This window comes from Leptolyngbya sp. ST-U4, assembly GCF_039962215.1.
Taxonomy (GTDB): Bacteria; Cyanobacteriota; Cyanobacteriia; order Elainellales; family Elainellaceae; genus Leptolyngbya_A.
In genome coordinates this window covers 230,685-288,355 of sequence record NZ_JAMPKZ010000003.1, presented here as the reverse complement: position 1 = coordinate 288,355, position 57,671 = coordinate 230,685, and the positions used below count along the sequence as shown (strand labels likewise).

At 50.5% G+C, this 57,671-nt stretch carries 45 protein-coding genes, 1 tRNA gene, 3 pseudogenes and 1 riboswitch (2 of these 50 cut by a window edge); of the genes and pseudogenes, 22 read left to right on the top strand and 27 right to left on the bottom strand.

Translation table 11 applies throughout. The annotated features are described in order from the left end of the window. The 3 genes from NDA02_RS08635 to NDA02_RS08625 form a co-directional block, all read right to left on the bottom strand. On the bottom strand, nucleotides 1-731 hold the 5' portion of the coding sequence (locus NDA02_RS08635) for a hypothetical protein (protein WP_190793451.1). It extends 367 nt beyond the left edge of the window; 731 of the gene's 1,098 nt are visible here — the first part of the coding sequence; it begins with the start codon at nucleotides 729-731; the stop codon falls past the left edge of the window. Between the two features lie 95 nt (nucleotides 732-826). Next, complete coding sequence (locus NDA02_RS08630; RefSeq protein WP_190793452.1) at nucleotides 827-1,453, bottom strand: hypothetical protein; 627 nt, start codon at nucleotides 1,451-1,453, stop codon at nucleotides 827-829. Between the two features lie 94 nt (nucleotides 1,454-1,547). Beyond that, a complete protein-coding gene (locus tag NDA02_RS08625) occupies nucleotides 1,548-2,828 on the bottom strand; it encodes an amino acid permease (RefSeq protein ID WP_190793453.1) in 1,281 nt (426 codons plus the stop codon). 893 nt (nucleotides 2,829-3,721) lie between these two features. On the opposite strand from NDA02_RS08625, the gene NDA02_RS08620 reads away from it, so the two are divergent. The 4 genes from NDA02_RS08620 (at nucleotide 3,722) to NDA02_RS08605 (ending at nucleotide 8,290) form a co-directional block, all read left to right on the top strand. Beyond that, a complete protein-coding gene (locus NDA02_RS08620; RefSeq protein ID WP_190793454.1) occupies nucleotides 3,722-3,919 on the top strand; it encodes a DUF2949 domain-containing protein in 198 nt (65 codons plus the stop codon). 144 nt (nucleotides 3,920-4,063) lie between these two features. Next, nucleotides 4,064-4,465 carry a hypothetical protein gene (locus tag NDA02_RS08615; RefSeq protein WP_190793455.1) on the top strand — a complete coding sequence of 134 codons (402 nt, stop codon included), beginning with the start codon at nucleotides 4,064-4,066 and terminating at the stop codon, nucleotides 4,463-4,465. Nucleotides 4,466-4,586: 121 nt separating this feature from the next. Continuing rightward, nucleotides 4,587-7,703 carry a valine--tRNA ligase gene (locus tag NDA02_RS08610; protein WP_190793456.1) on the top strand — a complete coding sequence of 1,039 codons (3,117 nt, stop codon included), beginning with the start codon at nucleotides 4,587-4,589 and terminating at the stop codon, nucleotides 7,701-7,703. Nucleotides 7,704-7,801: 98 nt separating this feature from the next. Beyond that, complete coding sequence (locus tag NDA02_RS08605) at nucleotides 7,802-8,290, top strand: hypothetical protein (protein WP_190793457.1); 489 nt, start codon at nucleotides 7,802-7,804, stop codon at nucleotides 8,288-8,290. On the opposite strand, the pseudogene NDA02_RS08600 reads toward NDA02_RS08605, so the two are convergent. Together NDA02_RS08600 and NDA02_RS08595 are read right to left on the bottom strand one after the other, a co-directional pair. Continuing rightward, nucleotides 8,287-8,595 (bottom strand): annotated as a pseudogene (locus tag NDA02_RS08600) (isochorismate lyase). The gene NDA02_RS08605 and the pseudogene NDA02_RS08600 sit on opposite strands and share 4 nt — an antisense overlap. A 30-nt stretch (nucleotides 8,596-8,625) precedes the next feature. Continuing rightward, nucleotides 8,626-10,614 carry an AarF/ABC1/UbiB kinase family protein gene (locus NDA02_RS08595; RefSeq protein WP_190793459.1) on the bottom strand — a complete coding sequence of 663 codons (1,989 nt, stop codon included), beginning with the start codon at nucleotides 10,612-10,614 and terminating at the stop codon, nucleotides 8,626-8,628. Between the two features lie 466 nt (nucleotides 10,615-11,080). Between NDA02_RS08595 and recN the strand changes: the two genes are divergently transcribed. From recN to NDA02_RS08580, 3 genes are all read left to right on the top strand, one after another. Further along, on the top strand, nucleotides 11,081-12,943 hold the full coding sequence (gene recN / locus NDA02_RS08590) for a DNA repair protein RecN (protein WP_348254798.1): 1,863 nt from the start codon (nucleotides 11,081-11,083) through the stop codon (nucleotides 12,941-12,943). Nucleotides 12,944-13,374: 431 nt separating this feature from the next. Continuing rightward, entirely contained in the window at nucleotides 13,375-14,553 is a 1,179-nt protein-coding gene (locus NDA02_RS08585) for a citrate synthase (RefSeq protein WP_190793461.1), read from the top strand. 66 nt (nucleotides 14,554-14,619) lie between these two features. Beyond that, nucleotides 14,620-14,691: transfer RNA gene (locus tag NDA02_RS08580), tRNA-Thr, on the top strand. 92 nt (nucleotides 14,692-14,783) lie between these two features. Here NDA02_RS08580 and NDA02_RS08575 read toward each other — a convergent pair. The 3 genes from NDA02_RS08575 to NDA02_RS08565 are packed head-to-tail and all read right to left on the bottom strand — an operon-like array spanning nucleotide 14,784 to nucleotide 15,974. After that, on the bottom strand, nucleotides 14,784-15,296 hold the full coding sequence (locus tag NDA02_RS08575) for a PD-(D/E)XK nuclease superfamily protein (RefSeq protein WP_206755100.1): 513 nt from the start codon (nucleotides 15,294-15,296) through the stop codon (nucleotides 14,784-14,786). A gap of 28 nt (nucleotides 15,297-15,324) precedes the next feature. Continuing rightward, nucleotides 15,325-15,528: a hypothetical protein gene (locus NDA02_RS08570; RefSeq protein ID WP_190793463.1), complete on the bottom strand. Its 204-nt coding sequence runs from the start codon at nucleotides 15,526-15,528 to the stop codon at nucleotides 15,325-15,327. Then, nucleotides 15,510-15,974, bottom strand: a complete 465-nt coding sequence (locus tag NDA02_RS08565) for a DoxX family protein (RefSeq protein ID WP_190793464.1) — start codon at nucleotides 15,972-15,974, stop codon at nucleotides 15,510-15,512. Before NDA02_RS08565 ends, NDA02_RS08570 begins: the two co-directional genes overlap by 19 nt. A 674-nt stretch (nucleotides 15,975-16,648) precedes the next feature. Here NDA02_RS08565 and NDA02_RS08560 point away from each other — a divergent pair. Next, nucleotides 16,649-17,197: an isochorismatase family protein gene (locus tag NDA02_RS08560; RefSeq protein ID WP_190793465.1), complete on the top strand. Its 549-nt coding sequence runs from the start codon at nucleotides 16,649-16,651 to the stop codon at nucleotides 17,195-17,197. 208 nt (nucleotides 17,198-17,405) lie between these two features. Here NDA02_RS08560 and NDA02_RS08555 read toward each other — a convergent pair whose 3' ends face one another. Together NDA02_RS08555 and NDA02_RS08550 are read right to left on the bottom strand one after the other, a co-directional pair. Further along, nucleotides 17,406-18,785: a carotenoid oxygenase family protein gene (locus tag NDA02_RS08555; protein ID WP_348254797.1), complete on the bottom strand. Its 1,380-nt coding sequence runs from the start codon at nucleotides 18,783-18,785 to the stop codon at nucleotides 17,406-17,408. A 363-nt stretch (nucleotides 18,786-19,148) separates the two neighbouring features. Continuing rightward, complete coding sequence (locus NDA02_RS08550) at nucleotides 19,149-19,892, bottom strand: phosphatase PAP2 family protein (protein WP_190790184.1); 744 nt, start codon at nucleotides 19,890-19,892, stop codon at nucleotides 19,149-19,151. Nucleotides 19,893-20,083: 191 nt separating this feature from the next. Here NDA02_RS08550 and NDA02_RS08545 point away from each other — a divergent pair, with 191 nt between their 5' ends. Genes NDA02_RS08545 through NDA02_RS08520 form a run of 6 tightly spaced genes read left to right on the top strand, consistent with a single transcriptional unit; the run spans nucleotide 20,084 to nucleotide 26,962 of the window. After that, nucleotides 20,084-20,935 carry an STAS domain-containing protein gene (locus NDA02_RS08545; protein ID WP_190790185.1) on the top strand — a complete coding sequence of 284 codons (852 nt, stop codon included), beginning with the start codon at nucleotides 20,084-20,086 and terminating at the stop codon, nucleotides 20,933-20,935. Between the two features lie 16 nt (nucleotides 20,936-20,951). Then, nucleotides 20,952-21,368: an STAS domain-containing protein gene (locus NDA02_RS08540; RefSeq protein ID WP_190790186.1), complete on the top strand. Its 417-nt coding sequence runs from the start codon at nucleotides 20,952-20,954 to the stop codon at nucleotides 21,366-21,368. Further along, nucleotides 21,355-21,753 carry an anti-sigma regulatory factor gene (locus NDA02_RS08535; RefSeq protein ID WP_190790187.1) on the top strand — a complete coding sequence of 133 codons (399 nt, stop codon included), beginning with the start codon at nucleotides 21,355-21,357 and terminating at the stop codon, nucleotides 21,751-21,753. Before NDA02_RS08540 ends, NDA02_RS08535 begins: the two co-directional genes overlap by 14 nt. A gap of 14 nt (nucleotides 21,754-21,767) precedes the next feature. Beyond that, the gene (locus NDA02_RS08530; protein WP_190790188.1) at nucleotides 21,768-22,775 is read left to right on the top strand and encodes an ATP-binding SpoIIE family protein phosphatase; all 1,008 of its coding nucleotides are present in this window, start codon (nucleotides 21,768-21,770) and stop codon (nucleotides 22,773-22,775) included. Continuing rightward, nucleotides 22,772-24,904 carry an ATP-binding protein gene (locus tag NDA02_RS08525; RefSeq protein WP_190790189.1) on the top strand — a complete coding sequence of 711 codons (2,133 nt, stop codon included), beginning with the start codon at nucleotides 22,772-22,774 and terminating at the stop codon, nucleotides 24,902-24,904. The genes NDA02_RS08530 and NDA02_RS08525 overlap by 4 nt, the downstream gene beginning before the upstream one ends. A 9-nt stretch (nucleotides 24,905-24,913) precedes the next feature. Next, nucleotides 24,914-26,962, top strand: a complete 2,049-nt coding sequence (locus tag NDA02_RS08520; RefSeq protein ID WP_190790190.1) for a response regulator — start codon at nucleotides 24,914-24,916, stop codon at nucleotides 26,960-26,962. A gap of 236 nt (nucleotides 26,963-27,198) precedes the next feature. Here NDA02_RS08520 and NDA02_RS08515 read toward each other — a convergent pair whose 3' ends face one another. Both NDA02_RS08515 and NDA02_RS08510 read right to left on the bottom strand, forming a co-directional pair. Beyond that, entirely contained in the window at nucleotides 27,199-28,434 is a 1,236-nt protein-coding gene (locus NDA02_RS08515; protein ID WP_348246882.1) for an LL-diaminopimelate aminotransferase, read from the bottom strand. A gap of 75 nt (nucleotides 28,435-28,509) precedes the next feature. Further along, a complete protein-coding gene (locus NDA02_RS08510) occupies nucleotides 28,510-29,550 on the bottom strand; it encodes a 50S ribosomal protein L11 methyltransferase (RefSeq protein WP_190793892.1) in 1,041 nt (346 codons plus the stop codon). 225 nt (nucleotides 29,551-29,775) lie between these two features. On the opposite strand from NDA02_RS08510, the gene ptsP reads away from it, so the two are divergent. From ptsP to NDA02_RS08490, 4 genes are all read left to right on the top strand, one after another. Next, nucleotides 29,776-32,262, top strand: coding sequence for a phosphoenolpyruvate--protein phosphotransferase (gene ptsP, locus NDA02_RS08505; protein WP_190793893.1), 2,487 nt, complete (start codon nucleotides 29,776-29,778; stop codon nucleotides 32,260-32,262). Between the two features lie 12 nt (nucleotides 32,263-32,274). Then, nucleotides 32,275-33,216, top strand: coding sequence for a 1-phosphofructokinase (gene pfkB / locus NDA02_RS08500; protein WP_190793894.1), 942 nt, complete (start codon nucleotides 32,275-32,277; stop codon nucleotides 33,214-33,216). A gap of 81 nt (nucleotides 33,217-33,297) precedes the next feature. Next, on the top strand, nucleotides 33,298-35,130 hold the full coding sequence (locus tag NDA02_RS08495; protein WP_190793895.1) for a PTS fructose-like transporter subunit IIB: 1,833 nt from the start codon (nucleotides 33,298-33,300) through the stop codon (nucleotides 35,128-35,130). A gap of 171 nt (nucleotides 35,131-35,301) precedes the next feature. Next, nucleotides 35,302-35,550: a hypothetical protein gene (locus NDA02_RS08490; protein ID WP_190793896.1), complete on the top strand. Its 249-nt coding sequence runs from the start codon at nucleotides 35,302-35,304 to the stop codon at nucleotides 35,548-35,550. A gap of 449 nt (nucleotides 35,551-35,999) precedes the next feature. Here NDA02_RS08490 and NDA02_RS08485 read toward each other — a convergent pair whose 3' ends face one another. The 3 genes and pseudogenes from NDA02_RS08485 to NDA02_RS08475 all read right to left on the bottom strand — a co-directional run. Beyond that, a complete protein-coding gene (locus NDA02_RS08485; protein ID WP_190793897.1) occupies nucleotides 36,000-37,202 on the bottom strand; it encodes a BMP family ABC transporter substrate-binding protein in 1,203 nt (400 codons plus the stop codon). A gap of 148 nt (nucleotides 37,203-37,350) precedes the next feature. Further along, nucleotides 37,351-38,310, bottom strand: a complete 960-nt coding sequence (locus tag NDA02_RS08480) for an MBL fold metallo-hydrolase (protein ID WP_190793898.1) — start codon at nucleotides 38,308-38,310, stop codon at nucleotides 37,351-37,353. A 96-nt stretch (nucleotides 38,311-38,406) separates the two neighbouring features. Further along, nucleotides 38,407-38,533: riboswitch (guanidine-I (ykkC/yxkD leader) on the bottom strand. Nucleotides 38,534-38,762: 229 nt separating this feature from the next. Beyond that, nucleotides 38,763-38,957 (bottom strand): annotated as a pseudogene (locus NDA02_RS08475) (DDE-type integrase/transposase/recombinase); the annotation flags it as partial. 31 nt (nucleotides 38,958-38,988) lie between these two features. On the opposite strand from NDA02_RS08475, the pseudogene NDA02_RS08470 reads away from it, so the two are divergent. The 3 genes and pseudogenes from NDA02_RS08470 to NDA02_RS08460 form a co-directional block, all read left to right on the top strand. Continuing rightward, nucleotides 38,989-39,180: pseudogene (locus NDA02_RS08470) on the top strand (IS1 family transposase); the annotation flags it as partial. Between the two features lie 450 nt (nucleotides 39,181-39,630). Next, nucleotides 39,631-39,876 (top strand): helix-turn-helix transcriptional regulator, encoded by a 246-nt coding sequence (locus NDA02_RS08465; protein WP_190793899.1) that lies wholly within the window; start codon nucleotides 39,631-39,633, stop codon nucleotides 39,874-39,876. Continuing rightward, entirely contained in the window at nucleotides 39,869-42,961 is a 3,093-nt protein-coding gene (locus tag NDA02_RS08460) for a PAS domain S-box protein (protein WP_348254793.1), read from the top strand. Before NDA02_RS08465 ends, NDA02_RS08460 begins: the two co-directional genes overlap by 8 nt. 27 nt (nucleotides 42,962-42,988) lie before the next feature. Here the strand turns inward: NDA02_RS08460 and NDA02_RS08455 are convergent, their stop codons facing one another. From NDA02_RS08455 to NDA02_RS08435, 5 genes are all read right to left on the bottom strand, one after another. Then, entirely contained in the window at nucleotides 42,989-43,687 is a 699-nt protein-coding gene (locus NDA02_RS08455; RefSeq protein WP_348246874.1) for a Crp/Fnr family transcriptional regulator, read from the bottom strand. A gap of 448 nt (nucleotides 43,688-44,135) precedes the next feature. Continuing rightward, nucleotides 44,136-44,834, bottom strand: coding sequence for a Crp/Fnr family transcriptional regulator (locus NDA02_RS08450; protein WP_190793901.1), 699 nt, complete (start codon nucleotides 44,832-44,834; stop codon nucleotides 44,136-44,138). Between the two features lie 76 nt (nucleotides 44,835-44,910). Next, on the bottom strand, nucleotides 44,911-45,393 hold the full coding sequence (locus NDA02_RS08445; protein WP_348254791.1) for a response regulator: 483 nt from the start codon (nucleotides 45,391-45,393) through the stop codon (nucleotides 44,911-44,913). 159 nt (nucleotides 45,394-45,552) lie between these two features. After that, nucleotides 45,553-45,960 (bottom strand): hypothetical protein, encoded by a 408-nt coding sequence (locus NDA02_RS08440; protein WP_348254790.1) that lies wholly within the window; start codon nucleotides 45,958-45,960, stop codon nucleotides 45,553-45,555. A 75-nt stretch (nucleotides 45,961-46,035) separates the two neighbouring features. Next, on the bottom strand, nucleotides 46,036-46,893 hold the full coding sequence (locus tag NDA02_RS08435; protein WP_348254788.1) for a Crp/Fnr family transcriptional regulator: 858 nt from the start codon (nucleotides 46,891-46,893) through the stop codon (nucleotides 46,036-46,038). Between the two features lie 270 nt (nucleotides 46,894-47,163). Between NDA02_RS08435 and NDA02_RS08430 the strand changes: the two genes are divergently transcribed. After that, nucleotides 47,164-48,111, top strand: coding sequence for a protein-glutamate O-methyltransferase CheR (locus NDA02_RS08430; RefSeq protein ID WP_190793904.1), 948 nt, complete (start codon nucleotides 47,164-47,166; stop codon nucleotides 48,109-48,111). On the opposite strand, the gene NDA02_RS08425 is transcribed toward NDA02_RS08430, so the two are convergent. The 7 genes from NDA02_RS08425 to NDA02_RS08395 form a co-directional block, all read right to left on the bottom strand. Continuing rightward, complete coding sequence (locus NDA02_RS08425; protein WP_190793905.1) at nucleotides 48,036-49,634, bottom strand: B12-binding domain-containing radical SAM protein; 1,599 nt, start codon at nucleotides 49,632-49,634, stop codon at nucleotides 48,036-48,038. The two genes, NDA02_RS08430 and NDA02_RS08425, sit on opposite strands and share 76 nt — an antisense overlap. Nucleotides 49,635-50,073: 439 nt before the next feature. Continuing rightward, nucleotides 50,074-50,919: a fatty acid desaturase gene (locus NDA02_RS08420; RefSeq protein WP_190789579.1), complete on the bottom strand. Its 846-nt coding sequence runs from the start codon at nucleotides 50,917-50,919 to the stop codon at nucleotides 50,074-50,076. 351 nt (nucleotides 50,920-51,270) lie between these two features. After that, nucleotides 51,271-51,633 carry a pentapeptide repeat-containing protein gene (locus NDA02_RS08415; RefSeq protein ID WP_348246868.1) on the bottom strand — a complete coding sequence of 121 codons (363 nt, stop codon included), beginning with the start codon at nucleotides 51,631-51,633 and terminating at the stop codon, nucleotides 51,271-51,273. A 54-nt stretch (nucleotides 51,634-51,687) separates the two neighbouring features. Further along, nucleotides 51,688-51,876: a 30S ribosomal protein S21 gene (gene rpsU / locus NDA02_RS08410; RefSeq protein ID WP_190793732.1), complete on the bottom strand. Its 189-nt coding sequence runs from the start codon at nucleotides 51,874-51,876 to the stop codon at nucleotides 51,688-51,690. A gap of 119 nt (nucleotides 51,877-51,995) precedes the next feature. Further along, a complete protein-coding gene (locus NDA02_RS08405; protein WP_190793731.1) occupies nucleotides 51,996-52,307 on the bottom strand; it encodes an RNA-binding protein in 312 nt (103 codons plus the stop codon). Between the two features lie 206 nt (nucleotides 52,308-52,513). Beyond that, nucleotides 52,514-56,779: a GAF domain-containing protein gene (locus NDA02_RS08400; protein ID WP_348254786.1), complete on the bottom strand. Its 4,266-nt coding sequence runs from the start codon at nucleotides 56,777-56,779 to the stop codon at nucleotides 52,514-52,516. A 253-nt stretch (nucleotides 56,780-57,032) separates the two neighbouring features. Then, nucleotides 57,033-57,671, bottom strand: the 3' portion of a protein-coding gene (locus NDA02_RS08395; RefSeq protein WP_348246866.1) for a hypothetical protein. 291 nt of this gene lie beyond the right edge of the window; 639 of the gene's 930 nt are visible here — the last part of the coding sequence; its start codon lies beyond the right edge, outside the window; its stop codon occupies nucleotides 57,033-57,035.

Genomic DNA, 57,671 nt, shown 5'->3' with positions numbered 1-57,671 from the left:
TCTTCCTTGGTAGAACCCAATCCCCAGAAGGAAGCGGCTTTTTTGAATGAATGGTCGGGCTGCGCGGTTACTCTCAAGTTGCGATCGAAGTCTTCATAGCGGATGACTACCCCATTTCGCAGCTCAACCGCACTTTTGCCGTAGCGCAGCACTTCTTTGCACATCGAGTCATAGCGATCGGTCGAGGAAGGTTTACCCTGAATGCCAATCACTTCGGCTCGGCGCGATCCCGCTGACCACAGACCCTCCCCTGGAGCGGTTTGAGTTGATTCTTCGGCTTTGCGCTGAGCATACTGCAAATTGCGCTCGTACTGCGGAATCCGCGATTGAGCAACGTCATATCGAGCATAAGACATCGGAACCTGACGCATCAGGTCAATCGCTTCTTGCCACCACTTGGCAACTATCTTCCATTCTTCGACGGAATTTGCCTGCTGCGTGAGTTCAGATGCGCTCACTGCCCGATTGACTGCCCATCGAAACGGCTCTGCCTGGGCTGCGGCAAAACTGCGGCTACTGCCTAATCGAAGATCTTGCGTGGCAACGACGATCGCAAACCCAACGCTTGCTCCCATCAAAGCAATTCCTAATACAGGCGATAGCAGCCTTCTGCCCGGCAACCTGCGTCGTGGCGGGGGTGGAGGAGGGACCTGACCTAAAAATTCCATCTCATAGTAAAGATTCCGTTTGTCCCTGCTGTTTTTGCCGTGAGCGTCGCGTCGGTTTTTCATGCTGGTTTCCGGCGATACACGTGATGGTTGAAACACCAATAGTATAGGTGCGAATCTGCTAAAGTAAATATTTTTAAACCCGAATCCTTGAAAATTTACGTAATTTTGCCCTCGCCATACTGGTGCAGCCAGTGATTCAACAGTTCAGCAGCCGTAGTGCGCTGATAGCGATCGGGTAATTGGGGGGAACTCACGACAGTTCTGCACAAAGTTTTAACATGATATCCACAGATCTGCTGTGGTGCCCGCCACAAATCCAGGTGACGTACAGCCGGATCGGCATAAAAGCTATCGCCACCGCTGCCCAGTAATGCCGAACTCCAGTGAGTAAAGGCATCATGGCTCAGCCGATGAATCGGGAAATTGCCCCAGAGCGGCACCCCCCAGCCATCGATCGCAATCACAGCTTTGACCGTTCCCCCTGCTGCCTGCCACTGCTGCGCAGCCCCGATCGCCGCAACGACCCCCGCACTAAACCCGATAAACACCAGTGAATTGACATTTTGATGTATTTTTTCGGACTGTCGGATGCGAAGCTGCTGCTGCAAAAAAGCGAACATATGCAGACCGGAATAGGGCGGGTAGCGATCGGCAGGGTAAATCAGCTCTTGAGGAGAACACACTTCACCAGAACTGCGTCCGATGCTCGTTCGTCCTAACCCTTTCAGGAAGCCGATCGTCAGCTCAGGCGGATGATATCCCGGACAAATTACGATCGTCATGCTTGGTTTTTCTGATTGCCGGATTTTTGAAGCAGCACTGTTAGGGCAGCACTGACAGCATTATCGCCGAATTGCATTATGGCAAATTGCATTATTACCGAATTGCCCGCCTTAGCCCGTGCCAAATCAGTCCTGCAACAATTAACCCCAACCCAGCTTGCCAAACGATCGGCTCCACCCAAAACGCCAGCAGCAGACAGGACAATAAGCCCACGATCGACACCCAAGCAGGATAGAGCCTTTCTGCAACCGGAAGCCGTAGAGCTGCCCCGTTGGTAATGGCGTAATAAATGAGAACGCTGAACGCACTAAACGACCAGGTGGTTTTCACGTTGCCCACCAGCACCAATAGCCCGATCGCCCCACTTACCCCAAAAACTGCCCAGGTTGGAGTTGCCTGTGTTCGGTTGAGCTGAGCAAAGCAATGTGGCATATCCGATCGCCGTCCCATTGCCAGCAGCACCCGCGATAGCCCCAAAATCAGATTGAGCAGCACGCCCAGCATTGCCGTCATTGCGCCGATCGCTAACACCAGCGAACCGCCGGCTCCCGCGACCTGACGGATTGCCGCTTCCAAGGGAGCTGTGCCGCTTAGCCCACCGACGCCCACTGCCCCAATTCCAACGGTGGCGATCGTGCTATAGAGCAGCAGAGTGAGTCCGAGACACACAAGCATTGCTTTCGGAATCGTCTGGCGCGGGTTTCGAGCTTCTTCGCCCATCGTGGCAATTCTGCCGTATCCGGTGTATGCCACAAACATGAGGGCACTCGCTTCCAGCACGCCCGTAGGCGATGTCGTGAAAAAAGGCACCAGGTTCTGTGAGCCGTTCTGCACCGCAAACGGCAAACAAGCAAGTACAAAAAAGCCGAGTGCCAGCAGCGTTACTGCCACAATTACCGTATTCGCTGCATTTGATCGCTTAATGCCCTTCAGCACGATCGCGGTGAGCGTTACGACGGCAATCAGGGCGATCGTCACGAGCGGCACAGCATTACCGCCGAGGTCACGTCCGAGCAGGTTCAGCAAATATCCTGCAAACCCCAGCGCCGCCGTTGCCGCCGAAGCTGCCTTTGCCACCAAAAACATCCAACCTGCTGTGAAGCCGAGCCAGGGTGTGAGATAACGATAGCCATATTCATAGGTTCCACCGCTGACTGGATGACTGGCTGCAAGCTGGGCACTGCTCAACCCATTGCAAATTGCGACGATCGCCCCAATTAAAACTGCCAAAATCACCGCAGGCCCGGCTAAGTTCGCCCCAATGCCAATGCTGACAAAAACCCCTGTGCCGACGATCGATCCTAGCCCCATAAGGGTCGCCCCTAAAACTCCGAGTTCGCGTTTAAGTTGGGGTTGGGGGGCAGCAGTAGACATTTTTGCTTCAGGTCAAACTCCAGGCTCGGGTCAGTTTGGGAATGGGGCGATCGCCCCCATCATGGCAAATCTCGTGTCTCAAACCATGTCATTCAAGCTACATCTTGTCAGTGACATCCTGCGACCTGCTTTGAGTTTCATCACGTTGTCAAATCTCCTGCTTCAGGAGGAGGGAGGGGCAATGGACAACTTTTCCCACTCCTCAAACAACCTGTAACTCGCTGCGGCTGAAATTCTGCACTCAAGATTTTGTACTTAGCAGAGCCAACCACAGAACGGGCAGCAAAGAAAACTTTACATTTGCTGCATAATTTCACAAAACAAATTTATAGCCGTCCAAAGGAATTTCAGAAAAAATTAATGTATTCTTTCCGTAGATGTAGTCCGACTTTCTGTATTTCTTCTATGCTTGGTATCTATGTTTAGAACGGATACTCGATACGGACATAGACAAACTTTGATAAGGATACGGAAAGCAACAGAAACTCTGTGGGGCTGAGTTAATTCACTGCTTATAACGCTGGGAATTTGATCGCTGTGAATTCCATCACAGGGCTAAACAGAGTTAAAGGCTTTAATAAAGGGCAGTCGAAAGTTCACTTCAGCTTAATTTGTTTGTCACACGCCATCGTTATCTTACTTATACGATTAAGCGACTTCAAACGATTGCATTGAGCGAAGACTGAAAGACCCACCAGCTAAATAGATCATGACCTTGGGTAACTGCGGACAGGCAGTTGTTTTGGGTAATTGTTGCAGGTAGCTATTGCAGGTAACTATTGCTCTCTCCACAACACAGTCGTCGCTTCGCTTTTCGCTTAATTTCCAACGCTGAACTTCAAGTTGAACTTCAAGATGTTGCTTAGCCCATTTCCAGGAGGTGAGTTTTACGAATGAATCCAACGAAATACTCCCGATTTATTCGATTTCTACAGGAGGATTTGGCCCTGTCTGCGGCTTCAATCGCGATCGCAATGCGCTATCGTGAGCAAGATCCTGGACCTCTGCCGATGATCCTCTGGCAATATGGCTTGGTAACGCTAGAACAGCTCGATCGCATTTTTGACTGGCTCGAAACAGCGCAGCCCTAAAACGGCTCCGGCTCTTCAGATTGCTCCCCGGAATTGCGCTAGCACTGAGGAACTTTTTGGGCATGCCGCCGATCGAAGCAGAAACGTGGAGCAGTCGAAAAATATCTCAACCGATTGCCCCGATCATTAACCTGATCATTAAAAATGCGAGCAAAACTGTTTTGGGCAGGAATCGGTGTAGTAAGCTGGATTTTTCTTGGAATGATCCTGAGCTTGATTGGGGGTTCGGTCATCGGTTTCAGTCAGATTGATGGCTTGATCAGGTTTGGTGCAGCGATCGGGCTAGCCATTGGTTTGTTTTATAGCGGTGCGGCGTTGCTGACTGCGTTATTGGTGCATTCCCGTCGCGTAATGCCCTGGATGATTAGCAGCTCCCTTGCCTGCGCGATCGTGTGTTTCTTTATAGCCATTGGGCTGGGCGGTTATCCCAAACACACTCAAGCAGATCTAAGTTTTCTCTTGATCGCGCCAGTTAGTATCGCGCTTGGGGGACTGTTGGGAAGTGGGCTGGGTGTGGCGTTTTGGCGATCGAGGATGGGTGTTTAGAAGGTTTGAAACGCGTTTGAAACGCATTTAAGGTGCTACATCGCCTCCTAAAAATGACGCATCCGCAAGCTCACATGGCAGAATTTAGAAAGTGAAACGCCGTGATTCCTCAGAATTTCCAATGACTGCAACGATTTCCACCCTCGCTAGCCAGTATGACCCGTTTGCCACTGAAGCCAAGTGGCAGAAATCCTGGGAAGAGAATCAGGTCTTTAAAGCAGACCCCGATCGCGGCGGTACGCCTTACTGTATCGTGATTCCGCCGCCAAATGTGACGGGCAGCTTGCACATGGGGCACGCCTTCGACAATACCCTGATGGATGTGCTGGTGCGGTATCACCGCATGCGGGGTTTCAATACGCTGTGGCTACCGGGAACGGATCACGCCAGTATTGCCGTAAGTGCGATTCTAGACAAAGAGCTGCGATCGCAGGGCAAAACCCGCTTTGATGTGGGACGCGAGGCATTTCTGGAGCGCGCCTGGGAATGGAAAGCAGAGTCAGGCGGCACGATCGTCGGTCAGCTTAGAAGTCTGGGCGTGTCGGTAGACTGGACTCGCGAACGGTTCACAATGGACGAGGGGCTGTCTGAGGCAGTCGTAGAGGCATTCAAGCGGCTGTACAGCGAAGGATTGATTTACCGGGGCAAGTATCTGGTGAACTGGTGTCCTGCCACCCAGTCGGCGGTGTCTGACCTGGAAGTAGAAAATAAAGAAGTGCAGGGCAACCTCTGGCATTTCCGCTATCCGCTCAGCGATGGGTCAGGCTACCTGGAAGTCGCTACCACCCGCCCAGAAACGATGCTGGGGGATACAGCCGTGGCAGTGAACCCCGAAGACGATCGCTACAAGCATTGGGTGGGCAAAACGATTCGCCTGCCGATTATGAATCGGGAAATTCCCATCATTGCCGATGAATACGTCGATTCCAGCTTTGGCACGGGCTGCGTCAAAGTCACGCCTGCCCATGACCCAAACGACTTTGAGATGGGAATGCGGCACAATCTAGAGTTTATCAACATTCTTAATAAAGACGGTACGCTGAACGAAAACGCCGGAGACTTCCAGGGACAGGATCGGTTTGTGGCGCGCAAGAATGTGGTCAAACGGCTAGAGGAAGAAGGTTTCCTGGTCAAAATCGAAGACTACAAACACACCGTTCCCTACAGCGATCGCGGTAAAGTGCCGATCGAGCCGCTGCTCTCAACCCAGTGGTTTGTCAAAATTCGTCCTTTAGCCGATCAGGCGCTGGACTTCCTGAATAACCAAGACGAGCCGATTTTCGTGCCGGAACGCTGGACAAAGGTGTATCGCGACTGGCTGGTGAATCTGAAGGACTGGTGTATCTCGCGCCAGCTCTGGTGGGGACATCAGATTCCGGCTTGGTATGCAGTCAGTGAAACTAATGGCGAAATCGCAGACAATACACCGTTTGTAGTCGCAGTGAACGAAGCAGAAGCCCGATCGCTGGCAGTAGCCCAATTCGGGGAAGAGGTGCAGCTTCAGCGCGACCCAGATGTGCTGGATACCTGGTTTTCGTCGGGTTTATGGCCCTTCTCCACAATGGGCTGGCCCCACGACACAAAAGATCTGGAGTTCTACTACCCCACTTCCACCCTTGTTACCGGATTCGACATTATCTTTTTCTGGGTTGCCCGGATGACGATGATGGCGGGACACTTCACCGGGAAGATGCCGTTTAAGCACGTCTATATCCACGGGCTGGTGCTGGACGAAAACGGCGAAAAGATGTCCAAATCGAAGAACAATGGCATCGATCCGCTGATTCTGGTTCGCAAATACGGCACAGACGCGCTGCGCTATACCTTGGTCAAAGCCGTTGCTGGAGCCGGACAGGACATTCGCCTGGAATACAACCGCAAGACTGATGAATCCGTCTCGGTGGAAGCTTCGCGCAACTTCACGAATAAGCTGTGGAATGCCTCCCGGTTTGTGATGATGAACCTGGACGGACAAACGCCGGATCAGCTTGGCTTCCCAATTTTGGATGAGCTGGAACTGAGCGATCGCTGGCTCTTGTCCCGCTATCATCAAGTGATCCGCCAGACCGCAAACGATATCGATCAGTTTGGCTTGGGCGAAGCGGCGAAAGGGCTATATGAGTTTATCTGGGGCGACTTCTGCGACTGGTATATCGAGTTGGTCAAGTCGCGTCTGCAAGATCAGGATTCCGCTTCCCGAAAAGTAGCGCAGCAGGTTCTTGCCCACGTTCTCGAAGGGACACTGCGATTGCTGCATCCGTTTATGCCCCACATTACCGAGGAAGTCTGGCATACGCTGACTCAATCGGGCGATGACCAGTACCTTGCGCTTCAGGTATACCCAACGCTGGACGAATCGCTGATCAATCCCGACCTGGAGCAGCAGTTTGACCTGATCATCGAAACCATTCGCACGGTGCGAAATCTGCGCGCTGAGGCAGACATCAAGCCCGGAGTCAAAGTCACAACCGTCTTCCAGACAGAGAACGATCGCGAACGAGAAATTCTCACCGCTGCCCAGCCCTACATTCAAGATTTGGCAAAGGTCGAGCAGCTTAATATCCTGAAGCCTGAACCTGCGCCGATTATTTCCACAAAAACCTCAGCTCTGGCTCCGATTGCAAAACCGTCGAAGGCAAAACCAGAACGCACGCCTCGCCAAAAATACACGCGGGCTGCGGTGAATATCGGGGTACTCTTCGCCCTCTTTGTTGCAGCAAAGGTGCTTTATGCCGTTGTAAGTGAGATTAATAGCCTGCCGCTGCTGCCTACTCTGTTCACGCTGATTGGTTTAGGTCGTAGCGCATGGTTTGCCTATCAGAATCTCTTGTTTGCTGAGAACCGACAGGCACTCGGAGATAACCTACAAGCCTTTACTAAAGAGGTATTTGGTCAGTTTGAAGATGTAGTAGACGCGATCGTGGATGTGGAAGCCGAAGCTACTCCCCTGACATTACCCGCAGCAGGTCAAACCGAGGGTCAAACGATCGTAGGGGTGGTGGGAACAGTGCAGGTTTCGATTCCGCTAGCGGGCGTGGTCGATGTCGAGGCACTGCGATCGAAGCTGCAAAAAGACTTGAACAAAGCCGAAGCTGAGATTGCGTCTCTGTCTCAACGATTGAGCAATCCCAAATTTGTTGATAAAGCTCCGGCAGATGTGGTGCAGGGTGCAAGAAACGCGCTGGCAGAAGCGGAGACTCAGGCGCAGATTTTGCGCGATCGGCTGAATCAGCTCTAGCAATTCATCAAATCCTAATCTGCCCTACGGCAGAGGATCATCTAATCCATAATGATAAAAAGATATACTCTTTCCAGAACGGGTTCACCCTTGCAGGAATGATGCACTTGGCTCAGGTGACACAAAAAGATACAGAGGGCAGGATGCAGCTTCGCCTCCTGGCTCAACAAAAAGCTGAACACGCTTGGGCATTGCTTGACGACGCGGAAAATCGCCTCTGGATCGAGCAGGCAGATTACAACGAGGGTGCGCTGGTGCTGGTTGAGCTTTCCCCCCTGCGGCAAATTCAGCAGATTCAAGACGCGACCCACTGGATACTTGCCCTGGTTGAGCAATATCTGACGGTGGGAATGACCCCCGTGCTGTTGCAGGAAGAAGTGCAGCGAGCGGAACAGTGGCGGCAGTCGCTCACGCTAAAAAGCCAGGAGCTCGGTCGCCGTGCCCTAGAAATTGAGGCGCGTCGCGATCAGATTCAGGAGCTTGAAGAAAATCTGAAAATTGAAAAGGAAAAGCTAGAGCAAATGGCAGCTCAGGTTCGAGCCAATCTAAACGGAAAACCCTGCCCACCGCCGGAGCCGGAATCTTAGCTTTGAACGCTATCCGATCGCTGCCAGTGCTGCATTTCTTCTGAAACAAAGTAGCTCACCAAATCGCGATACATCTTTTCGATCGCGTCTGCACTCAGTCCTTCTGTTTCTGCCCAGACTCGTCGATCTACCAGCATTGCCTCTAGCCGCTCTGGTGCTTTGACGCTAGTTTCGCTGGTCTTAAACTAAGCAGCTGCCTTCACATAGGCAAAGCGTTGACCGAGAAGCGCGACGATTTGGCGATCGATGCGATCGATTTCCGATCGAATTTCTGCCATGTTGGTACATTCGTCGGGAGTTTTCATGCAGTGGAAATTGGGGATAGAGGCAGCAATCTAACGGGCAACCGCAGGCAAAGCCCGTTGCTCAGGCAGTTCCGTCGGGGTTGAACTCTCTGGTAACTCTCGACCATTCAGCAATAGCTCTCGAATCATCCGGGCTGCCACCCGCTGACCCAATCCGCCGATGATTTCCTGTCCCATGCCTCGCGCTTCCGGCTTTGCCAGCAAACGGGGGACGATCGGCAAAAGCTGAGCTGGATCAAATCCGGGTGTGCTTCGCAGCAGGTCAATTACCCGCGCTAGGTGTTCAGCATTACCGGGGATTTCCAGCTTTTTGGGCTGTTTGGTCTGGAGCCCGACCCACGATCGCAGATTGTTTGTGACCTGATCGATCGCGCTGCGTCCAGCCGTATCAACGTTGTTGATAATCTCAGTCACCAGGAACTCGCGAATAAACTCGCCCCGTTCTGAGAAGATAAACTCAACCGCCTGATTTAGAGCAAAGTTAATATCGTAGTCCTGGCTATCGCGAGCGTTTCGCAGTAGGTTTTCTAAGCGATTCCAGCGAAAGGTTCCATCTTTAAATAACAAGCCTTGCAGCGAGTTACGCAATTGCGGAGCCGGATCGGTGAGGAGCCGCTTTGACACATAGGGATACGCTTTGCTCAGCACCTTGAAATTCGGATCGACGTTAATTGCAATCCCTTCTAGGGTTACCAGCGATCGAATAATCAGCGCGTAGTAGGCTGGAACCCGGAACGGATATTCATACATCAATGCCGAGAGTTTATCTGTAATGCTCTTGATATTAATCTCGGCAACGCTTGCGCCCAGCGCTTCATTAAAAACAGCAGCAAAAGCAGGGATGATCGGCGTCAGGTCAGTATCGGGCGTGAGAAACTCCAGATTGACGTAATCCTGCGCCAGCGCGTCAAAATCACGATTTACCAGGTGGACGATCGCCTCGATCAAGCCATATCGCTGCGGCGGCATTACCTCGCTCATCATGCCAAAATCGAGATAGGCGAGTTTGCCTTCAGGAGTCGCCAGCAGGTTTCCGGGATGCGGGTCGGCATGGAAAAAACCATGCTCTAGCAGCTGCCGGAGCGAACACTGTACGCCTACATCAACGAGATAGCTGGCATCAATGCCCTGTGCCCGAATTTCTTGAAGCTGAGTGAGTTTTGTGCCCGTAATCCATTCCATTGTCAGCACGCGCCGCTGAGTGTAGTGCCAGTAGATTCGAGGGACATAAATATCGGGCAGATTGCCGTAGAGCTGAGCAAACCGCTCTGCGTTGCGTCCTTCCTGGGTGTAGTCCATCTCCTCGAAGATGCGTGCACCAAACTCGTCGGCAATGGCAACCAGGTCACTGCGAATCCGCTTAAAGGTTCTGCCTGCCCAGGCGGCAAGCTGACGCAGAATGTAGAGATCCAGCGTGATTTGCTGTGCTAATCCGGGACGCTGCACCTTCACTGCAACGGTTTCACCGCTCTTGAGTTTGCCTTTATACACCTGTCCCAGAGAGGCAGCCGCAAGAGGTTTTTCAGACAGCTCCGCATAGATATTTTCGGGACGATCGCCTAACTCTTCCTGGATAAACTGAAACGCGATTTCATTCGGGAAAGGCGGCAACTGATCCTGTAAACGAGTCAGCTCTTCCAGATACGCGGGCGGAACCAGATCAGGACGGGTTGAGAGTGCCTGCCCTACTTTAATGTATGCCGGACCAAGATAAGTCAAGATTTCTCGCAGCCGTACTGCGCGCCTATGCTGATTGCGCTCGCCCTTTCCCCTTTGCCGATCCCACCATAGCGACAGCGCAAATCCAAAAAACGACCAGAAGATCGCTAGCAGTCGCCCGACCACCTGAAACGGACGGCGACCGTAGTAAGCAGCGATCGCGAGTGGGTCGTATTGTTGGGCTTCCATGGCGTTTGGCTGAACTGATTTCAGATGCTCTTGAGGAGCCGGAAACAGTTCGCTTTCAACGACAAGACCAGAAGCAGCGTTCGCGTTCGGTGAAGAAGGAAGGGTTTGCATGGGAGATTGTCTCAAGAAGACAGATTAATAGCGTAACAATCTGCTTTAGGCAGAGCCGTCCACCCTCTGAGCGACTTTCGGAGCGACTTTAGAATCGGGGGAAGCTTCAGCGATCGGCGGAGGCTTAGACTGCAACGGCTAATGTAAAGTATTGTAACCCTACCCTTTGTTGAATTTGAAATTTAACCAGGCGATAAATCCGCACCTGACCGTATTCGGTTGTAGACACTGGGTTGACTGATCTCTACTGGATAAAGCGAATAGGGTAAAGCGGGTAAAGAATGTTAAGCCTTGCAAATCTGATAGATGACAGAAACGGGGCTTGGGGCTAAGTTTTTAGAAGAGAGTAATTCAAATGTTCTCTATCAGGTATCCGCTCCAGAGTTAGTCCCACTACACTGGTAGTAGCTGCTTGAAAAAAGCGATTTGAAATCTTGCATTTCCAGGTCAAAGCGAATTTTGCTCCATGCTGATCTCCCTTCAGATTGAAAATTTTGCCTTGGTTGACCAGTTAGACCTGGAGTTTGGCACAGGGCTAAACGTCCTGACTGGAGAAACCGGGGCGGGAAAGTCGATTATTTTAGATGCACTCGATGCGGCTTTAGGCGGCAAAGTGACCAGCCGAGCAGTTCGAACTGGGGCTGAACGAGCGACGATCGAAGCCACCTTTGACCTCGACCCTGCCTTAATTCACTGGCTCTCTGAGCAGCAGATCGAGCTGGTAGACGATATGACGCTGGTGTGCAGCCGCGAACTTACCGCTAACCGGGGAAACGTCCGCAGCCGTTCCAGGGTGAATGGGGTGCTGGTCAACAAACAGCAAATGGAATCCCTGCGCGAGCGACTGCTGGAAATTACTGCCCAGGGGCAAACGCTTCAGTTAGGGCAGACTGCCATTCAGCGCGATTGGCTCGACGGCTTTGGCGGCAGTGCGGTCATTGAGCAGCGCGATCGCGTCAGCAAACTCTACGCCTCCACCCAGCAGGCACTGCAAACCCTCGAAAAGAAACGCCAGTTTGAGCAGCAGCGGCTTCAGCAGCTCGATTTGTTTGAATACCAGGCGAAAGAACTGCGATCGGCAAATCTGCATGACCCCGACGAACTGACTCAGCTTCAGCAAGAGCATCAGCGGCTCGGCCACGCTGTCGAACTTCAGCAGCAGAGCTATCAGGTGTATCAAGCACTTTACCAGAACGATCGCGGCTCCCATGCCTGCGCCGATCTGCTAGGTGAAGCAGAGCATACCCTGACGGACATGATTCGCTACGACGAGCAGCTTCAGCCGATTCTAGACATGGTGCTGGAGGCAATGGCGCAGGTCGAAGAAGCCGGACGGCAGATTAACGCCTACGGCGAGAGCCTGGAAACTGACCCAGAGCGGCTGCAAGAAGTCGAAGAACGCATTGCCCAGCTCAAGCAAATTTGCCGCAAATACGGTCCGACCCTGGCAGAAGCGATCGCCTATAGCGAAAGTTTGCAAAAGCAGCTCGAAGACCTGACCGGAGGCGCGCAGTCCGTTGAGGAGCTAGAGCAGATTTACCAAGAGCAACTCGCTGCCCTCACTGAAGCCTGTGCCCAGCTCACCACCCTGAGACAAAAAGCCGCTCAGAATCTAGAAGCCTTGCTGGTGCACGAGTTAAAGCCGCTGGCAATGGACAAAGTGCAGTTTAACGTCGGGATCGATTCGGTTGCGCCGAGTGCTTTTGGAGCCGATCGCATCACCTTCCGATTCAGCCCTAACCCTGGCGAACCGCTGCAACCCCTAGCAGAGACTGCCTCTGGTGGAGAAATGAGCCGCTTCCTTCTCGCGCTAAAAGCCTGTTTCTCACAGGTAGACTCGGTGGGATCAATGGTGTTTGACGAAATCGATGTGGGCGTGTCGGGACGGGTCACGCAGGCGATCGCCGAAAAGTTGCACCAGTTGAGCCAGCGGCACCAGATACTTTGTGTGACTCACCAGCCGATCGTTGCTGCAATGGCAGACCACCACTATCGTGTTGCCAAAGAAGTGATTGATTCGGCAGGCGAAGGCACTCCGGCAAAGCGCAAGCGCGGCAAAGGCAAAGCGGCTGAAGCTGATCCTGAGCCAACGGAAGTTTCCCCCAAAGACGAACTCCGAACCGTGGTGCGGGTGATTCCGCTGAACGAGCAGCAGCGACGGGAAGAACTGGCACAGCTTGCAGGCGGCAAATCCGACCAGAAAGCGATCGAGTTTGCAGACTCTCTGCTGGACGAAGCGGCAAAAGCAAGACTCGCTCATCTGCCTCAGTTGACTAAAACTGCCGCCAAATCTGCCTCCCGCAGTAAAACGGCGCGTCTGCCTCGCTAGTGAGAACCGCTTCTGCAGAAAGGCAAGCACTAGCGCAAGCTGGGAAAACCAAGTCTGATTCGGCTTTCAAAGTCCCTCAGGCTTAGGAATTTAGGAGGCAATCTCAAACTCTCGTCCCTGCTCAAACCGCCTCTGACAGAGCGTGTTAATCCTTCTTAATTCTTAGCTCTTAGTCTTGATCGATCGCGAGATAATAGAAATCGACCTGATTTGCGCTCAATCCCCCGTGGGTTATGAGCAGGAGTTTGAAGTGTTGACGGTTTGAGACATCAGGCACAGCAAAGCAATTTTGAAGTAACCCTTGCGTAACTCAACGCAATTACCGTAGCCTACAGGATGATTCTGTCAGAACTGCTGCGAAGCTGACAAAACAGTAGGCAAACAAGTGCCACGCTTAAAAGTTCAAGTTATTTCGGTCTTACGGTGAAATTATGACGTTTTGTGAATACAGACCGGGGTTGGAGGGAATTCCTGCGACGCAGTCCAGCATTAGCTTTGTGGATGGTCAGCGCGGAATTTTAGAGTACCGGGGCATCAACATCGAAGAGTTAGCACAGCATAGCACCTTTCTAGAAACGTCCTATCTGTTGATCTACGGCAGCCTGCCCTCTCAGGAAGAACTTGCCGAGTTTGAGCATGAGATTCGCTTTCACCGACGGCTGAAATACCGCATTCGCGACATGATGAAGTGTTTCCCGGAGAGCGGTCATCCGATGGATGCGCTTCAGGCTTGCGCGGCAGCACTGGGCCTGTTTTATTCTCGGCGTGCACTCGACAACCCGGATTATATTCGGGCAGCGGTAGTGCGGCTGCTGGCAAAAATTCCCACTATGGTGGCTGCCTTTCAAATGATGCGGAAGGGCAACGACCCGATCCAGCCCCGCGACGACCTGGACTATGCCGCCAATTTTCTCTATATGCTGAACGAGCAGGAACCGGACCCGCTCGCCGCCCGAATCTTTGATATTTGTCTGACCTTACACGCCGAACACACGATCAATGCTTCTACCTTTTCGGCAATGGTCACGGCTTCCACGCTGACCGATCCTTATGCTGTGATCGCCTCCGCAGTGGGAACGCTGGCAGGTCCGCTCCACGGCGGCGCAAACGAAGAAGTGATCGAAATGTTAGAAGAAATCGGCTCGATCGAAAACGTAGAGCCTTACCTGGAAAGCTGCATTCAGCGCAAAGCTAAGATTATGGGTTTCGGGCACCGAGTTTATAAAGTGAAAGACCCTCGCGCCACAATTTTGCAGGAGCTAGCAGAGCAGCTTTTCGAGAAGTTTGGACGCGACCACTATTACGATATTGCGATCACCCTAGAAAAAGCCGTCGAAGAACGCCTGGGACACAAAGGTATTTATCCCAACGTAGACTTTTACTCGGGTCTGGTATATCGCAAAATGGGCATTCCCACCGACCTGTTTACGCCCGTGTTTGCGATCGCCCGTGTTGCTGGCTGGTTGGCACACTGGAAAGAGCAGCTCAACGAAAACCGCATTTTCCGCCCAACTCAAATCTATACGGGAATGCGGGGTACGCCCTATGTGCCGATTGAAAAGCGTCAGTCCGAGCAGGATCAGCAGCTCTTAAATCTCGTGACCGGATAATTTCAGGGTAATTTTGTTTTGCTTGCAGTCCTCGATCGCATACCTGCTATACTAGGTAAGGCGATTGCCGGTGTAGCTCAGTGGTAGAGCACTCGATTCGTAATCGAGCGGTCGTGAGTTCAAATCTCATCACCGGCTTTGTACAGTAGTAATTTGGAATGCGCTTGAGATTCTTCAGTAGAAGTCATATTTGTAGCAGCAAAAAGAAAAAGCCAAAGTTTGAACCGACCTCAAAAATCAAAGCTGATTTGCTTGGTTAGTGGTGCAGGAGAATACGAGCCATGCTTTAACTCGTTAATTGCCCATGAGATAAACTCCTGAAATGAAAAGACCTCAAGAAATCGCTCGCCGTCCTTATGTGATTTCAGGTACTCGATTGCTTTTGCTGCCACATCGGAGTTGCATATATACTCTCCGTCTAGAACAATGATGCAAGGGCAAGGATAGACAGTCTTGATATTCTCAACTAGAAAAGGTAGTTTCTCGATTACGCTACCAGAGGCATCCTGCCACTTGGATTCGATCGCTAGCCCTCCGGGAAAGGTCTCGCACGGTTCAACAAAACAATCAATTCTGATTGATTTGCCAAAGATGTCTTTGATTCCAGGCTTATACTGCGTTTGTACTGAATAGCCAACACACTCCAATACGCACTTAATAATATGTTCTGTTAGCTTGCCAGAAGCATTCGCATTTGACCCTGCACTGGCGGCTTTGACTTTGATTGGCTTATGTTTGGGCATAGGAAGATTGATAGGCTGCTCGTCACTGTTATAACTCCATCCGGTGACAAGGCACCTCAGCATAGCAGCTTCCACAAAGCCGAATCGGGCAAGGCTGTAACGTCATTTCTTGCTGGGGCAACATCTCCCGCATCCGTCCGGGATCAAGTCTGATGAGGCGGGCGATCGCCCCTAACTCCTCCGCCGTTGGAAACGGATTGTGGTTGACAGAGATCAGGATTTTCTCAGCCACCTTGCGATCGCCGTATCCAGCGAGAATAAACCACCGCCATTGGTCAGGAAGAAGCTAAACCACAGGGCATAAAGGGAAGCTGTTTCCAAAGGGGGAATGTGCCAACCGTCTTTTTTAAGATGGAAAAAGAGAGCAATGAACATGGTGAATAGCAATATCAAAGCATTCAGCCGAGTCAATAATCCCAGCACCAGCAGAATCGAACTTCCAATTTCAGCGTAGGCAGCACAATAGGTCAAAAACACAGGGTAAGGCAAGCCAATAAAACTGACAACGCCGTTGGCAAAGCCCTGCACATCCGCCAGCTTGCTAAATCCGTTATGGATCATCAGTAAGCCTACTGCCACTCGAGAAATCGTCCAAACAATCTGAGCCACACGGCTCTCGACCGCCGGGGATTGCAGCATGGCGTCCAGTAACGTCGGTTTCGTTTGAATCACAGTCATAGCTCAGAAGAATCTCAGTTAGGTTGAATTCATTTTCGCCGATTGGGAAAGCGGTCAATCAGAATTATTGCAACATAGCCATTGCCAGCTCCGACAACTGCCCCTGAACGGGGGATTGCGAATTTCTCCGATCGCCCAAACCCCTTTTACCCTTGTTTCCATCCCCTCATTGACCCTCACTTTCCCACCTGCATTAAACTCTACCCGATCTCCGACCCCATCCATGAGCAGCATCACATTGCTTTAATCAATAAAGACTCCCTCAGCAGGCAGAAAGACAAGCGATGGTTTGGTTCCCCCCTACTCCTTTGGCAACCTGTTTATTTCACGAAGCGGTAATCTTACAAAGTTTTACGAGTGGAATATTAAACGTTTTTTGTCGATTTAGATCTAAATTGGTAGAACTATTTGGAGTCGCTGATAAGACATTAGACAACATCAATAAAGAAACCAACGAGATATTTTCGGTGAGGTTTATAAGAAAACTGATGAATTCACTTGAAAGGCGACAAACTTATATTGTGGAAGGATCGATCGCAGGCTTACTAGCCCACTCGTGAATCTAATTGCAGTTCATCTTTTCTCTTCTTTCCAAAGGGGGTGTTAAGATCCGCAGTTAGGCCTTATATAAAGTATTACTAACCGTAAAAGCGAAAAGCTCATTAAAACCTTTTATGACTATTCCTCTACTGGTTGTTGATGTGCAAACAGGATTTATTAACGACTTTACACATCACATTCCCCCCAGAGTAGTGCGCTTAATTGAGCAGAAAATCTATTCTCCGATATTATTTACTCGTTTCATTAACTTATCCGATGGTCCCTACACTCGCCTGCTCAACTGGAACGGTTGTCATGGGGAACCTGAAACCAATCTAGCGGCAGACTTAGCTCCCTACATTCAATCCCAATTCGTCTTTAGTAAACCGGGATTATGCGGGATGCCTATTGAACTCGTGGATTATTTCTGTGACCATCAAATTCAGCAGGTTGCTGTAGTTGGAATCGACACCGATATGTGTGTCTTAAAAATTGCGATGGATTTGTTTGACCGAGGCATCGAACCACTTGTGTTAACAGATTGCTGTGCCAGTACTGCAGGGTTGCAGGCGCATCTGGCAGGTTTAGCGGTTCTGAGTCGCAATATTGGGGCACAGCGTTTGCGCGATGCTGGATTGGGAGAAGGCTTTCTTGCGGCTCCGACGCCAAACCAAGACGATTAATCCCAAACATAAACTTTTAGCCTTTAGGAGCGATCGCATACTCCCTAAAATCATTAGACAAAATCAAGTTCTAGCATAGACGGCCCTGATGGGATCGATGCTTCTAGATCTACGCTGTTATCCTCCTCTTCCCGTGACGCTGAACTGCGGATTGGGCGCGGGGCGATCGGAAATTGATTGGTGTTGAGTGCGATCGCCGTAGCAGGTCTTATACAAACGCAATCCAGGTGCCGTGAAAACCATAGGGAATGCGTTGGGGCATCAAGACGCGGGCAATTGGTTCATCGGTCATGGCTTGGGCTGCGACAATGATCAATTCAGAGGTGCTCTGAGTTTCGTCATGTACGAACGTCATCAGCCACCCATCGTCTTCGGTCGTCGCACCGGGTCTTGGCACAAACACGCCTTCACCCCCATAGCGTCCTGTCCCAAAGGAGTGCGTTTGCACCGATTGATGCGCCAGATCGAACTGGAGTAAGCCATTAAACTTGGGCATTGCGGTAGGCGCACTCTTGCCCGCATAGCCATAGCGGATAGGCCGTCCTAAATACTGTTCGTTGATGCGTGGGAATTCGCAGGGGCAATCGTCGAGGGTCTCTTCCTGTACGGTTCCAGTCTTGAGATTGAACCGCCAGCGGTAAAGCAGCGGCACATTACTGCTAATAGCGCGATTATCGCTTTCATGGGAACCCGGAGACGCACCCAGGATGCTGGTGCTGCCCATCCGACAGGCAATCAGGATAATGTCATCCCCCGACTCGTAAGCATTCAGCGTATGAAAAATGTAGCAACTGGGTGATTCAAACCAGCGAATCATGCGATTTTCGCCGTGCCGAGGCAGAATGCCAAACCGACTGGGGCGATCGCGTTCAAAGGCAAAAGCAGGTTCTCCCCGCTGAATTCGTTCTAGCCGGAACGTTAGGGGCAAGTCCATAAAGATTGTGTAGTGTTCGGTGATGGCGAAGTCATGCATCATCACACCCACAGGCAGATCGATCCCAACCGTTCGCAGCAGTTCTCCCTCGGCAGAAACGACGCTGTACCTCAGGTAGGGCGGTTGAGCCAGCGAATAGCCAAAGAACATCATTTCACCCGTAGTCGGGTCAACTTTGGGATGGGCAGTCACCGGAGAAACGAGTTTACCGCCAAAGGTGTGTGACCCGATCGTGTCTAAACTGGGCACGTCGATCGCATGAGGTTCACCACCTTCCCAAAGGGCAAGCAGACGATCGCGATGCCAGACGAGAGCCGTATTCGCCACATTTTTGGAGCCGTTGGGTGAAGGTTGCAGCATTCCCCCAAACAATGCCTGCCCTGCCTGCCGCTCTTGCTGGAATCCCTGAGTGCGGATGTAGCGATTGCGATAGCTTGCCTTGCCGCCCTGGATATGAACACCGTGCAGCATTCCATCTCCGTCAAACCAGTGGTAGCGACCAATCGGCGAAAACTGAGGATTCGGCCCGTTGCGAACAAACATGCCGTTGAGATCAGGCGGTAACTCGCCCAGAACTGGCAGGTCATCGATCGTTAATTCAGTTTGAACCGGAGCAAAGTTATCGGCAAGGTAGGGGTTGAGGGTGGCTGTCATCGGGTTGGGGGAGAAATAGTCTGCCTCTCCCTTTTAGCAGAAACGCGAATCAGGTGCTGCCCCCGCTCCTGCTCCTGCCAAGCTAAACATAGCCGCATTAAAACGATTGCTTAATCCTAGCTGTAGCAAAACTGTAGCGAAATATTTGGCAGTTCTTCAATGACTTCTGCTCCTCATCGAACATCATAGGGCGTTCCTTTCTATTGCTTGATCTACTCTATTGCCATGTTTTGAGAAAAACGCTTGGCATTGATCTTGATATTGACCTTGGCATTTACCCTAGTATTGACTGAAATATCTTTCAACGTGATGTTCAAGCTTCTAAATTAATGCATCGTAGTTGGCCTGAAACATTCCATAAAACTACAAAATTTTTTCTTGTGATATATTCTCCTGATCATCATTTTGGTTGCTCACAGATATTTCTGCAATTGTTTCTGAAACCGCGTTTGCGGCGGGCTTCACGAATATACTAATTCCGATTGCCCAGGCGATCGACAGCATCCATCCTGCCAGAATATCGCTGGGATAATGCACGCCCAAATAAAGGCGCGTCCAAGCGATCGTCACGACATAGACCATCGCCAGCATTGTGGTGACACCAAGCCAGCGACCGCGCCACGCCAGCATGATCACCACAGCAGCAAACGCCATACTCGTCATTGCATGACCACTGGGAAACGAGAAATCTTTTGGCAAAATATAACCTTCCCAGAGTTGGGGGCGCACCCGATGCCAGAAGGATTTTGCAGCCAAGTTAATTGCACCGCATCCCGCAAGCGTCAGAGTCAGGTAAACCAGCGATCGCCAGCGTTTTTGAGAGAACAGCACTCCCGCGATCAGGAAGGCGATCGGACCGATCGTTTTGACCGAGCCAAATTGCGTGAGAACGACTACAATGCGATCGAGCGTTGGGGTTGCTGCGTTGTGAATCGTGATCATCAGCGGCACTTCCCAGGTTAAACCACCCTCAAGCTGCCAAATTTTCAGTGCCAGAATCACAAATGCCTGAAGCGGGAGGTACACGCCACAAAATAGGAGCAACAGCAGTGCAAACCAGTCGCTTCTGGGTGGGAAATGCCAGTGGTTTCGAAACCAATTCGTCAAGAATTTCGGCAAGAATCGGGAATCCTTCATACAGCGTGTGTCAGTTTTCAGCTCACCATCCCCAGCAGCAGATACACTGCAAATCGTAATGCCTTTTGCAACACAACCCCCGATCGCTTTCCTGAAAAACTATCAGGCTGAAATCGTCATACACTGGTCTTGATGGATGACTTGATGAAGGAAAATGCCTCATGGAAATGACTCGCAGCAGTAAAATACCCGAGATACTAAAAACCCATGAGGCAGACTTGCTGTTGGAGTGGAATCAGGAGTTAACCGCTACGAACACCCGAAGAGGGTTAATTAAAGAAGCAGAGCTACAGGAAGAGTGCCGGGAATTTCTCAGGTTGCTTCGCGTCGCTGCTCAATCTGGTAATTTGAGCAATGTTCAGACATCAGAATGGCGAGAAGTTCGGGAAATGTTGACCAGCATTTCGCGATCGCGTTCTCAAAAAGGCTTCACCCCCACGGAAACCGCTACATTTGTCTTTTCATTCAAGCGACCACTGTTTGATCGGCTGCGGCAGCAATTGCAAGACTTTACTGAGCTAGGTGAAGAGGTTTGGCGAGCAACTGACCTGCTCGATCATCTGGGATTGCTAGTGATGGAAGCCTACCAGAAGTCGCGGGAAGAGGTAATTTTGCGGCAGCAGGAAGAACTGCTGGAACTGTCTACCCCCGTGGTCAAGCTTTGGGAAGGCATTCTAGCATTACCGATTATTGGCACCCTTGATAGTGCCCGTACTCAAGTGGTGATGGAGTCGCTATTGCAGAAAATTGTTGAAACTGGGTCAGAAGTTGCCATTATTGACATTACTGGGGTTCCGACCGTCGATACGTTGACAGCTCAACACCTGCTGAAAACAGTGACAGCCGCTCGCCTGATGGGAGCTGACTGTATTATCAGCGGTATTCGACCTCAGATTGCCCAAACAATCGTGTATCTTGGCATTGATTTAACCGATGTGATTACGAAAGCAACCTTAGCTGATGCCTTTCTCATCGCATTAAAGCGCATGGGAACCACGATCGCCCGCAAGTAGGTTAGAGGAGAGACTTATGGAGCGCATTCCCATCCTTCAAATGGGCGAACTTCTGCTCGTCACGATTCAAGTCGATATGCACGATCGCCTGGCAATGACCTTGCAGGATGATCTGACCAATCGCATTAGCCAAACCCAGGCAAATGGGGTTCTGATTGACATTTCTGCGCTAGAGATCGTTGATTCCTTCATTGGTAGAATTTTAAGCAACATTGCCAAAATGTCGCGGGTCATGGATGCTGAAACGGTGGTCGTCGGGATGCAGCCTGCTGTTGCGATTACCTTAGTGGAGTTGGGGCTGTCCCTGACAGGCATTCGCACGGCATTGAATGTGGAAAAGGGGATGGCACTGTTGCGATCGTCACTGGGTGCACCTACCAAGGCTGAGGTCATTGCCACAGAATGGGATGCTGAGGACAATGCAGAAGATTGAGGAAATGACAATTCAATCCTCTGCTGACGTGGTTTTAGTTCGGCAAGCCGTGCGTCGGTTTGCGATTGAGGTTGGCTTTAGTTTAGTAGACCAAACCAAAATTGTGACCGCTGCCAGCGAGTTAGCTCGGAATACCCTGGATTATGGGAGAGGGGGAACCGTAACCTTAGAAATGCTTCAGGACGGTGGGCGGCGGGGTCTCAGGCTAACCTTTGAAGACCAGGGTCCGGGCATTCCAGATATTGAAATGGCACTCAGGGATGGCTTTACCACCGGGGGCGGTCTGGGGATGGGGTTGGGTGGCGCAAAACGTCTTGCTAACGAATTTGAAATTGAGTCTGTGGTGGGAGAGGGAACACGCATAATCATCGTACGCTGGAGGTAACATGAGGGAATCAATTGAAGGAATCTACGGCGATCGCTGTTACAGAGCAAAGTCAAACTGGGGAAGCACGGCGAGCCTCTCTGTCATTAGCCAACCGTCTTGGCTTTAAGGAAACCGAACGGGGCAAGGTTGGAATTTTGGTGACGGAGGTGGCGAATAATCTCGTGCAGCACGCAGGCGGTGGAGTGATTGTGCTGCGGGCGATCGCACAACATGACAGCATCGGCATCGAGGTTCTGGGGTTAGACCAAGGTTCTGGCATGATGGACGTAGAGGAGTGCCTCCAAGATGGCTTTTCTACTGCCGGAACATCGGGCAATGGGCTGGGCGCAATTCGTCGCCTCTCTGACTTCTTTGAAATTTACTCGCTGCCAAAAAAGGGAACTGCGCTTCTTGCTCATCTCTGGGCAAAATCCCCGATGCGTTCGTCAAAGAAAAGCATCGAAATCGGTGTGGTGGGTTTACCCAAGCCGGGAGAGGAAATTTCAGGTGATGCCTGGGCCTGGGAAGGAGATGATCACCGCAGCCTGTTTCTAGTGACAGATGGTTTAGGGCACGGTCCTGCGGCTGCCAGTGCGTCTTCAGCTGCCATCCGAGTGTTTCACGATCATCAGCATCAGTCGCCTGAACGCATTGTCGAAGCGGCTCATGCTGCTTTAAAGAGCACTAGAGGGGCAGTGCTGGCGATCGCTGAAATCAATTTTGAGCAGCAGACGGTTCGCTTTGCGGGCATTGGCAATATTGCTGCCAGCATTTCTTCCGCAACCGAACATCACAACCTGATGTCTTACAACGGCACCGTGGGGCATGAAGTTCGTAAAATTCACGAGTTTACCTACCCCTGGTATAGCAACGGGCTACTGATTATGCATTCCGATGGCATCAGTACCCAGTGGAAGCTCGATCGCTATCCGGGCTTAAGCCAAAAACATCCCAGCTTGATCGCAGGCGTTTTATACCGCGATTTTCATCGGGAGCGCGATGATGTAACCGTGTTAGTGGCGAAAGGAACGGGAGCATGACAACCCTTTTCACCCTGGAAATTCATTATGAACAGGATGTGGTGCAGGCGCGGCAGCGAACCCGCGAGTTGGCAGAACATCTGGGATTTGACGTGCAAGATCAGGCGCGGCTGGCAACTGCCGTTTCAGAAATTGCCCGCAATGCGTTTCAGTATGCGAAGGGTGGAACGGTTCAATTTGACGTGGAAGAAAGCCCCCAAACATTTCTGATTCAAATTCAGGATCAGGGAAGGGGCATTCCGCATTTGAGCGATGTTTTAGAGGGACGCTATCATTCCTCGACCGGCATGGGGCTAGGAATTACTGGCACGCGCAGGCTGATGGATTCCTTTGAGGTGGAATCGACAGGGCAGGGGACTACCGTGCGGATAGGCAAAACCTTACCAAAAAAGCAATCGCCCATTCTCACAGACCGACAGTTGCAGCAAATCCGGGATGCAGTCGCAAAGCGATCGCCCCAAAACCCCTACGACGAAATCCAACGCCAGAACCAGGAATTGCTGCGGACGATGGCAGAACTTCGCAAGCGAGAAGAAGAGCTCACTCACCTCAACCACGAGTTAGAAGATACCAATCGAGGCGTGATTGCTCTGTATGCCGAATTGGATGAGAAAGCTAGCTCTCTACAACAGGCTAACGAGTTAAAAACTCGCTTTCTTTCCAACATGAGCCACGAGTTCCGCACACCGCTCAACTCGATTCTGTCCCTATCTCGAATGCTGCTGGCTCACATGGATGGGGATCTGTCCTCAGAGCAAGAAAAGCAGGTGACGTTCATCCAGAAAGCAGCCGATGGATTGTCAGAAATGGTGAACGATCTGCTGGATTTGGCAAAGGTGGAAGCAGGCAAAACAGAGGTGCATCCCAGTTCTTTTGAAGTGAGTGATTTGTTTGCAACCCTGCGGGGAATGCTGCGTCCGCTGCTGGTTCAGGGATCTTCTATCTCACTCGTGTTTGTGGAACCGGATGGGCTGCCTTCGCTGTATAGCGACGAGGGAAAAATTGCTCAAATTCTCCGAAACTTTATCTCAAATGCACTCAAATTTACGGAACGGGGAGAGGTGCGCGTCACGGCAGAACAAGCCGGTCAGATGATTCAACTCTCGGTGTCTGATACAGGAATCGGTATTGCGCCGGACGACCAAGGGCGCATCTTTGAGGATTTTGTGCAAATTGAGTCTCACCTGCAAAAGCAAGTAAAAGGGACGGGGTTAGGACTGCCGCTATCGCGCAAGTTAGCAGAGCTAATGGGGGGCAGCGTTTCCGTTCAAAGTGAACCGGGTCAAGGTTCCACCTTTTCGGTCTGCATTCCGATCGTTTATCCCAAAGCAGCAGAACTGCCAGACTCACTGAAACCCATTACCTCCCTTAACCCAACCCAACTGCCCATTTTGGCGATCGAAGACCATACTGAAACGCTATTTATCTACGAAAAACACCTGCAAGCGTCAAGATATCAACTGATTGCCACCCGCACCCTGGCTCAAGCCAGACAAGCCCTACAGCAACTTCAACCCGTGGCGATCGTTCTAGACATTTTGTTAGAAGGGCAAAACGGCTGGACATTTCTGCGAGAACTCAAAAGTGATGGAGCAACCCGCAACATTCCCGTACTGGTCATTACGGTTGTGGATAACGAGAAACAGGCACTTGCATTAGGAGCCGATGGATTTTTAATTAAGCCTGTAGACAGACTACCCTTGCTTACCAAACTCAATATGCTAATCAGTCGGGGTAAAGCTCAAAAACTCTTAGTCATTGATGATGACCCAGTCTACCGATATGTGGTGAAGCAGTTGTTAACGAATATTCCATTACAAGTTTTAGAAGCTGCAAGCGGACGAGAAGGATTGGCAGTCGCAGAGAGTGAACAGCCTACTGTAATTTTGCTTGACCTTGAAATGCCAGAGCTGAATGGATTTGATGCGCTTGATCAGCTTCGGCACAATCCCGTTACTCAGTCCATTCCTGTTATCATCTACTCATCGACACAGTTGAATTTAGAAACCCAGAGCCATTTAACTCAACAAGGTGTCGCTATTGTTTCTAAAGAAGAAACGTCTCAAGCAGAAGCGGCCTTTCACCTTCGAGAAGCGCTCGTTAAAGCTGGACTCGTTCTAGATGCTTGAGGATGTGTCATGTTTGAACCACAGGAAACTATTCTGCATGTTGATGATAACGAAGCTAATCGTTACGTCGTGACGCGGATTTTGAAAAATGCAGGGTTTACCGTCGTAGAAGCGGCAACAGGAGCCGCAGGGTTAGCGGCAATCGCTCAACATCAACCGGCACTGGTCATTCTAGATGTGAGATTGCCTGATTTGAACGGCTTTGAAGTCTGTCGTCAGATCAAGTCTAACCCTCAAACTTGCTTTATTCCGGTACTGCATCTCTCAGCCAGCTTTGTCAAAAGCCAGGATAAGGCAGAAGGATTAGACAGCGGTGCTGATGGTTATTTAGCGCAACCCGTTGAACCGATTGAATTGCTAGCAACGGTGCGATCGCTACTCCGAATTCGACAGGCCGAGGAGATGGCTCTGGCGTCAGCACAGGAGTGGCAAACGACGTTTGATGCCATCAATGATAGTGTCTGTCTGCTCGATCAGCAGGGTAAGATTCTGCGCTGTAACGAGGTAACAGTGCGACTTTTTGGTAAGCCTGCTGAAGCGATTTTAGGGCAAGTTCACTATGAGTTAATGAGTACCATCTTGGGGGTGGGAGACGGCACTTGCTTTTACCGTGCTAAAGAAACGCACCAGCGTCAAGTGATAGAACTGCAAAGTCAAGAACGCTGGTTTTCCAAAACAATGGACCCGGTTCTGAATGAATTTGGAACCTTCACGGGTGCTGTTCTGATTCTGGTAGACATTACAAATCGCAAGCAGATCGAGGATGAACGCAAGCAAGCAGAGACGATTCTGCAAGAGCGCAATCAACGTCTGGATTTACTGTATGAAACGACTCGTGAGCAAGCGGATCAACTGAGGCAGGCAAATCGCATCAAAGACGAATTTTTAGCGGTGTTATCTCATGAGTTACGATCGCCGCTGAACCCCATTCTGGGTTGGGCAAAAATACTGCAAACGAAACAGCAAGATAAAGCAAAAACGCAGTATGCCCTTGAAACGATCGAGCGAAATGCTAGATTACAAGCACAGCTCATTGAAGACTTGCTCGATGTTTCTCGTATCCTTCAGGGCAAGCTGAGTTTAAACATCGGTCCAGTCGGTCTACCGTTTACGATTGAAGCGGCACTTGAGACGGTGCGACTCGCGGCTGAAGCAAAATCTATTCAAATTCAGACCGCTTTTGAACCCGATGTTGGGCAAGTTTTAGGAGATTCTAGCCGTTTACAACAGGTTGTTTGGAATCTAATTTCCAACGCTGTTAAATTTACACCCCAAGGCGGAAACGTGCAGGTGCGGTTAGAGCAAGTTGAGGAAGTCGAAGAAAAAGAAGAGGCATACGCCAGTGCTGCTTGTTTCTCTAACGTATCCCCGCATCGCTCCGTTACCTATGCTCAAATTACGATCAGTGACACTGGCAAAGGTATCACCCCTAGCTTTTTGCCCTATGTCTTTGACTATTTCCGGCAAGCTGACAGCACCACTACTCGAAGTTTTGGAGGGTTAGGGTTAGGGTTGGCGATCGTCCGTCATTTAGTTGAACTACATGGAGGAACCGTTCAGGCAGCGAGTCTGGGAGAAGGGCAAGGTTCAACCTTTACCGTGAAGCTTCCTATCATCGCTGTCTCAAAATTGCATTCAGATCATCCCTCTTCTCACAATTCCTCAGATTTTCATCTCGATGGATTGCGAGTGCTTTTCGTTGACGATGAAAAAGATTCACGAGAGCTAGTGACCTTTTTGCTGGAACAGTATGGAGCCAATGTTACTCAGGTCGCATCCGCTAACGAAGCTTTAAGTCAGTTACAGCAAGCAAAGTTTGATTTGCTCCTGAGTGATATCGGCATGCCAGATATGAATGGCTACACATTACTTCGCCAAATTAGAGAGCGATCGCCTGACCAGAACGGAAACATTTTGGCGATCGCGATTACTGCGTATGCTGGAGAAATTGATCAGCAGGAAGCATTCGCAGCCGGATTTCAGCAGCACATCACCAAGCCGATTGAGCCAGAAATACTGTTGCAAACAATTTGGACGCTAGTGCAAAGAAAGGGTTGAATTTGCTGTTCGGAAATTGGCAGCGCTGGATACTTACAGGCTAATGGGACAGAAGAGGGATAATCGGCGTTGCTGAATAAGCGTATGATACGCCCCCCTAGCCCCCCAAAATTGGGGGGAACCAGAATTCAAAGTCTCCCAGCATTAGGGGATTTAGGGGGCGATACAGAAGCTAAATTTCAGTGCCCACCCCGGAGAATTTAAAAATTGACTACCCCAGAGGGGAACTGCATCGCCTACGCCTGAAACTTCTCGGTAATCCGGCGCATCGCTTCTTCGACATTTGCCCGACTGTTAAAGGCAGAAATGCGGAAATAGCCTTCGCCTGCTGCACCGAACCCCGATCCGGGAGTGCCGACGACGTTACAAATTTGCAGCAACTTATCAAAGAAATCCCAGCTCGACAGCCCGTTGGGCGTTTTCACCCAGACATAGGGCGCATTTACCCCGCCATAAACCGAAAGACCTGCCTGACTCAGCTTGTCGCGGATAATGCGAGCATTTTCCATGTAGAAGTGGATGAGTTCTTTGATTTGCGATCGTCCGGCTTCGGAGTAGACTGCTTCTGCACCGCGCTGCACAATGTAAGAGACGCCGTTAAACTTGGTGGACTGGCGACGGTTCCACAGCTTCCAGAGTTCGACCTCTGAGCCGTCTGCCGCTTTTGCCTTCAGCGTTTTGGGCACGACCGTAAAGGCACATCGGGTTCCGGTGAATCCAGCATTTTTAGAGAAAGAGCGAAACTCGATCGCACAATCCCGCGCTCCTTCGATTTCATAAATGGAGTGGGGCAGCGATGGATCGGTGATAAAGGCTTCGTATGCTGCATCAAAGAAAATAATCGACCCGTGCGATCGCGCATAGTTGACCCAGGCTTCCAGGTGTTCGCGGGTGGCGACGGCTCCGGTGGGGTTATTGGGAAAACAGAGGTAGATCAGATCAACCTTGCGATCGGGAATCTGAGCAGTGAAGTGATTTTCGGCGGTGATAGGCAGATACACCAGTCCGCCATATTCGCCCTGCTCGTTCGCATCGCCCGTGTGTCCTGCCATAACGTTGGTATCGACATACACGGGATAGACCGGATCGGTAACGGCAATCGTATTACTATCCCCAAAAATATCGAGAATATTGCCCGTATCGCACTTGGAGCCATCTGAGACAAAAATCTCGGAAGCATCAATGCCGCAGCCGCGAGCCTGGAAATCGAACTGAGCTATCTTTTCGCGCAGCCAGCCAAAGCCCTGCTCAGGACCATAGCCCTGGAAGGTCGATCGATCGCCCATTTCTTCAACGGCTTTGATCATTGCGGTGCGGCAGGCTTCGGGCAGGGGTTCGGTTACATCCCCAATCCCTAATCGAATGATTTTTGCGTCTGGATTTGCCTCCGCAAAGGCATTCACGCGCCGCGCAATCTCTGGAAACAGATAGCCTGCCTTCAGCTTAAGGTAATTGTCGTTAATCGTTGCCATGATAGATTCTCTGCGTCTAATCAGAACCATTATTCCTTAGATAGGGGAGACGCAGACAATTCTCTTGATGTGGCGTTAATTACGTCGCTGATGCACCAGCGCGATCCACTCTTCGGATTGCAATCGATCGATCGCTTCTAATCCAGCAGCAGTCATCGCTTCGTCAATTTGTTCTTGGTAGTCCAGCGTGTAGCCTGAGGTGATCAAAATGCCATTTTGAGGCGAGGTGTGCCGGAGTGCCTGGGCAAAACTGTCTGCCAGTGTGGTTTGAATTCGGGCGTATACATTGCTGACAATCAAATCAAAATCATTTTGAGGATTCAGCGTAGGCACTGCTTGGGGAAGATCGCCGCCCATCCAATGTCCTAGCTCGCTGCCACTGCCCAAACTGCCTGCCATTGCTTGAATTTGTGCGGTGACTTGATTGTGCTGTGCGGCAGCGGTGGTTGCCTGGACTGCAACAGGGTCATTGTCGATCGCCAAAACCTGCGCCCCCAGCTTTGCCAGACTAATGCTGAGAATGCCAGAGCCAGAACCCAGGTCGAGCGTGCTCATTCCGGGCTGAACGTATCGCTCTAGCAGTTGCAGGCAGAGCATGGTCGTCGGGTGAAGCCCGCTGCCAAAGGCAAGACTCGTGCCCATTTTTAAGATCACTTCGTTGGGCGTTTGTGGCAGATAGTGGGCAGCAGTTTGTTCTATGGAATTTGGCTCTGTGGAATCCGGTTCTGTGGAATTTGGTTCTGTGGAATCTATGAAAGAGGGGCTTTGGAGCGGCACAATAACAAAGCGTTGTCCGACACGCTGAATCTGGTTTAGAGCTGCTTCGTGACTGGCTGGCTTTTCTTCAACATGAGCGAATTCGGCGCGGGTGGTTAATCCGGTGCGATAAAGCGGAAACAGCAAATCATCAATGCGATTAATTTGTGCCTGACTGCCACCCTGTTCCGGGAAGTAAAGACAGACTGTAAACACCCATCGTTGAGGATTGTTTTGCTCCTGCAAAGCGTCATATTTTGCAGTGTGAATCTCGCCCTGATAATCGATCGAGGCAAGCAGTGTACTCACCCAATCGATCGCCTCAGCCGTGGTGTGAATTCTTAACTCTATCCAGGACATCGATAAATTTTTAATTTAGCCCAATAGTGTCACGCATTTTAATTAACTTTGAATCAACCGATCGACGTAGAAAAGCAAAAGAAATCCTTAATTTCTGCGGTTTCCGTTTCAGTTTTCAAAACAATCTATCAAATCGTTAACGACTTTCCCAGAAAACAAGTTCAGAAACTAAGCTGAGATTAATTGGGCTTTTGATAAAAAAATAACAATTAATTACTGCGAGATATGCTCGTTCTAGAAAAAAACGGTGTCAAGCTTGGTGCGTCTGTCACCAACAAAGCGGATGCGATCGAGCAGGTTGGGACGTTGCTGGTGAATACCGGGCACATGAAGCCCGGATATGTTCACAGCATGATGGCGAGAGAAAAAGTTGCGAATACTTATTTAGGCAACGGCATTGCCATTCCCCACGGGTTACCCCAGGATCGAGAACTGATCGAATCGACTGGAATTGCTGTCCTTCAAGTTCCCAACGGCGTGGAGTGGAATCCGGGGGAGACGGTGCATCTGGTGATTGGAATTGCAGCAAAGTCAGACGAGCATCTAGATATTCTGGCGAACCTGACGCAGGTTTTGGGCGATGAGGAAGCGGTGCAGCAGCTTGCCCATACGACTGAGCCGATCGAGATTGTGCAGCGTCTTACCAATGGAACCCAAACCCGATCGCAAAACGGTCACGCCTCCCCAGCAGCAGACGCAGAATCAGAGCTAGACTTCGATCGCGCGACGCGGGTGACCCTTCCCGGTAAACTTGGGCTCCATGCTCGTCCTGCCTCGGTTCTGGTGGATCTGGCAAAGCAGTTTCAGTCAGAGGTCGGCATTCGCTATCGGGGGCAGACCGGAAACGCGAAAAGTCTAGTTTCACTGCTAAAGCTAGGTGTCGCAGGCGGAGAAACGATTCAGATTTTTGCGAAAGGAAGTGATGCTGATCGCGCCGTTGCTGAGCTTCAGCAGGCGATCGAATCCGGGTTAGAAGACGAGGCAGAATCAGATTCAGCTGCGGCTCCTGTTCGCTTGTCTCAGTCCTTCACCTTTTCCACGCCGCCAATTCCCGGTATTGCCGCATCTCCTGGTATTGTCATCGCGCCCGTTTATCAGCTTCGGCGGGGCAAACTAGAATTTGCTGAGACCGCAACCGATCGCAACGCAGAAATGCATCGACTTCAGCAGGCGATCGTCACGGCAAAGCTCCAGCTTCAGGATTTGTATGAGTCGGTGAAAGAGAAGGCAGGAGCGGCAAAGGCAGCCATTTTCCTCGCGCAGCAGCAGCTTCTAGAAGACCCGGAATTGCAGGATGCGGCGATCGAAAATTTAGGAAACGATCGGAGTGCAGCCTGGGCATGGCAGCAGGCTTATGAACAAAAAGCAAAAGGAATTGAGCAGCTTGCCGATGCCCGCATTGCCGGACGAGCCGCTGATTTGCGCGACGTGGGACAGCGCGTGCTGCGGCTATTAGCCCATCGGGTCGAGGAAGTGCCGCAGATGCCTAATCAGCCTGTGATTCTGGTGGCAGAAGACTTGACTCCTTCGGATACTGTGAGTCTCAATCCGGCTTTGACGCTGGGCTTTTGTACGGCTTACGGCGGCACGACTTCTCACTCAGCAATTATTGCCCGATCGCTTGATATCCCGGCGATCGTGGGGGTGGGCCCATCGGTGTTGGAAGTGGCAAACGGAACGCAGTGCATTCTGGACGGGGAAAGCGGCAATCTGTACCCGAATCCGAGTGAGGCAGACCTGGCAACGGCACAAGCAGCACAGCGCGACCTCCAGGCACAGCGAGAAGCGGAACGACTGAACTGCTATCAGCCTGCCCTGATGAAAGACGGACTGCGGGTGGAAGTGGTGGCAAACATCGGCGCACCCCAGGAGGCAGAACGGGCAGTGAATGCAGGCGCAGAGGGAATCGGACTGCTGCGAACCGAGTTTCTATTTCTGAATCGATCGGAGCCGCCGACCGAAGAAGAGCAATTTGCTGCCTATTCCCAGATGACCCAGGCACTCAACGGACTGCCCCTGATCGTTCGCACGCTGGATATCGGCGGCGATAAGGCCATTCCCTACCTGAATCTGCCTGAGGAAGAAAATCCTTTTCTGGGAGTGCGGGGCATTCGGCTCTGTTTACAGCGACCGGATTTATTCCGAACCCAGCTTCGTGCCATTTTCCGCGCCTCCCAAACCGGCTCAATCAAAATTATGTTTCCCATGATCGCCATGCTGGAGGAGTTTCTTCAGGCGCGTGACATCGCGGAATCGGTGCGATCGGAAATTGGGGCTGATCCGGTCGATTACGGCATGATGATCGAAGTTCCCTCGGCGGTGCTGATGGCAGCAGAGTTTGCGAAGGAAGTGGCGTTTTTCTCGATCGGCACAAACGATCTGACGCAGTACACCCTGGCAATGGATCGCGGACATCCGGCACTGGCAAAACAGGCAGACGCACTGCATCCGGCAGTTCTACGGCTGATTGAACAAACCGTGCGGGCAGCTCAGATTGAGGGCAAATGGGTGGGCGTGTGCGGTGGCATTGCGGGTGAACCTCTGGGCGCAGCGATCCTCACCGGAATGGGCGTTACAGAACTGAGCGTCAGCATTCCCAGCGTGGCGGCAGTCAAGGCAAAGCTTCGCAGTCTGGCATTCTCCCAGGCACAAGATCTGGCGCGTCGGGCACTGCGCTGTCGGACGGCTCAAGAAGTTCGGGCACTGAGATAGGTCTTAAAGTCAATGAATCCTGCGATCGTCACCGTTACTTTAAATCCTGCGATCGATCACACGGCAGCCATTTCAAATTTTCGGGCTGGGGAAGTGAATCGAGTCGCGTGGGAACAGGCTGATCCCGGCGGCAAAGGCGTTAACGTGGCTTCGTTTCTGGCGGATTTCGGCTTTTCCGTTACGGCAACCGGAATTCTCGGTCAGGAAAACGCAGCCATCTTTGAGGGCTTGTTCGATCGCAAAAACATTGGCAATCAGTTTGTCACCGTCCCCGGACGCACTCGCACCAATATCAAAATTATTGATGAGGTTCAAGATCAGGTCACAGACATCAACTTTCCGGGACTGTTGCCTGAAGCTGAGGACGTGCAGCGATTGCATGAGGCGATCGATCGATTAGCTTCAACCCATGACTGGTTTATTTTGTCGGGCAGTCTGCCAGCAGGAATGACGACTTCGATCTATGCCGACCTGATCAAGCGGCTCAAGGCACAGGGCAAAACCGTGGTACTGGATGCCAGCGGTGAAAGTCTGCGGCAGGCAATTCCGGCGGCTCCATTTATGGTGAAACCCAATCTCGAAGAGTTGCAGGAGGCAATCGGACGATCGCTTTCCACGCTGGACGATCGCCTGGAAGCGGCCAGAGAGCTATTGGCTCAAGGCATTTCGACGGTGGTCATTTCGCTGGGGGCTGAGGGTGCGCTGTTTGTTGAGGCCGCATCGGCAGTCTGGGCACGTCCACCCCAAATTGAAGTGATCAGCACCGTGGGCGCAGGGGATGCGATGGTGTCTGGATTTGTGACCGCGAAACTGCGTCGATTGAGTTTATCCGACTGTGCCCGGTTAGCGACCGCTTTTTCGATCGGTGCGTTAAGTCAGGTCGGTCCGCGTCTTTCCCCAAAGGAGGTAATTGAGTCGTTTGTGAATCAGGTGAGCGTTGAGGTTTTGAATTAAATCTGCGATTTAGAGCCTTAAATCAGTCGTTAATGCAATCAGGAATGCAAGCAAGATTTTTGTGAATGAGAAGGAAACAAAATGGTAACACCTAAAAGAATTGTGGCGGTGACTGCCTGCCCAACCGGAATTGCCCATACGGTGATGGCAGCAGAAGCACTGCGGAAGACGGCTGAGATGCTGGGTTATGACATTAAAGTTGAAACCCAAGGAGCAGACGGCGTTAGAAACGCGCTATCAGATGCGGATATTGCAGCGGCGAATTTAGTGATCCTCGCAGCAGATATTCACGTTAATCTCGATCGCTTTCAGGGCAAACCGCTCTATTTAGTCTCGACCAGCACGGCAATCCGCGATACGCGCCGGGTGGTAGAACTGGCAGTTATGCAGGCACAGGAACAGTCGGCTCCATCTCGTGCCCCGACCAGCGAAGCGTCAACCAGTGCATCCTCAACTGGCGCACCCGCCGATAGCGGAACATCGAAATATTTGGTAGGCATCACCTCCTGTCCCACGGGCATTGCCCACACCTTTATGGCGGCAGAAGCTCTGCGAAAAGGTGCGGAAGATCTGGGCTATGACATTAAGGTTGAAACTCAGGGATCGGTTGGCGCAAAAAATCAGCTCACTGGTGAAGAGATCGATCGCGCCGATGCAGTCGTGATCGCGGCAGATACTTATGTTGACACTTCACGCTTTGGCGGCAAACGACTTTACCAAACCTCGACCAATCATGCCCTGAAAGATGGGAAAGGCGTGATTCAATCTGCCCTGGCACTGCCCAATCCCGACCCGGCAGAAGACGGTGAAGCAAACTATCTGGCATCGGTGCGGCAGGCAAAGGCAAATCAGTCAGCGCAGCGATCGGGTCCGTATAAGCACCTGCTGACCGGGGTATCTTATATGCTGCCCGTGATTGTCGCAGGCGGTTTGATCATCGCGCTGTCGTTTGTGTTTGGCTTAACGCCGGAGCCAGGAACGCTCGGAGATGCACTGCTACAAATTGGCGGTAAGTCTGCCTTCGCGCTGATTGTTCCGGTTTTGTCGGGCTTCATTGCTTTTTCGATCGCCGATCGTCCGGGCTTGGCTCCCGGTTTAGTGGGCGGTTTGCTTGCCTCAAATCTGGGCATGGGCTTCTTAGGCGGAATCGTGTCGGGCTATCTGGCGGGCTATATTGCCAAGTTCGTGCGAGATAAAATTAACCTGCCGCAAAATCTGGAAGGCTTAAAGCCTGTGCTAGTGATTCCCCTGCTCTCGACGCTGGTGGTCGGCTTGCTGCTGATTTATGTGTTTGGTGGTCCGGTCAAAGCAATTCTGGATGGCATGACAGCGTTCCTGCAAAACATGGGACAAACCAACGCTGTGATTCTGGGCTTGATCCTGGGCGGCATGATGGCAGTAGACATGGGCGGACCCGTTAACAAAGCGGCTTATACGTTTGCGGTTGGTTTGCTGGCAAGCAATGTGTTCGCGCCGATGGCAGCAGTGATGGCAGCCGGAATGACGCCGCCGCTGGGCTTAGCTTTAGCGACGCTGATCTCTAAACGGCAGTTCTCCGACGATGAGCGTCAGGCGGGCAGAGTGGCTTCGGTGCTGGGCATTTCCTTTATTACTGAAGGGGCGATTCCGTTTGCAGCAAAAGATCCGGTTCGCGTTTTGCCTGCTTGCGTTGCTGGGTCAGCCATAGCAGGTGCGCTGTCGATGCTGTTTGGCTGTACGCTGCGTGCGCCTCATGGCGGCATCTTTGTTCTGGCAATTCCAAATGCGATCAGCAATGGCGGCTTGTATGTGGTGGCGATTGCGATCGGTACATTAGTGACGGCATTGACAGTTACCCAGCTCAAGCGAATGCAGCGCAAGACACAATCGGCTGACACCGCTCAAGAACGGGAAGCTGTGCCGCTGGTTCGCTAAACCCTAACGCTTTTGCACGAGAATATGGACCCGGTGAGGAATCTGATTCAGTATCAATCCTTCACCGGATTTTTTTCAGGCAGGAGATAGAGGGCAGAAAGATGACGAAGCGCGAAGCTGATAAAAATCGAAGAATGAACCACAAAGTAGGACAAACACAGGATTAATAATATGAGCGAGCCAGAGAGTAGCCCAGAGAGTAACCCAAAAAGTGAGCCAACCCTGAATCAGCCAGATAATCAGCCCGATAATCAGCCAGATAAAGCTCGGCAGCAGGCACAGCAGATCGATCGTGAATTGCAAACCTTACAGCAGCAAATTGATGCCGTGGATGATGAAATGACGTCCGATCGCATCAATAAGATTATGCAGGAGAGCGACAAAAATGCGGATGAACTGAATCAGCCTAAGAAGGGTTAGACGCTAATTTTCCTGCGGAAGTTGATGAACTCATGAACGAGTTTGCGAATGGAATGAGAGAAAGGTAGTCAGGATGCAAATGATTATCCTTTGCTGCGTAAAGATTCCAGTCTTAGAGTTGTTCTTTCTTCCAAGGCTGACACTGTTGGCAAAACATTGCTTAACGCACTGAAGGACCTGAATCTTCGTCGTTCGCTGGCTGAAACTCACTGGGTTTTGTAAGTTGAACAACGACGGAATGGGCGGTTTAGCCACGAAAAAATAATTCACTGACAGTATCCAATGCTAAGCAATGCCCAATTACACCTTATTTAATCCACATTCCTATCGATTACCGATTGGGCACACGCTCTGCGAGAATTAGCCCCCTTCCCCCTGCTAAATTATTGCCAGTGCGATACGGTACAAATGATCCAGTGTGGCTATTATCGTGCTGATACCTTAACCTTCTACGATTTAACGTCTCCTTCTATCCCTTCTACAAACCAATCGATCGCGTTGAGCCGTGGGTCACCCTGTTGGTAAGATTCCCCGGCGGCGATTACCACATTGCCCTTGTTATCCTTTAGCTCGCCTTTGAAAATCGTCAATTGCCCAGACAGAATCTGCTGCTTTGCCTTGTCTACGGCTGCCTTTGCTTCTGGTCTCACTGCTGTCCCGTAGTCGGAAATTTTGGAGAAGGATTCCTTCAATCCGCCGGTGACTACTTGCGCTACGCCGCCATTCATCAAGGTTTTACCGTTTTGAAACATTTCGGCATAGTTCTTGTAAATTTGCTCCCAGTTCCATTCCACACCCGTTAAAAATCCCTTTGGCGCAATGTCCTTTTCATTAACGTGATATCCGCAGCTATAAATTCCTCGTTGTTCAGCAGTTGTGATTACCGTTTTGGGGCTGTCTACTCGCGTAATCACTACATCTACCTGCTGGTCTACCAGACTGTTAGTTGCCTCGGCTTCCTTAAGCGGCAGTGACCAATCTCCAGTAAAAATGGCTTGTACCACAATGTTCGGATTGACGCTTTTTGCCCCCAACGTGAAACTATTCACCTCTTTCAGCACCACTGGAATTGGTTTGGGAATGACAAATCCTAGCTTGCCCGTTTTAGACATGGAGGCTGCTACAATCCCTGTAAGATAGGCGGGTTCCATCAGGGAACTGAAGTAGGAACCGACATTTTGGGGATGAGATGGCTCTAAGGGGTGGTTGGGATGGAAAAACTGCACCTTTGGATATTCTTGAGCCAGTTTCAGACTGTGGGGCTCAAAATATCCCCAGGAAGTAGGGAAAATTACTTTGGCTCCATCTTGCTCAATCATGTTGCGCATGGTTTCTTGCACAGCAGTGGATTCAGGCACGCTTGCCTCCTCTACCAACTTGATCCAGGGAAAATCACTCGCCATTCGCGCTGCTGCTGTCGCATGGGCCTGGTTGTAGCCATAGTCGTCTTTCGGACCCACATAGATAAACCCGATCGTCATTGGTTCAGTACTACCAGCAGTAAAAGAGGATGGACTGGGGAAATCACTCGTGGAAGAAGAGGAAGAAGTACACCCCGTCCAAATTTGGGAAGTGATACTAAAAGCTCCAACGGAAAGCAACCCACGAATCACGTTACGACGAGGCAGAATCAGACGGCGAGGCTGAGACATAGAGGAAATTCCTTCAATAGTGAATAGTGTCTTGGTTCCCCTTTTATTTAGACGCTTGCAGTTCCTCGAAGAGTAGGAAACTAAGGGGAGCGGTTCGAATGAGTGATTCCAATGAGTGAATGGTTAGGACATGAAGCGCTCAATGCTATTAAGCCGGACGCAAATCACCGGGGGCAGCATTAGGGTCCATGTTTTCGTAGCTGAAGTAGCGATCGGGAATACTGTTATAGATAATGTAGTCATCGAAAGCGTAAATACCGGGAGCTCCGTTAATTTGGGCGATTGCCTCTTTCACAGAATGCAGCTGCGCTACGGTCATTTGCAGGGGACGTTCATGAGGTTGGTAGTTGGTACGGATTAAGTAATCCAATCGTGGATAAATTGACATTTCCACATGACATCCCAGCAAGTGGGTGATAGGGTGGGTATCGGTGAAGGCAATCATGCGATCGATGCTGTTGCAAAAGGCGTCCCAGTCACGAATGTAGAGCCGCCCCGGATAGAGCAGATCACCCGTAAAAAAGAGTTGTGTATAGGGGTCATAGATCGAGACTTCTGCATCTTCATGACCAGGGGTTCCCATCACTTGCAGCACCCGTCCCCCTAAGTCAAACGGTACCACTTTATTGGGCCAGTCCTGAAACCCATAAAACGCGATTGTTTCAGCCAAACTATGACCCACGATTATTGTATTGGGGCGATCGAAGAACTGAAAATCACCCTCAAAGTGATCGCGATGCAAGTGGGTATGTGCCACCACCAGAGTATAGTTGTCGCGCGGATATTTGGTTAACCACCGGTCAATCAAGTCATCCACCGTTTGCCGCAGGGGAAAGAACTCTGGCGATCGGGTTGCTCCAGTATCTAGCAAGATAGCGTGATTGTTGCCAAACAACAAAAATATGAACGGCGCTTCATAGTGCACTGCCATGTTTTGCCGCAAAATATAGGTGTGTTCGTTGTAAGCATGAACCTGGATATCGGGATCAGTATTATGCTTCGCTGAGATGGAGCCATGAATCCAATGAACATTGAGATCACCTAGTGCAGGACAATCCAGAATGAAGTTAATTGATTCAACTGCGTTTGTTTGTAGGGATGAATTCATGAGCAATACCTCGATAAAGAGAAATGAACGCTAAGTGCAATAACCTGATCAAACAACAAAGCCCAAGAGAGCTGCACCTTAAGCAAGATGTCTGGCTTCTCCCGGGCTTTTATCCCGCCGTGTAGCTAGCTCCGTTGTACGGAGATACAACTATGCCAGCCTGCCTCTCTCGGACCAGCGCTGCTTGCAATTCTGCCCAGCCGGAACCCTAGAGGCGATAGTAATCACTTGAGATTGGCTTTAAAGAGGTTAGATTAGCTTGAGTAATTATTAGAAGATTCAATATAATATATGCTCGAGGATGTCCTGCAAAATTGTGTTGATCGCTACAAATAATCAGATATATAGTAACTTTTCGTTGCTGCCAAAAGATTAGGAGCAAGGACGATCGTTAAGGGGGTTGTGTCACAAAAACTCTTTAAAGACAAACGATATCTATCAAGGTCATCGTCTTAAGCAGTTACTCCAGAGAGTGCTTCGATAAATCTGACCTGAGATACAATACCCCCTCGATTGATGCCATTGACTTGTCCTTTGCGGATCATATTCATCGCTTCAATCCCGCTCAACGTTCTTCTCGCGCTGTTGAACGACTTAAACCCCATCATCAGTTTCACAATTCGCTTGATGTTCCGATGATCCTGCTCAAAGAATCGCAGAAATTGCCGTCACTTAAACAGATGGCATCGCAGACAGAACAAGTTTGGCAAGCGATGGGAACAAACGAAGGTGACGACGCGGTTAATGGTGAGTTATTTCAACTGGATTTGGCAGCATAGCCGGTTAAAGACTACTGCTGCCCAGCGAGCAGGATTAACGCAACGACCTTGGACTTGGCATGATCTTGTGACTTACCCCACCATTATTTAATGCACTACCGATTTCTGTCGCAATTTGCTGACTGGTCCGCATAGATAAGATTTAACTTCAAAAGCAAGCGTGAGGAATTGGCAAGCTGAGATTTCCTCTTTCTGACGAGCAAGTACTTGCAGAGACGGCGAACACAGTATATTTGCTGATCCTCTTGCTAGTTTAGCGTGCCTACCGCATCGTGAATTTTCCTAGTGCATCTTCAGGAGAGCTTTTTTGCGAAAGTGTCAAAACTGAGTACTCAAATCCCGATTCTCAATAGGGTAGTGTTCTAAACCTGTGTAAGTTTCTAGGGACTAGTCATTCAGACTGTAACAACAGATTAAAAAAAGATTAAGAACAATACCTCCTCTTCCTTCTACCTCCTCTTCCTTAGGAGTGTAGAACAGGTTATCCCTTGTGTCCTATGGTGTAATAAGTGACCTTGTGGAGCAAGTGACAATCGCAGCAATGCCTACCGCATCTCTACCCATCGCAGACTTAGTTCGCCATCTGCGACAGCATCTCAACCTGTCTCAGGAAAAATTTGCTGCAAAATTAGGCGTTTCTTTTAAGACGGTGAATCGCTGGGAGAAGGGGCATTCACTGCCTTCACCAATGGCACTGAAGCTGATCGAAGATTTGTTGAAAACGATCGGCGAAGCGGGGAAAGCCTTGTTGGAGGAGTATTTTCCAGAGGGGAAATCGGATGTCTGAAACGTCATGCTCTGTGGGTTTGAACGATATTTTGATTACAGCAGCGTTAGCACAAAGGTCGCCCCGAACCCCAAACCTACAAGCGGAGACTCAAGCCCTACATACATTGGCGCGGCAGTTTGCAGAACAATCCCAAACCCTGCTCAAGACACTGGTGACGGTGGCGAAAGATCTGTGCCAGGCAGAAGCCGCCGGAGTCAGCTTACTGGAAGTGACGCCCGATGGGGAGGAAGTCTTTCGCTGGGTTGCCGTGGTTGGAACATTAGCAGACTATGAGGGGAGCACAGCACCCAGGCACTTTAGTCCCTGCGGAGTCTGTTTGGACAACCGATCGCCGCAACTGTATTCCTATCCTGAGCGGTATTTCACGTATATTCAGAAAGCGAAACCGACGATCGTTGAGGGTTTGGTAATTCCGTTAATAGGCGCAAATCAGCCATTTGGCGCGATCTGGATTGTGTCGCATGACGAAACCCGGCAGTTTGATCGCGAAGATGTGCGTGTCATGACCAGCCTCGCCGACTTTACCGCTGCTGCTTTGCAGAATCTGCATCTGCGTCAAACAGCAGAGGTTGCTTTGCAGCATGAGCAAGCTGCCCGTCGAGAAGCCGAAGCCACCCGTCAAGCCTTGGATGAATCGGCACAGCGAGCGATTGAGATTCTAGAAAGCATTACTGATGCCTTTGTATGTGTGGATCAGGACTGGCGAATCACCTATGCCAACCAGGAAGCCGCTCGGCTAGCCAATTTGCAACCCGAAGAACTGCTTGGAAAGTCGCGCCAGGAAATGCAGACCTTCACAGATCCCTGCACAGTGCCAGGTAATTCTTGCGATCGGGTAATCGCGGCCGTTCTTGAACAAACCTATGATCGAATTACCGCAGAGTCGGGGGCAACCCACTTTGAGACGTTCGATAATGCCTCCAGGATGTGGCTGGAGGTTCATGCTTATCCCTGTAAGGTAGGCTTCAGTATTTATTTTCGAGATATTACGGGGCGCAAACAAGACAAAGTCATCCACCAGCAAACAGAAGCCGCCTTGCGGGAGAGCGAATCTCGCTTTCGTTTGATTGTTGAAAGCGTGAAAGACTATGCCATCTTTACGCTCGACCTTAATGGCATCGTCACGAGCTGGAATCCCGGAGCCGAACGGATATTGGGTTACGAAGAGTCTGAAATTATCGGTCAACCGAATTACATCATCTTTACGCCCGAAGATCGAGAGACTGGACAAGCCGACCAGGAACTTCAGACGGCGCTTAATGAGGGACGAGCAGAGGATGAACGCTGGCATCTTCGCAAAGATGGGAGCCGTTTCTTTGCCAGTGGCTTGATGATGCAACTGCGTGATGAAGCGGGCAAGGTTCAGGGATTGGTCAAGATCCTGCAAGATATCACCCAAACGCACCAGGCACAGGAGCGGGAGCGGTTTTTGTCTCAGGCAAGTGCGGTATTAGCCGGGACACTCGATTACAAAACCACGCTGTTTAACATTGCGCGGCTCGCAGTTCCGTTTTTGGCTGATTTTTGCTTCTTTGATATCCTCAGCACCCGTCAGCAGATTGAACGAGTGGCATGGCATCACCGCGATCCGGGAAAGCGAGATTGGTTTGAGCAGCTCCAGCGATATACTCCTCCCCAGGAGCGGGAGAACCACCCAATCATAAAGGTTCTGGTCACGGGTAAGGCAAATCTGGTTTCTCATGTGACTGATGCATGGATGGAAACAGCCGCGATCGATCCTGACCATCTGCAATTTATGCGCGAGTGTGAGCTGCGATCGCTGATTACGGTTCCCCTGATCGCGCATGGTCGAAAGCTGGGCGCGTTAACCGTTTGTTCAACCGCAAGCTCGAATCGCCACTACACGCAGATCGATCTAGCACTGGTAGAAGAATTGGGACATCGGGCAGCGTTGGCACTCGATAACGCCCGGTTGTATCAGCAGGCGCAGGAAGCCAACCAGATGAAGGACGAGTTTTTGGCAGTGCTTTCGCACGAGCTACGATCGCCCCTCAACCCAATTCTGGGCTGGATACAGCTTATGCGGAAAGGGAACTTAAACCCCGCAAAAACTGCAAAAGCCTGGGAGACGATCGAGCGCAATGCCAAACTGCAAGCCCAGCTCGTTGAAGATCTGCTGGATATGTCGCGCATTCTTCGCGGCAAGCTGAGCCTTAACGTAGGACAGACGGATTTGGCAGCAATCATTCGCGCTGCAATTGAAACGGTACAGGTTGCAGCCCAGGCGAAGGCGATCGAAATAGAGACAAGGCTCGATCCGCAAGTTCCAGTCGTGATGGCAGATGCGACCCGATTACAGCAAGTCGTTTGGAATCTGCTCTCAAATGCGGTCAAATTTACACCAGAAGCAGGACGGATCGAAGTCTGGTTAGAACAGGCGAATCACCAGGCTCAGATTATTGTCCGCGATACGGGCATCGGCATTCATCCGAACTTTTTGCCCTATGTGTTTGACTACTTCCGGCAAGCCGATGGCGCAACGACTCGTCGATTTGGCGGACTGGGGCTGGGGTTGGCGATCGTGCGTCAGTTGGTGCAGGCGCATGGGGGAACGGTGTGGGCAGAAAGCCCAGGAGAGGGGCAGGGCGCAACGTTTACAGTCACGCTACCGCTGATGCTTGCTGAACCCGCCGCGATTCCAGACAACCCACCCTCCGAGGATGCTTTTAATCTACAGGGCACTCAAATTTTAGTGGTCGATAACGAGCCAGATGCGCTAGAGTTTGCGGCTTTTGTGCTGGAGCAAGCTGGAGCCAAAGTGATTCATGCAACTTCCGCCACCGAAGCGTTAGCCCTGTTGCCCGAATCGCATCCAGATGTGCTGCTGAGCGATATTGGGATGCCCGACATGGATGGCTACATGCTGATGCGGCAAGTGCGATCGCTTTCCCCAGCGCAAGGGGGACAAACTCCAGCGATCGCGCTTACGGCTTATGCCGGAGACATTAATTCTCAGCAAGCACTCTCAGCCGGGTTTCAGCAACACCTGACTAAACCGATCGAGCCAGAGACATTAATTCGAGCGATCGCAGATCTAATTCAGCAACAGCAGTGTCAATGAACCGGGCAAAACTGAAGCACTCCCTCGCTACTGGTGTCCCAGTAAGCGATCGTATTCTGTTTTGATTCTTCTAAAACATTCACAGGCGGAAGCTTCTAGCCCAGCCTGTTCAAGGATCTGCACATTGCCGCGACGATATTGAATCAGTTTGCGTTCCTGAAGTTTTTGTGCGGTTTGCGTCACTCCTGCCCGGCGTACACCCAGCATCGTGGAGAGAAACTCCTGCGTGAGCGGCAAATTATCGACATAGAGCCGTTCTTGGGCTTCCAGCAGCCAACGAGACAACCGTTGCTCTAGCGGGTGGAGGGCATTGCAAGCCGCCGTTTGAGAAACCTGCGCCAGAAATGCCTGCAAACAGCGCAGGATCACGTCGTGCAGTTCACCATTGCGATCGAATTCCTCTCGCACAGTCTGAACGTCGATCTTCATCGCACTGCCTGGAATTTGTGCCATAACCTCGGTCTGGGTTCCTATGTCGTTTCCCAACAGCGCATGAATGCCCAGCACTTCTCGACTGCCCACCATTCCAACCTCTGCGGTTGCACCGTTTTGCATCGTAATCGTGACCGAAAACAGACAGTCGATCGGGAAATAAAGGTGGGTTAACCGTTCTCCGGATGTATAAATAACCTCGCCCCGTTCCAGGGTGACATGATTCAGATGAGGGGCAAGTCGATCGAATACAGCAGGGGAGAGGGCAGCCAGTATCCGATTTTCAGGAATCATTTACGAGAGGCTCCAAAATGGATGAGAGGCTCTCCATAGAACTCATCTCAAGAGTTAAAGATCAAAATCTATCAACTGATCAGCAGGAATTGGTAAACTTCTTAAGCTTGCTAATTCTAAACCTGTTGATTCTAAACCTGTTGATTCTAAGCTTGTTGATTCTAAGCTTGTTGATTTTAAGCTTATTAATTCAGTGTAGCGATTGTTACGATTGACTTATGTAGGTCTAGCGACCTAAAGATCTTTAAGGTGAGAAGTTTTTTTAGGATGCGTTAGCGTGTAGCGCATGGTTTTCAGAGAGTTGAGGAATTGTTGCGTTACGGGTTGCGCTACAAAATGCGTTAGAACGACTGCCTAATATAGGCTACAGCCTATAATGTCTATCGATTGAGTTTCTAATAGCCTGAATCTATTGTTTCGTTGTACTGCTTTGTTTTGTACTGCTTTGTTATTGTTGCCCTAACAAGCGATCGTATTCTGTTTTGATTCTTCTAAAGCATTCACAGGCAGAAGCTTCCAGCCCAGCCTGGTCAAGGATCTGCACATTGCCGCGACGATATTGAATCAGTTTGCGTTCCTGAAGCTTTTGAGCCATCTGCGTAACGCCTGCCCGACGTACGCCCAGCATCGTTGCGATAAATTCCTGCGTGAGCAGCAGATGATCAGAGTGAATTCGCTCCTGCGTTTCGAGTAGCCAGCGGGGAAGGCGTTGTTCTAGCGTATGAAGTGCGTTGCAAGCTGCCGTTTGGGAAACCTGCGCCAGAAATGCCTGCAAACAGCGCAGAATCAGGTCGTGCAGTTCACCATTGCGATCGAATTCCTCTCGCACAATCTGAACGTCGATCTTGATCGCACTGCCTGGAACTTGTACCACAACCTCGGTCTGGGTTCCTACGTCGTTTCCCAATAGCGCATGAATGCCCAGCACTTCTCGACTGCCCACCATTCCGACTTCTGCGGTTGCACCATTTTGCATCGTAATCGTGACCGAAAGCAGACAGTCGATCGGGAAATAAAGGTGGGTTAACCGTTCTCCAGGGGTATAAATAAACTTGCCTTGCTCCAGGGTGACGTGATCCAGATGAGGGGCAAGTCGATCGAATACAGCAGGGGAGAGAATCGCCAGTATTTGATTTTCAGCGGTCATTAGAAGTCTTGGAAGCTTTAAAAAGAGCACTGAGAGGCTCTATAAAGAACATATCTCAATATTGAGAGAAATTGGGTTATTGATAAGCAGTTGCTACCTGACCGAAGTTTGTTACGCAAGCGACGGCTGCAATTAACTCATCAAGGTTTACGGGTTTCGATAAGTGCTTGCAAAAGCCAGCAGCAAGAGATTGTATCCGATTGTTTGCAGTGGTGCATCCAGTCAGGGCGATTGTCGGAATGTGCAGGTTGTGAGCAAGTTCAAGGGCTTTAATGTGGCGTATCAGAGAGTAGCCATCTTCACGGGGCAAAGCAAGCTCGCTAATCACAAGATCGGGGGGATTGTGCTGCATGATCTTGAGCGCTTCACTAACGCAATCTGCCGCGATCGCTTCAACCCCGTATTCTTCAAATAAGATTATTAATAGGTCTCTGGAGTCCGCATTACTATCGACCACGAGCACTCGCAGACCACTCCGTAACCCGGTTAGACTCCACATAGCAGGGAATATTTTCACAGCAAAAGGGTTTAGTACAACGGATGTAGACAAGACGCACATTCCCCAGGATTCCACAATAAGGCGATAAGGTTTACACCCTAGACTTAGAATAATTCTTAACAAGGGCGGAGTCGGTACGGTTTCGTACGATCAAACAAAATAGCTCAGATATCGTTACCCCTGGCAGTGTATTAGTTGTACCAAATTAGTTGTGCCCAATTAGCTGTGGCAAACCGGGCAAAGCTGGTATAGAAGCTGCCGGAGCTGCTGCCCATCTTCCAGATAAGTCACATACTCGCTTTCACCCATCTGCACGTTTTGCCCTTCTAGCTCAACGCCATACTGCTCTGCCATGATCACAATGGGGGTGGTGCTAGAAACGTCTGCCTCTTGGCGAATGTTACGCCCGATGTCGATAAACTCCTCGATCGATCGCCCAAATTGATTCATCAGAAGCAGGTCAAAAAGTTTGCCTTTCCCCCTGATCCATTGAATTGCGTCTGCTACATCGAGCGTCACGATGACATTGTAACCCCAATTACGAAGGTTCTCGATGAGAATAGGTCTAACGCTGTCATCTGGCTCAACCAGCAAAATAGTTGGCAAAATGGATTGCTTCTGACTCACAGTTTCGCGACCTTACTTCAGCAACACATGCTCCAGTAATCAATACTCTATTAACACATGCTCCAGTAATCAATGCTACGGTACCATACCTGAATTCACTGGTAGAAGGCGATCGTATTCTTCTCTTAAGGTCTGAAAGCATTCACAGGAGTATGCCTCTAACCTTGTTCGATCCTGAATGTGGATGTGCCCCCGGTTGTAGCGAATGAAACCTTTCTCTTGCATAATTTGAGCCCTTTGCGTTACCCCAGCCCGACGGATCCCCAGCATATTTGCAATAAATTCTTGCGTCAGGGCGAGGTCATCTCCCTCCACCCGGTCATGCACTTCCAGAAGCCAACGCGCCAACCGCTGGTCTATCTGGTGCAAACTATTGCAGGCACTTGTCTGTGAGATCTGGGCAATAAAGGCTTGGGTATAGCGCAGTATCACATCGCGCAGGTCTTTGTTCTGATCAAACTCATTACGCAAGATCTCAGAATCGATTCTTAAAGCTTTGCCTGGAATTTGCACATTATAGGTCGTTTGCGTGGTTTCTTGACCTCCCATCAGGCTATTGATGCCTAACACTTCTCGATTGCCAACCATGCCAGTTTCAGCGGTTGTACCATCCCACATAACGATCGTAATTGACAGCGCACAATTGAGTGGGAAGTACAGATGGCGAATCTCATAACCCGGTTCGTGGAGGCGATCGCCCGATTGTAGCGTGACCTCTCTCAAAAAAGGAGAAAGCTTGTTAAATAGTGCCTGAGGCATCGCATTCAGCAAGCGATTTTTAGTCCTCATCACGTTTTGTACTCCATCTTCTATATCTTCTGTATCTTTTATATCTTCTGTATCTTTTATATCTTTTATTTCTTCTGTATCTTTTATATCTTCTGTATCTTCTATATTATGTCTTATCTTGTGGTCAGAAAGCAGACCCCGCACTCCGGTTAGAGATTATCATCCGAAGCGGAAGGAGTTAAGGCAAAATGCACTGAAGAAAGCGCATCCGACCTTCACCTGACCCTTTCCTTTGTCCGATACCGTACTGAAATTTGCTTGCAGAGGGACTATTCTTCGGGGGGGGGTAAAATCTACCTCAGTCAAGATCTGAAACTAATTGCGTTGTCAATCTTGTTGATGCTTGAACCCTTTTACTCTCCCGAAAGAGATGACGTTGGCGTTTTCTCCGATACTTGATTCTCCTACATGCCTATGGTTCCAACATTAGCAGCAACTGAGTTAGAAGACTTGCTGATTTATCTCAGCCAGGTTCATTGCGTTGACCTCAGAGGCTACAAACGCTCTACACTCCTGCGTCGTACACGGGTGCGCATGCAGTGCCTCAAGGTTGAAAATTATCAAGATTATCTTGATTATCTAGAGCAGCAGCCCGATGAGGTGCCCCAGCTCTTAGACACCATTTATATTAACCTCACCGGCTTTTTTCGCGATCGCTTCGTTTGGGATTATCTGGCAAATGAGATTATCCCGCAGATCATTGCGAACAAAGCACCCCACGAACCGATCCGCATCTGGAGTGCGGCCTGTGCATCAGGAGAAGAAACCTATTCACTGGCGATTCTATTCGCAGAAGCCCTGGGCATCGAGCAATTTCAGCAGCGAGTACAGATCTACGGCACAGATGTTGACCCAGATGCCATTCGGCAAGCGCGTCAGGGTTATTATCCCGCTTATGCGATCGAAGCGATTCCGCCTGCCCTACAAGCGCAGTATTTTGAGCATCGTCAGGATCTCTACTGCTGGCGGCAAGATCTTCACTGCTCGATCAATTTTCAGCTTCATAACCTGATTCAAGATCCGCCCCTGCCTCAGATCGATCTGCTGGTTTGCCGCAATCTGCTCATTTATCTCACCCCAGAAACCCAGCTTCGGGTGCTGGCTCGCTTGCATCAGAGTTTAGAGCAAACCGGATTCTTGCTGTTAGGACAGGCAGAGAACCTGGTGACTCCTCCTGAAACATCGCTATTCACGCCGCTTCATCTGCGAGCCAGGGCATTCACCAAAACGCCAGGAACGACCAAGGCTTATCGTGCCGGACGCTCACCCAAGGTAAAGGTATCGGCTCAACTTGCAGCTAATTCACTTGCAGCTAATTCACTTGCAGCTAATTCAGTGCTTCTTGACTCAGTCAGCATATAGCGTGTGAGTTGAGTTTCAATTTCATCGCGCACAATCTGACGATAGTCGATGAAATGCTCTAAGTGAGCGCAGTTGGTCAGGTAATGCTTAAACACGCCTGGGTTATGGCGAATGATAGAAAAGAGCTGTTGCCAAAACTGCCAGCGCGTATTGCGCTTTAACCCCTGTCGCCAGCAAATGAGAAACAGTGCCCGCAGGTCTGCCAGTTCAGGCAGCTTAAACTTTTTCTTGCGATGCTGAGGCGTCATGTCAATAAAGTGACGATAGACCCGCGCCAGGTAGCGATCGGGTTCATACAAATCCCAGAAGCATCGAATGTATTCACGCGCAATTTCTTCAACCGGGCGAGTGGGAACAAAATTAATCAACGTCGTCTGGTGAATATTCGCTTCGTTTCCGGTGTCCAGCAAACGCCCTTCTTTTTGCAAACGATGCGACAGTGCAGTGTTGGGTAACGCTTGCAGCATACTGAAAAGTGCCTGCGGAATTGCAGTTGCCTCTACAAAATCGATAATGCGATCGCCTGCACCCGATTTTTCGCCATCAAACCCGATAATGAATCCTGCCATGACGCGCAGCCCGGTTCGGTTGATGGTTTTCACCGATTCGATCAGCGAGTTGCGGGTATTCTGAAATTTTTGCGTCAGCGATAAACTGTCGGTGTCGGGCGTTTCAATGCCCAAAAAGACCGCCGTAAAATTCGCAGCAATCATCAGATCCAGGAGTTCCTGATCCTGCGCTAGATCAACCGAAGCTTCGGTCGAAAGACTAAACGGATAGCCCCGCTCTGCCATCCAGGGAGCTAACTCTCGCAGCAGCAGTTTGACATTCCGCTTATTGCCAATGAAGTTATCGTCTACCACAAAGATCGATCGCCGCCAGCCTAGGTCATACAAAGTCTGCAACTCTGCCAGCAGTTGAGCCGGGGTTTTTGTTCGCGGCTTCCGCCCATACAGCACAATAATGTCGCAGAACTCGCACTGGTAAGGGCATCCGCGCGAGAACTGAACCGACATATCGCTATAGGCCTTGAGATCAAGCAGGTCAAAGCGGGGAACGGGCGTAAAGGTAACATCTGGCTTTTCACCATTGGCACGAAACACACCCGATGTTTCTCCTCGCTCCAGTGCTTCAACAAAAAGCGGCAGGGTAATTTCCCCTTCATCCAGCACCAAAAAGTCTGCCCCTGCCTCTTGAGCGGCTTCAGGAACAGAAGTTACATAGGGTCCACCTACAGCAACCTGCTTGCCACGACGTTTTGCTTTCTCAATCAGATACAGCATGTCGTCTTTTTGCACGATCATGCCGGAAATGATAATCAGGTCTGCCCAATACCAATCGGCTTCACTTTCATAGCCAACGTTGCGATCGACCAGCCGAAACTCCCAGGATTGCGGCAGAATTGCGGCAACGGTAATCAAGCTTAACGGGGGAAGAGAGACTTTGCGCCCAATCAGTTCCAGAGCTTTATCAAAAGACCAGAACGACTTGGGGAAGAGAGGATACAGTAATAAAACTCGCATAATAATTTACTCAATTCAATCTCGGTTCAATCTTTGTTCAGTCTCGGTTCAAGTCCGGTTCAAGTCCGGTTTAATCCCGGTTCAGTCCCGGTTCAATCTATTCAGTCTTTGTTATCAACATTTGTAGCATTCTCAATTCGCCTCATCATCCTGTGATTCAAACCTGTTATCCAGACCTGTCACTTAGAAAGTAAACCTAAACGTTACTTTATCGGCTACCCTATCGACTACTGCGGGTCAAGTTAAGTTTCTCTTGTTCTGTTTTAGATTCTTTTAAGATTTTGAAATAGACGTTTACACTGTTTACACTTCAGTTTAGGCAACCTTCGCCTGATAATCAACCTGTTCATTAAAAAATCGAGTGCTGTCGCTTAAGGCAGTAACTTTACCCCGTTTGCATACAGCACTCAAATGTTTTGCCTGCGTTTAATCCTGAGCGTTATCCTGCGGTCGGCGGCAGAATGATTCTCTTCGCCAGCCCCAGCTGCTTCAGACTCACGATCGCCCACCAGGTCATATCAATTTCCCACCATTTCCAGCCTGCCTTGGCGACATTGGGATAGGCATGATGGTTGTTGTGCCAGCCTTCCCCGTAGGTAAGAATCGCTGCCCACCACAGATTTCGCGAGTTATCATCTACCTTATGGCTGCGGTAACCCGTGATGTGACTTGCAGAATTAATCAACCAGGTGCTGTGCCAGAGGATCACCGATCGGAAGAAAAGTCCGTAAATCACAAACGACCAGCCCCCAAACAGGTACAGCACAATTCCAAGCGGAACTTGCAGCAGCAGGTAATTGCGATCGAGCCAGCGATAAAACGGATCTTTTGCTAAATCCGGGGCAAATTTGCGGTTGGATTCGTACTCAAAAAATTCTGGACGTTTGCGAAATAGCCAACCCATGTGGCTCCACCAAAAACCCCGTTTTGCAGAGTAGGGATCTTTGTCAATGTCTTCAGTGTAGGTGTGATGCCGACGATGCCCCGCAACCCAAAAGATCGGACCACCCTGTAGTGCCAAAGCCCCCAGAAGGGCGATCGCATATTCCAATCCCTTCGGAACCTGAAAGCTGCGATGCGTCAGTAAGCGATGATATCCCAGACAAATGCCAATACTGCCAAACAACCAGTGCAGAAAGAGGGCAACTCCCAGAGCTGACCAGGAGAAAAACCAGGGGGCTAATAAAGCCAGACCATGAATTGCCGCAAAAAATGCAATGCTCGTCCAATTGAGCATAAGTGACTGATCGTTCTTTTGATCAGCATTAGAAATATTGAAAGTCATGAAAATCCTATTACTACTCTGTCTAGTTCATCGATTACGCTTTTAGCTGACTTAGGGATTGTGCTACTAAAGCTCATCTAGAAATTGAGGCGATTGCACTGCTAAAGCAAGAGCGATTAAAGCAGGAACAATTAAAGCAAGAACAATTACTCTGTTATTTGTCATCAGGGACACACCCAGAAGTTGATTAATTCACTGGGCGGATCACTGGCCACATCACTAAGCAGATCACTGGGCTGACTACAGAGAAGACGATCGACCCAGAAAAGACGATCGACTCTCAATCAGCAATCATTAATCAGCAATCATTAATTAATAATGTAGCCTCTCTGGTGCCGAGCGAGTACGCTCCTAAGACAGAGAAACATTGAGAGGATTAGAAGGTGTACTGGGATACATGTCCTTCGGGATCGTCGCTCCACGCAAGCAGGCTCGATTCAGCTTAGCCGATGCCAGGCTGGTGTCACTTAAGTTGGCATCCACCAGATTTGCGCTTGTCAAATTTGTTTCAGTTAAATTTGCCCCAGTCAGGATTGCACCCGTGAGATTTGCCTGACTCAAGTTTGTTTTGGTGAGATTTGCCTTTGTTAAATTGGCACCGCTGAGATTAATGCCAGCCAGGTTCAGGTTTCTCAAATTTGCTGCCATCAGGTTCAGGTTTCTGAAATCTCGTTGTCCTGCTGAATAGCGGCTGCAAAGTTCTTTAGTATTCATAGTCAAATATTTCCAGAATAAATGAATTCGATCGCCCTTAAACTCAATTCCCAATTATGGTCGAAACTTTCTCTTGCGCTGTTTATGCTTTGCAAGCTCTTTGCGCTTCCGTTTTTCGATTGGGGTTTCAAAATGGCGATGCTTCCTCATATCTGGAAAAATTCCTGCTCTGGAAACTGCTCGCTTAAATCGACGCAATGCTGACTCAATTCCTTCATTCTCACCAGGAATAACTTGGGTCATTCAATTTCCTTATTTAATTAGATCAACTAAGGCTGGTGAAGAAAAATGCTTGCTTCTAAAAAGCCACCAACCAGCCTTAGACTTGAGCGTTCAAAAAGCGATGATTTTAATTCCCGAATTTAGTAGCGTCGAGAAGAATTACCCCGGTTGCCCCAACCGCCGCCGCCACCGCCGCCAGAACCTCTTTCTTCACGGGGTCTTGCTTTATTGACTTTTAGATCGCGTCCCATCCATTCTGCGCCGTCAAGTGCTTCGATCGCGGCAGTTTCTTCTGCATCGGTTCCCATTTCAACAAAAGCAAATCCACGGAGCCGACCTGTTTCGCGATCGGTCGGAAGTTGAACTCGTTTCACCGTTCCGTATTCTTGAAAAACCTGATTCAAACCATCCTCCGTGACCTCGTAGGATAGGTTGCCCACATAAATTGACATAAAGATTCTCCAAAACCATCAATGTAGAGAATTAGATTCGGAGAAACGCTGGTGGAACGAATTACACGCCCGAAAATAAGCCTTACCTAAGACGGTAACACAGAATAAGAAATCGTGGAGAACAGGGGAGGTGACAGAACGATCGCGATTCTTGCCACTTCTGACCCAATGGTGCTGTCTTAATCCTAGCCGGTTAAAGCTGCTCATTATGCTTCAACGTTCAACAATTCAGTGATCCCGCTGATCAAAAGGTCTGGTTCGATCGGCTTTGCCATATGGCGTTGAAATCCGACCTGTTGTGCCTGTTGCTGATCCCCTTCTGAGGCATAGGCGGTCAGGGCGATCGCCGGAATTTGTCCACCTAAAGCGGGTGCAAGTGCCCGGATCTGCCGCATGAGCATATAGCCATTCATCTCCGGCATTCCAATATCGCTGAGCAGCACGTCCGGCGGGGATCGCGTGAGTGCCAAAAATCCTTCTGTTGCAGTCGAGGCAGTCGTGACATTGGCTCCTGCCTGTTTCAAAACAAACGCAACAAATTCTCGCGAGTCCATTTCGTCATCAATCACCAGGACGCGCAATCCGCTGAGAGGATGAGGGGATAAGACGGTGAGGGAATGGGTTGCTCCCCGTTCCCCCGTTTCCCCATCTCTCCCACTCCTTAACAGCGGCAGTTTGACGGTAAACGTCGCTCCCAACCCTTCTCCAGGACTTTCAACTTGCACTGTGCCACCGTGCAGTTCGACAATTTGCCGCACGATCGCCAGCCCCAACCCCAGTCCGCCAAATTTGCGCGTGGTTGAGCCGTCTTCCTGTCGGAAATACTCAAACACATGGGGCAGAAAGGATGGACGAATGCCCACGCCATTATCAATCACTCGAATTTGCGCAAACTGATCGAGCTGACGCAATTCGACAGTCACGTTTCCGCCCGCTGGCGTGAATTTAACCGCATTCGTCAGCAAGTTCCACACCACCTGCTGTAAACGGGCTGCATCGCCAGAAACCGGAGCAATCGCCGAATCAAGGTCAGGCAAGATGTCGATGTTTTTGGCTTCGGCTGCCAGCCGCACCGTTTCGATCGCCGACGAAATCACAAACGCTAAACTGACCGGAGCCGCTGTAAGAGATAACTTGCCCTGCATAATGCGGGAAATGTCGAGCAAGTCTTCAATGAGCTGCGATTGCAGTTTGGCATTTCGTTCGATCGTGTTTAAAGCTTCAGCCTGGCGAGCAGGGGCGAGTTTGCCGGTTTGCAGCAGGCGAGTCCAGCCCAGAATGGGGTTCAGGGGCGATCGCAGCTCGTGGGACAGCACAGCGAGAAACTCGTCTTTGATGCGGTTTGCCTGAGTTAACGCTTCGGCGCGAACCTGTAGCTCGGTGAGCAGGCGCGATCGTTCTAAAGCTGCTGCCACCTGAGCTGCCACTGCCTGCATTAACTCCAGTTCGTCGGGGGTAAAGCGGTCGCGCTGATACGTCCCCAGCCCCAGCGTACCCATCACTCGATCGCCTACGATGAGCGGATGACTGGCATAGGCTCTGATGCCCAACGACTGAAGCGGTAAGGCAAGCGGTTCGGTGGCTTCCAGGGCATTTTCAACCACGATCGGACAGCGACGCTGCACTGCATTGCCACACACTCCCTGACCCAACTCTAAAAATCGAGCGGCGGCAGCAAGGTCTTCTGAAATTCCGCCATAGGTATGCAATTCTAATCGCTGCTGCTCTTCCTGGAAAAAGTAATTGAAGTAAACTTCAAGCTGCAAATGCGCTGCGATTTTTTCAAACAATGTCGCTAAATAAACCTTCGGGTCTTCGACAATCAGCAAATTGCTGGCGGATTCTGCCAACAGTTTAAACTGTTCACTGCTCGCGTGAATCGCCGCTTCTGCCTGTTTGCGATCGGTAATATCTGCCAGTGCTCCCGGAAACGCGATCGGCGTGCCATCTGGGGCATACTCGACCTGACCCCGTGCCTTAACCCATCGCTCTTCGCCAGCCGCGGTTTGAACTCGGTACTCTGCCGTGTACACTTCACCTGTTTCGATCGCCTGTTGAATTTTCGCTGAAACGTGAGGACGGTCTTCCTCGTGCATCGAATTGATAAAGAACTCGATCGGCAATCCTTCTGCCGTGGCGATCGCAACATCTACGTTAAATAAACCAGCAAACGCCGAGTTCACAACGATCCGATTGGCAGAAATATTCCACCGCCAGGTATAAACGCCGCCTGCCACTAAAGCTGCTTCGAGCTGCACATGGGCTTCTCGCAGATCTTGTTCAGCTTTTTGGCGCTCGGCTTCATGCTGCTTCGCGGCGGTAATGTCGCGCGAAATTACGACAAGCTGCACAACTTGCCCGACGGCATCTCGCACTGGCGTAATCACGCTATCCCACCACTTGGGCGTGCCTTTCACAGTCGGAAGATAGCCTTGAAATTGTCCGACATTTCCTTCTGTGGCGGCAGCGATCGCCGCTTGTGCCTTTTCCCGATCTTCGCCCTGCCATCGCTCCAGCCAACGGGTATGCAAAATCGAACAGAAATCATCGATTTCCAGTAGCCGTAGCCCTCCCGGACTGATATAGGAAATTTCGGTGTTTAACGCTAGAAGTTTGATGCAGTCTTGACTGCTCTCTAGAATGCGATCCTTTAGCTCCTCACTTTCTCGTAAGGCGGCTTCAGACTGTTTGCGATCCTGTTCGAGGTGCTTTGCGACGGTGATATCGACAGCAGCCCCGTAAAAAACCTGTTCTTCAGGATAGGGCTGCGCTCTCCACAGCAACCATCGATAAGAGCCGTCTTTGTGTCGATAGCGGTTCTCAAAGGCAAAGGTTTCGCTGCCGGAGAAAAGGGCGTCGGCTTCCGAAACTGAGGGGCGGATATCGTCGGGGTGAACAAAATCAGTCCAGGGGCGAGAAGTCATTTCCGCCTGCGTCCAGCCCAGCATCCGCTCAAAGCTGGGGCTAACCCACTGAAAGTAGCCGTCTGTTTTTGTAATCACCTGCAAATCAGACGCGACGGCAAAAAATCGCTCCTGCTCTTGGTCGGACATTTTGCGATCGGTAGTGTTATTAAAAATGATCGCAACTCGATGGTGGTGCGCCCCCTCTACTTTGAAGACGTAGAAATCGTACCAGCCTTTCAGCGGCTCGGTATAAAATTGGTGGCGTTCGCCAATACCAGTCTGGACAACTCTTCCATAGGTTTCCCACCATTGGGATTCGTACCCTGGGTCAAGCTCGCGCAGTCGTTTTCCTACGAAATCCAGTCCGGTGAGGCGCTGCACAGCCGGATTTGCTTCAAGATAAAAAACATCGATTGGGCGATCGTTTTCGTCGAAAATCACATCTGCCAGAAGATAGCCTTCGTCGATTGACTCAAACAGCCTGCGGTATTTTTCCTCGGATTCGCGCAGGTCTATCTCCGCCTGCTGACGCTCTAGCTCGGTGGCAATGCGATTGGCAAAAACGGTTAACAGAGATTTCGTCAGATGAACGTCCTCTAGCGGCTTGCCATCCATCACGCTCAACAATCCCAGTGGATTACCGTTCGAGTCGAAGAAGGGAACCCCTGCATAGCTTTCGACCGAGAGCAGCTTCAGCAAGGGCGCCTGGGGAAAGAGAGCCTGCACATGGTGCGGATAGCAGCAAACTCTGCCCTGCCGAATCACTTCCCAGCAAGGCGTATCTTGCAGCGGGTATTGGAGATTATCAACAATTTGTCCCCCGGCACAGGTGGCGATCGTTTTCAACTGATGAGCGCTATTCTCATCAATCACACCGATGTAGACATAATCAGTGTTGAGAACCCTGGCAAAATGCTGCACCAATGCCTCGAAAAACGCTTCACCCATCACCGATGCAAGTCCTTGCGTAATCTCCAGCAGGGCGTTGTCCACTTGAGCAACTTTTTGCGCTGCCAGTCGCAATTCCAGTTCATCCACCACCATTGCTGCCAGATCTACCAGAGTCGCTTCTTGCTTTGCAGTCAACGGCTCGTGGGGCTGGCCATCGAGCAAACAAAGCGTTCCCAACTGGAAACCATCCTGACTGATCAGCGGCGCACCTGCATAAAACCGCACCCCCGGTTCACTCTGCACAAAGGGATTACAGGCAAAGCGAGCGTCTTTTTGCGTATCGGGAATAATCAGCGGCTCATCGTTTAAGACGGCAAAGCTGCAAAACGTGGCATCTCGCGGCACTTCACTTGCGCCAAAGCCAACGCAGGACTTAAACCAGGCTCTCGACTCATCAACCAGCGAAATGAGGGCGATCGGCATCTCAAATAGCCGTGCTGCCAGGCGGGTAATGCGATCGAAAGCGGCTTCGGGGGGCGTATCAAGAATCTTGTAGCGATGCAGGGCTGCCAGCCGCTCGGTTTCATTTTCAGGAATAGGAGTGGAAAGCGTGGACGGCAGGGTATCGGTCATAAAGAGCGACGAGGGCAGGGGATGGGAGTTAGCGGGAGTCATGTGCGGTAACGGAGCGATCGCATTCCAGACCGGATTTTGAGGCAGAGCATCGGTCGCACTCCTGCTTCTGGTTCCCCAGATTTACTCAAACACTTCAAACGCTGTTAATGTCCCTATTGTATCGACTTTAACTATATCGGCTCTGTATTATATTAGCTCCGTATCGGTTGCTAAGGATCCGCTGCTCAGTAGTACAACAAAGTAGTACAACAGATTAATACGATCGCGGTGGGAATTCTGGGCAGCACGAGCTTTAAGAGTGGCAATAAGCTTTCTCCTGCTTTCGCTGCGGTAAAAGGTTCTGATATTCCCAGAGCACTTCTCGCTGTCGCGCTGTAAATGGGTGATCCATGAAAGGAATCCCTGATTTGAAAGAGAAAGTTTTACAGAGTTGCGGATTAGTGGGCTGTCGGCTCGTGTAATGGTAGGAGGCTGCAATTCGCTGTCGATTCGAGCGCGGAACCTTACCATGATGAAACACCTGAGCGGCTGCGGCAAAAATAATGGTTCCGGCTAAACCCGTACAGGCTTTCCACTGGCAAGGCGGAACGGCTGCCGCCATCGCGTCATCATCAATAACATAATTTGAGGCTTTGAATGAGCGCATTGAGGGAGTTAAAGATTTGGGAATGTATTCAAAAGGACTATCCTCAATCCCAACATCATTGAGATAAATGCTGATGCGAATAATATTTCGATCGTCTTGATCTCGATGCCATAATCTTGTGCCAACCTGCTTCCCGTCATTCGCCTCTTTTCGGGCAATGACCCCATGATAAGCAATAGGTAAACCAATGCAATTTTCGACAATATTGAGAATTCGATCGTCCAGCCCCCACAAATAAAGCGCTGGATACTCCTTTGCAATCCGGCTGGGATTAACCGGAGCGCA

Excerpts from the sequence above, each read along its gene's own strand:
- NDA02_RS08515 (WP_348246882.1), bottom strand. The coding sequence starts at position 28,434 with ATGGCAACGATTAACGACAATTACCTTAAGCTGAAGGCAGGCTATCTG.
- NDA02_RS08560 (WP_190793465.1), top strand. The coding sequence starts at position 16,649 with ATGACTATTCCTCTACTGGTTGTTGATGTGCAAACAGGATTTATTAAC.
- NDA02_RS08405 (WP_190793731.1), bottom strand. The coding sequence starts at position 52,307 with ATGTCAATTTATGTGGGCAACCTATCCTACGAGGTCACGGAGGATGGT.
- NDA02_RS08620 (WP_190793454.1), top strand. The coding sequence starts at position 3,722 with ATGAATCCAACGAAATACTCCCGATTTATTCGATTTCTACAGGAGGAT.
- NDA02_RS08445 (WP_348254791.1), bottom strand. The coding sequence starts at position 45,393 with ATGTGCGTCTTGTCTACATCCGTTGTACTAAACCCTTTTGCTGTGAAA.
- NDA02_RS08460 (WP_348254793.1), top strand. The coding sequence starts at position 39,869 with ATGTCTGAAACGTCATGCTCTGTGGGTTTGAACGATATTTTGATTACA.
- NDA02_RS08575 (WP_206755100.1), bottom strand. The coding sequence starts at position 15,296 with ATGCCCAAACATAAGCCAATCAAAGTCAAAGCCGCCAGTGCAGGGTCA.
- NDA02_RS08420 (WP_190789579.1), bottom strand. The coding sequence starts at position 50,919 with ATGACTTTCAATATTTCTAATGCTGATCAAAAGAACGATCAGTCACTT.
- NDA02_RS08535 (WP_190790187.1), top strand. The coding sequence starts at position 21,355 with ATGCAGAAGATTGAGGAAATGACAATTCAATCCTCTGCTGACGTGGTT.
- NDA02_RS08595 (WP_190793459.1), bottom strand. The coding sequence starts at position 10,614 with ATGCAAACCCTTCCTTCTTCACCGAACGCGAACGCTGCTTCTGGTCTT.
- NDA02_RS08555 (WP_348254797.1), bottom strand. The coding sequence starts at position 18,785 with ATGACAGCCACCCTCAACCCCTACCTTGCCGATAACTTTGCTCCGGTT.
- NDA02_RS08450 (WP_190793901.1), bottom strand. The coding sequence starts at position 44,834 with ATGACCGCTGAAAATCAAATACTGGCGATTCTCTCCCCTGCTGTATTC.
- NDA02_RS08510 (WP_190793892.1), bottom strand. The coding sequence starts at position 29,550 with ATGTCCTGGATAGAGTTAAGAATTCACACCACGGCTGAGGCGATCGAT.
- pfkB (WP_190793894.1), top strand. The coding sequence starts at position 32,275 with ATGAATCCTGCGATCGTCACCGTTACTTTAAATCCTGCGATCGATCAC.
- NDA02_RS08630 (WP_190793452.1), bottom strand. The coding sequence starts at position 1,453 with ATGACGATCGTAATTTGTCCGGGATATCATCCGCCTGAGCTGACGATC.
- recN (WP_348254798.1), top strand. The coding sequence starts at position 11,081 with ATGCTGATCTCCCTTCAGATTGAAAATTTTGCCTTGGTTGACCAGTTA.
- NDA02_RS08425 (WP_190793905.1), bottom strand. The coding sequence starts at position 49,634 with ATGCGAGTTTTATTACTGTATCCTCTCTTCCCCAAGTCGTTCTGGTCT.
- NDA02_RS08415 (WP_348246868.1), bottom strand. The coding sequence starts at position 51,633 with ATGAATACTAAAGAACTTTGCAGCCGCTATTCAGCAGGACAACGAGAT.
- NDA02_RS08540 (WP_190790186.1), top strand. The coding sequence starts at position 20,952 with ATGGAGCGCATTCCCATCCTTCAAATGGGCGAACTTCTGCTCGTCACG.
- NDA02_RS08625 (WP_190793453.1), bottom strand. The coding sequence starts at position 2,828 with ATGTCTACTGCTGCCCCCCAACCCCAACTTAAACGCGAACTCGGAGTT.
- NDA02_RS08585 (WP_190793461.1), top strand. The coding sequence starts at position 13,375 with ATGACGTTTTGTGAATACAGACCGGGGTTGGAGGGAATTCCTGCGACG.
- NDA02_RS08525 (WP_190790189.1), top strand. The coding sequence starts at position 22,772 with ATGACAACCCTTTTCACCCTGGAAATTCATTATGAACAGGATGTGGTG.
- NDA02_RS08545 (WP_190790185.1), top strand. The coding sequence starts at position 20,084 with ATGGAAATGACTCGCAGCAGTAAAATACCCGAGATACTAAAAACCCAT.
- NDA02_RS08615 (WP_190793455.1), top strand. The coding sequence starts at position 4,064 with ATGCGAGCAAAACTGTTTTGGGCAGGAATCGGTGTAGTAAGCTGGATT.
- NDA02_RS08400 (WP_348254786.1), bottom strand. The coding sequence starts at position 56,779 with ATGACTCCCGCTAACTCCCATCCCCTGCCCTCGTCGCTCTTTATGACC.
- NDA02_RS08455 (WP_348246874.1), bottom strand. The coding sequence starts at position 43,687 with ATGATTCCTGAAAATCGGATACTGGCTGCCCTCTCCCCTGCTGTATTC.
- ptsP (WP_190793893.1), top strand. The coding sequence starts at position 29,776 with ATGCTCGTTCTAGAAAAAAACGGTGTCAAGCTTGGTGCGTCTGTCACC.
- rpsU (WP_190793732.1), bottom strand. The coding sequence starts at position 51,876 with ATGACCCAAGTTATTCCTGGTGAGAATGAAGGAATTGAGTCAGCATTG.
- NDA02_RS08520 (WP_190790190.1), top strand. The coding sequence starts at position 24,914 with ATGTTTGAACCACAGGAAACTATTCTGCATGTTGATGATAACGAAGCT.
- NDA02_RS08605 (WP_190793457.1), top strand. The coding sequence starts at position 7,802 with ATGATGCACTTGGCTCAGGTGACACAAAAAGATACAGAGGGCAGGATG.
- NDA02_RS08480 (WP_190793898.1), bottom strand. The coding sequence starts at position 38,310 with ATGAATTCATCCCTACAAACAAACGCAGTTGAATCAATTAACTTCATT.
- NDA02_RS08430 (WP_190793904.1), top strand. The coding sequence starts at position 47,164 with ATGGTTCCAACATTAGCAGCAACTGAGTTAGAAGACTTGCTGATTTAT.
- NDA02_RS08490 (WP_190793896.1), top strand. The coding sequence starts at position 35,302 with ATGAGCGAGCCAGAGAGTAGCCCAGAGAGTAACCCAAAAAGTGAGCCA.
- NDA02_RS08565 (WP_190793464.1), bottom strand. The coding sequence starts at position 15,974 with ATGACTGTGATTCAAACGAAACCGACGTTACTGGACGCCATGCTGCAA.
- NDA02_RS08465 (WP_190793899.1), top strand. The coding sequence starts at position 39,631 with ATGCCTACCGCATCTCTACCCATCGCAGACTTAGTTCGCCATCTGCGA.
- NDA02_RS08485 (WP_190793897.1), bottom strand. The coding sequence starts at position 37,202 with ATGTCTCAGCCTCGCCGTCTGATTCTGCCTCGTCGTAACGTGATTCGT.
- NDA02_RS08610 (WP_190793456.1), top strand. The coding sequence starts at position 4,587 with ATGACTGCAACGATTTCCACCCTCGCTAGCCAGTATGACCCGTTTGCC.
- NDA02_RS08495 (WP_190793895.1), top strand. The coding sequence starts at position 33,298 with ATGGTAACACCTAAAAGAATTGTGGCGGTGACTGCCTGCCCAACCGGA.